Here is a 57,671-nt window from a genome sequence, read left to right on the forward strand (position 1 = left end):
CAGACGGCCGAGGCCAGAGCCGCTCTGGCCGACCGGGTCGACTTCCACAGCCGGCTCGTCTGGCTGACCGACGAGCAGCTGGCCGCCGCCGGACGCGCTGCCCGTGAGGCGGGCATGGAGGCCGGGATCGTCCACGACCTCGCGGTCGGCGTGCACCCGGGCGGGGCCGACGCCTGGGCGCAGCAGGACTCCTTCGCCGCCGGGATGTCGGTCGGCGCCCCGCCGGACGCGTTCAACGCGCACGGTCAGGACTGGGGGCTGCCGCCGTGGCGGCCTGACGCGCTGGCCGCGTCCGGTTACGCCCCCTACCGCGGGCTGCTGCGCGGCATCCTGCGCAACGCGGGCGCGCTCCGCATCGACCATGTGATGGGCCTGTTCCGGCTCTGGTGGGTGCCGGTCGGCAGCCCTCCCACCGAAGGCGCCTACGTCCGCTACGACGCGGAGGCCATGCTCGCCGTCCTCGTCCTCGAAGCGCACCGGGCGGGCGCCGTCGTCATAGGAGAGGACCTCGGCACGGTCGAGCCCGGAGTCCGGGAGGCCCTTTCCCGCCGCGGTGTGCTCGGCACCTCCGTGCTCTGGTTCGAACGGGACTGGGCAGGTGACGGACGCCCGCTGCCGCCCGCGAGGTGGCGCGAAGGCTGCGTCGCCACCGCCACCACCCACGACCTGCCGTCCACGGCGGCCCGGCTCACCGGCGGCCATGTGGAACTGCGCCACCGGCTCGGTCTGCTGGCCCGCCCCTTGGAGGAGGAGCGCACGGAGGAGACGGCCGATGTCACCGAGTGGCTCGCCGTGCTCGGCGAACTCGGCCTGCTGCCGGAGGGCCCCGGGGACGAGGAGGGCGCCATCCGGGCCGTCTACCGCTATCTGCTGCGCACCCCGGCGCGGATGGTGGGGATCTGGCTCCCGGACGCGGTGGGCGACCGGCGCCCGCAGAACCTGCCGGGGACCTGGGACCAGTACCCGAACTGGCGGCTGCCCGTCTCGGACGCCGAGGGGCGCCCCATGAGCCTGGAGGAGCTGGCCGCCTCGCCCAGGCTGCACCGTCTGCTGGAGGTCTTCGCCGCCCGTACGGCACCCCCGGACGCGCGGCCGTCATAGCCGTTCGCTACGTTGGGCACCGTGGACAAGAAGAACGCCTTGCGCGCCGGCGCCGTAGCGGCCGGTACGACGCTGATGATGCTGCTCATGTCGTCCCCCGCGCTTGCGCTCACCCCGGACGACGGCGACGACCCGGGTCCGGGCCTGAGCGTGGCCGAGACCCTCGGCCTGTACGTGGTGGCGCCGCTCGCCCTCTTCGCGGTGATCGCCGGTCTGGTGATGGTGCTCGACAAGTCCAAGAAGCAGAGCTGACACAGGACTGATCCGGTCCGAAGGCGCCCGGTGTGCGACGCACCCGGGCGCCTTTGCCGTACCCGGACACCGGCAAACCGTTCAGATCTCCTTCAAAGAACCATCGAAAACTTTCGATGGACCTGATGTTTCCTCGCGTGTGACCGTTGGTCCACATGCAGGCGAGGCCCGCTGAGGGCGGAGGAGACACAGGATGACCGTGACGCCAGAGGTCCGGCCCGGAGCGGACACACAGGAGGGGAAGAGGCCTGCGGACGGGGGCGTCGGCCGCGGGAGGGCGGCCCGGTGGCCGCGCGGCGCCATGGTGCCCGGCCTGCTGCTCGCCGCCGTCGCGACCGTCGTCTGGTCGGGGAGCTTCGTCACGTCCCGCGCTCTGCACGACTCCGTGCCTCCGGTCCAGGCGGCGTTCTGGCGCTGGGTCGTCGCGATCGCCGCCGTCGCCCCGTTCGCGCTGCGGCAGACCTGGCGGCAGTGGGCGCTCGTCCGCCGCCACCTCGGATTCCTGACCGTCGCCGCACTCCTCGGCGTCACCGTCTACAACACCCTGGTCAACCAGGCCGGACTCACCACCTCCGCGGCCAACATGGGCATGATCATGGCCGCCTCACCCGTCCTGATGGCGCTGTACGAGCGGCTGTCCGGCGCCCGGCTCGGAGCCCGCCGCGTCTTCGGGACGGCCGTAGCCTGCTGCGGTGTCCTGCTGCTCGTCGGCGACGGGTCGCTGTCGTTCCGCTTCGCCCCGGGGGACCTGTGGATGTTCGCCGCGGCGCTCAGCTTCGCCTCGTACAGCGCCCTGCTGCGCCGCCGTCCGGACGGTCTCGGGGGACCCGTGCTGCTGTTCACCACGTTCGTGCTCGGAGCGCTGATGCTGCTGCCGGCGCATCTGATCAGCCTCATCGTCCAGGGCGGCTTCGAGCCGTCGGCCGGCACCGTCGGTCCGCTCGTCTACGTCGGCGTCTTCTCCTCGGCCGTCGCCTTCTTCGCCTGGAACAGGGCGATCGCGCTCATCGGGACGGCCAGGGCCGGAGTTGTCTACTACCTGCAACCGGTGTGTGTGGCGCTGCTCTCCTACGCGCTGCTGGGCGAGACGATGGGGAGCGCGCAGGTTGTGTGCATGGCGCTGATCCTCGGCGGGGTGGCCCTCGCCGCCGCCGCAAGGCCCGCCCGATAGCGTGCGGTGCGTGATCGACTGGGACATCAAGAAGCTCCGGATCCTGCGGGCTCTCGGCGAGCACGGGACCGTGACGGCCACCGCCGAGGCGCTGTCGATGACTCCCTCGGCCGTGTCGCAGCAGCTGTCGAACCTGGCCAGGCAGCTCGGTGTGCCGCTGCTGGAGGCGCAGGGGCGGCGGGTGCGGCTCACCGACGCCGCGCATCTGGTGCTGCGGCACGCGGAGGCGGTGTTCGCGCAGCTGGAGCGGGCGGAGGCGGAGCTGACCGACTACCTGCGGGGCGAGGTGGGGATGGTGCGGGTCGGGGCGTTCTCGACGGCCGTGCCGGCCCTCGTCGTACCCGCGGTGCGGCGGCTGCGGACCGGCCACCCGGGCCTCGACGTCCGCGTCAGGGAGGCCGAGGCTTCCGAGGCGTACGAACTCCTCTCCTCGGGCCGGGTCGACCTGGCCCTGTCCCTCGCGGCGCACGCGCCCACGGCCCGCGACCCGCGGTTCGCCCTGGTGCCGCTGCTCGCCGACCCGTTGGACGTGGCACTGCCGGCCGGTCATCCGCTGGCACTGTCGGAGGATCTGCGGCTGGCGGACCTGTCGGGCGAGCCATGGATCTTCGGCGGCAGCGGCCCGTGGTCCGAGATCACGCTCGCGGCGTGCGAGGCTGCGGGCTTCGTGCCGGAACAGGCGCACTCCGCGGCCGGCTGGCCGGCGATCCTCGCGATGGTCGAGGCAGGGCTGGGCGTGGCGCTGGTTCCCCGGATGGCGGCCGAGCGGCGGGACGGCGTGCTGATGCGCCCCCTCGGGACGGACCGGCCCCGCCGCCATGTGCTGGCGGCGGTCCGGCGCGGCTCCGAATCGGCGCCGGGAGTGGCCCGGGTGCTGGACGCCCTGCGGGAGGTCGCGGCGGAGCGGACTGAGTGACGCCGGACCCGTTCCCTGATCAGGCCCGGTCCGAAGATCAGGCCCGACCCGAAGATCCGGCCTGATCGGAGGGGAAGCGCCTAGGCGGAACGCTGGGCCGGCACCTGCCTGCGGACGGGCCGCGCGTCCTCGGCGAGGAGCCCCCACCACCAGGAGACCGCGGGGATGTCCAGCGGCTCGGCACTGTCGTCGGTCGGGACGTCGGTGAACACCGACGGCATGTTCGCCGGGTCGTCCGGCGTCGTGTAGCGGACCGAGCTGATGCCCCAGTCCTGAGCGCCGCGAATGAAGCAGCGCAGGCTGTGGAGGTACTGCCGCAGCTGAGGGCTGCCCTGCTCGGCCAGCTGCTCGCTCACGGTCGTGAACAGGCACATCACCCGGTCCCGCTGGGAGATCGCCGCGTCCAGGGCCTGAGCGGGGCTCAGTCCGCGTTCCTGCTCGAGCACGCGCAGGGCGTTGAGGTAGTAGCCGGAGCCTCTGCGCTCCTTGTGGTACGAGAAGATGTCGTTGTCCCAGGTGATGATGAACGACGCCATCTCGGCCACGGCCCGTACCTCGGTCCGGTCCCGTTCGTACGGCTGGAGTTCGTAGCCGTGCCCCATCTCCAGCATCGGGAGCACCACCGATGTCGCGCCGTCGTAGAGGCGCATCAGCGTGTAGTCGTTGAGGTCCGGGACCGTGCCCGCGCGCCGGTGGGCGGCCTCCCACACGACGGAGAAGAAGTACTCGCGCAGGGCGTCGACCCACCGGGCCGTCTGGCCGGCCGTGCCGAAGCGGTCCACGCGCATGCGCAGGTCCCGCAGGCCCGCGGCCAGTGGGTCGTCCTGCATCATCGGGGCCTCGGGGTTCTGCGCCACGCGTATCAGGCGGTGCAGGAGTCCGGCCAGGTCGCCCGGCCGGTGGCCGAGTTCCCCCTCCTCGCAGTGGCCGTCGTCGACGCCGAAGAGCCAGAGGATGAAGTCCGCGAGCAGCGAGACGACCTCTTCGCGGCCCTCGGGGAGGATGCGGGCGGAGAACGTACCGATGTCCTGGGTGACGAGTTTGCCGCGCAGTTCCTCGGACCCGATGCGGAAGGTTTCCGCCCAGGCCGCTGTCTGGACGTCGATGTCGGCGTGCTTCGGATGGATCGCTTGTCGGATCGGAGAGAAGAGCGGCGGAACGGTCAGCTCGGGCTCCACTGCGGCCTGCCTCTCGATGCGGGGGGCGCAGTGCATCAACTTCGATGAAAAACGCGCAACTTGCACCCCTCAATGATCAACTAAGACGCATCGTACTCAGCCAGAGTGGCCGATCCAACAGGACGATGTCCATACAAACCGGCCACTCGAGAACTTTTGGTGGCCGGAACGGAACAGTTACTTCCGGACTCCACCCGGCACGGCTGCCGTCAGGACGCCTCCTGTGTCATCGCAAGGGTCTGGAGATAGCGCATCAGGGTCATCAGGACGTCCCGGCTGGAGCTGCGCATCCGTGCGTCGCAGAGCACTATCGGCACGGCGTCCGGCAGGTCCAGCGCGGCACGCAGCTCGTCGACGGAGTGATCGGGGGCGTCCGGGAAGGAGTTGACGGCGACGACGAACGGCACGCCGCGTTCCTCGAGCCGCCCGATGACGTCGAAGCTGACCTCGAGCCGACGGGTGTCGACGAGCACGACGGCGCCCAGCGCGCCCTCGAACAGCCCGCGCCACAGGAACCAGAAGCGTTCCTGGCCGGGGGTGCCGAACAGGTACAGCACCAGCTCCTCGTTGATGCTGATGCGGCCGAAGTCCATCGCGACGGTCGTGGACGTCTTGCGCTCCACGCCCTGGGTGTCGTCGACGCCGACCCCGGCCTGCGTCATCGTCTCCTCGGTCGTCAGCGGCCTGATCTCGCTCACCGAGCCGACCAGGGTCGTCTTGCCGACGCCGAAACCACCCACGATGACCACCTTGACGGCGGCCGTGGCCGTCTCAGGCAGCACGTCCTCGCTCCGCGGCCCGACGGCCTGCTCAGAGCTTTTGAAGTCCATCGATCACTGCCTCAATCAAAGCGCGGTCGGGGAGACGGGCGGCCCGGACGGGTGCGCGTGCCAGCACCTTGTCCTCGGCCAGAAGATCGCTGAGCAGCACGGTCACGACGCTCACCGGGAGGCTCAGGTAGGCGGAGATCTCGGCCACCGAGAGCGGTGCGTGACAGAGCCGGATGATCGCAGCGTGCTCGGGCTGCATCCCGGGTTTGGGGCCCGACCTGGCCACTATCAGGGTGACCAGGTCGAGCGCTGTGGGCGCGGACGAGCCGCTGCGGCCGCCCGTGATGACGTAGAGCCGCTCGGGACTGGTCTCTTCCCAGTCCCCGCCCGCGTCGCTCACGCGGTCTGTCCTTCATGCCGCGGCGGCGTGCTCAGGTGCTCTCCGATCCGCAGCACGAGGTCCCGCATCCGGTGGCCCATCAGCCCGGCGTCGACGCCTTCGTCGGCCAGTACCGCGAGATACGCGCCGGCGCCGGCCGCCATCAGGTAGAAGAAACCGCCGTCCATCTCGATGACGACCAGACGCATCTGCCCGTCACCGTGCGGTAGTTCGGACGCGACGGCGGCCGCCAGGCTCTGCAGTCCCGCGCAGGCGGCCGCCAGCCGGTCGGCGGTGTCGGTGTCCGCGCCGTACTGGGCCATGCGCAGACCGTCGGCGGACAGGACGACGACGTTGCGCGTCTGCGGGACGCCCTCTGCCAGGTCCTTGAGCATCCAGTCCATGTTGGTCTGGTTGGACTGCCGCTGAATCATGGCTGCTCGTTCCCCTTGCTTGGCTGGGTGGTGTCACCGGACAGGCCGCTCTGGAACGCGGCCAGCCACATGCCGGGCTGCACCGCCGGTGCGGACTCCGTCTCCGAGGCGGCCGAGGGCGCACCGCCGGGGGGCGCCGTCGGACCGGCGGACTCGCGGGGCCCGGCCGGTGCGGCCGGCGCGGGCACGGTCGCGCGTGCCTTGCGGCGGCGCTGGGGCAGACCGGTGGGGGTCCGCTCTGTCACCACCGGCAGGTCGTCCTCGGGCGGGGCGGCCGACACCGCGGCCGTCGGCCCGCCGGCCGGCCTGGGCAGCCGCTCCTGGTTCTCGGATCCGGCCGGACGCGGGCCGGAGGAGGCGCCGATACCGTGCGCGAGGCCGGTCGCGGACGAGGCGGTGGTGATGAGGTCCTGCGGTACGACGAGGACGGCGCGGACACCGCCGTACGCGGACGAACGCAGCGAGACCTGGAAGCCGTACGCCTGGGCGAGCCGGCCGACGACCGCCAGGCCGAGGCGGGGCGTCTCACCGAGGTCGTTGACGTCGATCCCCTGCTGGGCCTGGCGCAGCATGCGCTCGGCCCGCAGCCGGGCCTCCTCGCTCATGCTGACGCCGCCGTCCTCGATCTCGACGGCGATGCCGGACTGCACGTCCACCGCGGTCAGATGGACCTTGGTGTGCGGCGGCGAGTAGCGGGTGGCGTTGTCGAGGAGCTCGGACAGCGCGTGGATCAGCGGCTCGACGGCGGTGCCGACGACGGCGACCTCGGAGACCGAGTGCAGCTCGACCCGCTGGTAGTCGATGATCCGCGACATCGCGCCACGCATGACGCTGTACAGCGGTACGGCCCTGCTCCACTGGCGGCCGGGGCGGGCACCGCCGAGCACGGCGATGGAGTCGGCGAGGCGGCCGATCAGGGCCGTGCCGTGGTCGATACGCAGCAGGTCGCCGAAGACGCTGGGTGTCTGACCGTGCCGGTCCTCCATCTCCCGCAGTTCCTGCGCCTGCTGGTGGACGATCGCCTGCACGCGGCGGGCGATGTTCACGAAGGCGCGCTGGGCGGACTCGCGCAGGTCCTCCTCCGCGCTGACCGCGCCGACGACCGAGCGGAGCACCGCCTGGTGCTCGGCCGACGCGTCGAGCGAGGCGAGCACGTCCTCGGGGAACTCGCCCTTGCGGAGCCGTTCCACCACCTCGGGCAGCAGCTCGCCGGCGAGCCGGGTGGTCTCGGCGGCCTGTCGCGCGAGGGCGGCGTCCTGCGCCGCGACCGTGTGCCGCAACTGGGCCACGAGTCTGCCGCGCCGCATCACCTCCGCGCAGGTGGCGGCGACCGCGACGACCGCGACGACGCAGATCACGACCACGGGGGTGCGGGCCGAAGCGGAGACCAGGGACACGGCCGCGATCGCGGCCGCGGCGGTCGCGGCTACGGGCAGCTGCCAGACAAGGCTGGCCGGGGGCCGCGGACTTCCGGTCGACGTTCCCTGTCGAACCATCAGCATCCTCAGAATCGAACGTGGAAGATCATATGACGACGGGCGGGAGCATATCCCGCTTGCGCTAGATCGTTTGACGGTGGGTCACTCCACTGTCGTGATGTATACGGCCGAAATGGCAAACGGGCGCGCCGAGTTCACTCGAAAATGTTTGAACGGTGTGTCTTCCTGCCGATGTTGGTATGGCACGGTTGCCGGGCCGACCGCCGGCAGGGTTGTGCGGCGACCTCCGCGCGCCGCTCCCGCGCTTCGAGCTCCGGCGCGAGACCGGCCGTGAGACCGGCCGTGAGACCGGCACCGCGGCCCGTGCCGCCCGCGGCCCGTGCCGCCGGAGCCCGCACCCGGATACGCGAAGGGCGCCCCGGGACCACCGTGAGTGAGTGGTCCCGGGGCGCCCTCGGGCGGGTCAGTCGGAGGCCGCCGCCGCGTCCGCCGCCTGGGCCTTCAGCGCGCGCTCGACGCCCGCGCGGGACTCGGAGACCAGCCGGCGCAGCGCCGCGTTCGGCTCGGCGGAGGACAGCCACTCGTCCGTCGTGTCCAGCGTCTCCTGGGAGACCAGCAGCGACGGGTAGAGGCCGATCGCGACCTGCTGCGCCATCTCGTGGCTGCGCGACTCCCACACGTCCTTGACCGCCGCGAAGTACTTCTCCGCGTACGGCGCGAGCAGCTCACGCTGGTCCGTCTGGACGAAGCCGGAGATCACCGCCTCCTGCACGGCGTTGGGCAGCTTGTCGGACTCGACGACCGAGGCCCAGGCCTCCGCCTTCGCCTCCGGGGTCGGCCGCGCCGCCCGCGCGGTCGCCGCGTGGCGCTCGCCGGCCGCGGTCTTGTCCCGCTCGTACTCGCCGGCGATGTCGTCCTCGTCGAAGACGCCGGTCGCGGCGAGCCGCTCCACGAAGGCCCAGCGCAGCTCGGTGTCGACGGCCAGGCCCTCGATCGTCTCCGTGCCGTCGAGCAGCGCCTGGAGCAGGTCCAGCTGCTGGGGGGTGCGCGCGGTCGCGGCGAACGCCCGTGCCCACGCCAGCTGGTGGTCGCTGCCCGGCTCCGCCGCCCGCAGATGCGCGAGCGTGGCGTCCGTCCACCGGGTCAGGCCGGTCTCACGCCAGGCGGGCGCCGCGTACAGGTCGACGGCGAGCTTGACCTGACGGTGCAGGGACTGGACCACGCCGATGTCGGACTCCTTGCCGATCCCGGACAGGACCAACGACAGGTAGTCGCGGGCGGCCAGTTCGCCGTCGCGGGTCATGTCCCAGGCGGAGGCCCAGCACAGCGCGCGCGGCAGGGACTCGGTGAAGTCGCCCAGGTGCTCCGTGACGTTCCGCAGGGACTCCTCGTCGAGGCGGACCTTCGCGTACGACAGGTCGTCGTCGTTGAGCAGGACGACGGCCGGGCGCGCCTTGCCCACCAGCGCCGGGACCTCGGTCAGCCCGCCGTCGACGTCGAGCTCGATCCGCTCGCGGCGCACCAGCTTGCCCGCGTCGTCCAGGTCGTACAGGCCGATCGCGATGCGGTGCGGGCGCAGCGTCGGCTCGCCCTTCGCGCCCGCCGGCAGCGCGGGGGCCTCCTGCCGCACGGCGAAGGAGGTGATGACACCGGAGTCGTCCGTGCCGATCTCCGGGCGCAGGACGTTGATGCCGGCCGTCTCCAGCCACGCCTTCGACCACGTCTTCAGGTCGCGTCCGCTGGTCTCCTCCAGCGCACCGAGCAGATCGGACAGACGGGTGTTGCCGAACGCGTGCGCCTTGAAGTACGCCTGCACGCCGCGGAAGAACTCGTCCATGCCGACATAGGCGACCAGCTGCTTGAGAACCGACGCGCCCTTGGCGTACGTGATGCCGTCGAAGTTCACGAGAACGTCATCGAGGTCGCGGATCTCGGCCATGATCGGATGGGTCGACGGCAGCTGGTCCTGCCGGTAGGCCCACGTCTTCATGGAGTTCGCGAACGTGGTCCACGAGTGGGGCCACTTCGAACCGGGCGCGGAGGCCTGGCAGGCGATCGACGTGTAGGTGGCGAACGACTCGTTCAGCCACAGGTCGTTCCACCACTCCATGGTGACGAGGTCGCCGAACCACATGTGGGCGAGCTCGTGCAGGATCGTCTCCGCCCGCACCTCGTACGCCGCGTCCGTCACCTTCGAACGGAAGACGTACTGGTCGCGGATGGTGACGGCGCCCGCGTTCTCCATCGCGCCCGCGTTGAACTCCGGCACGAACAGCTGGTCGTACTTGGCGAACGGGTAGGCGTAGTCGAACTTCTCCTGGAACCAGTCGAAGCCCTGCCGGGTGACGTCGAAGATCGCGTCCGCGTCCAGGTACTCGGCCAGCGACGGGCGGCAGTAGATGCCGAGCGGCACCGACTGCCCGTCCTTCTCGTACGAGCTGTGCACACTGTGGTACGGGCCGGCGATCAGCGCCGTGATGTACGTGGAGATGCGCGGCGTCGGCTCGAAGCGCCACACGTCGTCCTCGGACGCGGCCCCCTCCGGCTGCTGCCGCGGCGAGTTCGAGATCACCGTCCAGCCCTCGGGAGCCTTCACGGTGAACCGGAACGTCGCCTTGAGGTCCGGCTGCTCGAAGTTCGCGAAGACGCGCCGCGCGTCCGGCACCTCGAACTGCGTGTAGAGGTACGCCTGCTCGTCCACCGGGTCGACGAACCGGTGGAGGCCCTCGCCGGTGTTGGTGTACGAGCAGTCGGCGACGACCTTCAGCTCGTTGTCGCCCTCGCGCAGGTGCTTCAGCGCGATCCGCGAGTCGCGGAAGACCGCGGCCACGTCGAGCGACTTGCCGTTCAGCACCACGTCGTGCACGGCGGGTGCGACCAGGTCGATGAACGTCTCCGCGTTCGCCTCCGCGGACGCGAAACGCACGGTGGTCTCGGACCGGTAGGTCCCGCCGTCCTGTGCCCCGGAGAGATCGAGGTCGATCTCGTACGAGTCAACGGTGAGCAGACGCGCACGCTGCTGCGCCTCTTCACGGGTCAGGTTTGTGCCAGGCACCCGGTCATCTCCTCGGTATGCGATGTTTGCGCTCATCCTTCCACGCGGCCGAGGCGGAACGCCCGCGAGTTCCGGCCCGGCGCCACGCGCGAAAAGGCGGGCGCCGCACGGCGCCCGCCCCCTGTTTCCCGCCGTGCCGCGTCAGCCGCGCAGCTCGTCCGCGACCAGCTCCGCGATCTGCACCGCGTTCAGCGCGGCGCCCTTGCGCAGGTTGTCGTTGGAGACGAACAGCGACAGGCCGTTGTCGACGGTCTCGTCCACCCGGATACGGCCGACGTACGAGGCGTCCTTGCCCGCCGCCTGGAGCGGCGTGGGGATCTCGGACAGCTCCACGCCGGGCGCGTCCTTCAGCAGCTCGTAGGCGCGCTCGACACCGAGCTCGTTCGCGAATCGCGCGTTGACCTGGAGCGAGTGGCCGGAGAAGACCGGGACGCGCACGCAGGTGCCGGAGACCTTGAGCTCGGGGATCTCGAGGATCTTGCGGGACTCGTTGCGGAGCTTCTGCTCCTCGTCGGTCTCGTGGGAGCCGTCGTCGACGAGGTTGCCCGCCAGCGGGATGACGTTGAAGGCGATGGTGCGCTTGTAGACGCCGGGCTCGGGGAAGGCGACCGCCTCACCGTCGTGGGTGAGCTCCTTGGCACGGTCCGCGGCCGCTCTGACCTGGTCGTCCAGCTCGGCGACGCCCGCGAGGCCGGAGCCGGAGACCGCCTGGTAGGTGGTGGCGACCAGCGAGACCAGCCCCGCCTCCTGGTGCAGCGGCTTGAGGACCGGCATGGCGGCCATCGTGGTGCAGTTCGGGTTGGCGATGATCCCCTTGGGGCGGTCCTTGACCGCGTGCGGGTTGACCTCGGAGACGACGAGCGGCACCTCGGGGTCACGGCGCCAGGCGGAGGAGTTGTCGATCACGACGACGCCCTGCGCGGCGACCTTCTCGGCGAGCGCCCTGGAGGTCGCGCCGCCGGCGGAGAACAGCGCGATGTCCAGGCCCGTGAAATCGGCGGTGGAGGCGTCCTCGACCGTGATCTCCCGGCCTTCCCACTCGATCGTGGAGCCCGCGGACCGGGCCGAGGCGAACAGCCGCAGCTCGTCGACCGGGAACTTCCGCTCGGCGAGGATCTTGCGCATGACCGTGCCGACCTGCCCGGTGGCTCCGACGATTCCGACCTTCACGGGGACTCCTCCGTACGTACTTGCGGCCCTGATGCCGTTCCATGATGCGTATGTCCGGGTCCGCCTTGTCCAATCGGTTGTCCGAGTGGCGGGACGTGTGACAAGGAACATGCAGGCGGGGCGGGTGCTCGAAGAGCGCCCGCCCCGCCGTTCCACTGCTTTCCGCGGCTACTCGGTGACCTTGCCGATCACCACGCTGCCGGCGCCCGCGACCGTGCCGCGGTTGTTCAGCAGCTGCACCTCACCGAAGAACTGGCGTCCTTCCGGAGCCGCTCCACCGACCACGACCTCGGCGCTGACCTGCGCCGACGCGCCGTTGGCGAGCTGGACCGACGATCCGGCGTCGATCTTCACCGAGCCGAGCGACGGGGAGAAGAACACATCGCGGTAGTCGTACTCGGTGGTCCCGGCCGGGACCGAGTAACCGTCGACCACGATCGTGTAGGTACCGGCGGCCGGCTTCAGCAGGCTCACCGCCTCCTCGGAGTCGCCGTCCGCGGCCTGGCCGACCACGGCGCCGTCCTTGAGGACCAGCAGGTCCAGGTCCGCGCCGTTGTCGGCGGGAGAGCCGATCGCCACGTCGAGGCGCTCCACGCCCTCGCCGATGGTGACCGTGGACTCCTGGGACTCACCGTGCGCGATGGACGGACGGGCGACCTTCGCCGAGCCCAGGGAGCCGCCGGCCAGCTTGCCCTCGAGAGAGGCGAAGCGGTTGGTGACGTTCCACTCGACGGGGGCCGGCGTGCCGACCTTCGCCTCGGGGAGCGTCTTGACGGCCGGGTCGAAGTCGGCGCCGAGCACCGTCACGTCCAGCTCGAACGGGTTGTCCAGCAGCGGGGACGTGCGCCGCGACTCGACCTCGATCTCCCAGACGCCCGGCATCGGCTCCGGGTAGGAGCGCACGTCGGGACGGCAGGTGTTGGCCGGGTTCGCGTAGTTCGGGTAGCAGTTGACCGTCGAGGTCGGGTCGACCGGCAGCCCGTACGGGTGGAGGCCGATGAACCGGGTCTGGCTGCCCTCGGCGAGCCCGCCGATGGCGACCTCGAGGTTCTTGGCGCCGTCGGGGACGGTGATGAAGTACGACTTGTGGCTGTTGCGCTGCACCGTGTCCGACTTGGAGACGGTGTATCCGGGCTTCGCGAGGTCGTCGGAGGCGACCACGGTGGCCAGGATCTGCTTGTCCACGCCCACGGTCGAGCGGTCGTCGGCCTCGAGGACGGCGCTGTGCACGCCGGCCGTCTTCGGCCGCGCCTGGACGGTGACGGTGACCGGCTGGTTCAGCGGGAGCCTGACCTCGGACCCGCTGAGCAGACGGAAGGTGCCGTCGTTGTTCTTCCAGCGCAGGGTGTGCGCGACGGCCTTCTTCGGGCCGGTCGTGCGGGTGACGGTGATGTCGTAGGTCCGGCTCTTGCCGGCCTTCAGGCCACCCTCGCGGTCGTAGAGACCGGTGCCGAAGCCCGGGGTCTTCAGCGCGAAGTCGATCGCGGTGTCGACCGGGGCCTTGACCGAGTACTCGTGGGCGCCCACGCCGTCCTTGATCTGCTCCCAGGCGTCCACGACGTTGATCAGGCCCGCGCCCTGCTCGTGCGCCTGCTCACCGCTGATGCGGTGGGCGGTGCTGGTGAGGGCGGTGCGCAGCTTGGCCGGGGTGAGCTCGATGCCGCGCTGCTTGGCCGCGGAGAGCAGCAGTGCCGCCGCGCCCGCCGCCTGCGGAGAGGACATCGAGGTGCCCTGCATCATCGAGTAGCCGGGCGGCAGCTGGTAGCCGGCCTCGGCGACCGGGCCGCCGGGCGACCAGGTCTGGGTGGTGTTGACCGCCGCGCCGGGCGCGGTCAGCGTCGGCGTGAAGCCGCCGTCCTCACGCGGACCGCGCGAGGAGAAGGGCAGCATCGCGTACTTCTTCTCGACGCCGGATCCGTAGTTGGACGCCCAGGTCTCCTTGGAGATGGACGCGCCGACGGAGATCACCTTGTCGGCGACGGCGGGGTCGCCGAGCGTGTTGGTGCCCGGGCCCGAGTTGCCGGCGGAGATCACCAGCTGGACGCCGTAGGTGTCTATGAGCCGGTTGTAGAGCTCGGCGCGCGCGTTGTTGCCGTCGTTCAGCGGGGGCAGACCGCCGATGGACATGTTGACGATGTCCACGCCGCGGTTGATGACCAGGTCGGCCATGCCCTCGGTGAGCGCGATGTTGGTGCAGCCGCCGCTCCAGGTGCAGGCGCGCGAGGAGACGATCTTCGCGCCGGGCGCGGCACCGTTCATCCGGCCGCCGAAGAGGCTGTTGGCGGCGGTGATACCGGCGACGTGCGTGCCGTGCGACCCCTCGATGACACCGATGTTGACGTAGTCGGCCGTCGCGCCGGCGTCGTTGTAGACGACGTCGGTGCGGACCTCGATGACGAACGGGATCCGCTCGGCGATCTCGGTCTTCGGGTCGTCCTTGCCGAAGTAGCCGACCTGGAAGCCGTTCTTGTACGGCTTCATCAGGGTGTCGTTGGTGAAGTCGGCGTCGTTGTTCAGGTCGACGCGCGCGGTCCGGGTGCCCTCGTCGTAGAGGACCGCCCAGACGTCGGTGGTGTCGCCGTCCCGGTTGAGGTCGCCGGCCATGTCGCCGCCCTTGGTGGCGGCCTCCGCGAACAGGTTGAAGCGGTACGCGCCGGCGGGGGCGGAGTAGGTGCGCCCGTTGACCGCGAACGTGGGGCCGGTGACGGCCGTGTTCATCCTCAGCCAGGTGCGGTCGCCGTCGGCCACCGGGTCCGTCGCCGTGACCCAGTCGACGATCTTGCGCTCGCCGGTGGTGGTCTTCTGGAGCGCCGGGTGGCCGAGGTCGACACCGGAGTCGAGGATTCCGATGGTCACGCCGCGGCCGTCGGCCTTGGGGTGCGCCTTGACGAAGTCGACCGCACCCGTCTCGAAGGACGGGTTGTACGGGTTCTTCGCCGGGGTCGACGCGTCGGGCGCCGGGTACTGCTGGGCCTGCGCGTCGGCGGTGCCCGCGGCCTTCACGGTGTCCGCCGCCGGGGTCGGGTCGTCCAGCTCGATCTCGTGCTTGAGGTCGATGCCGTGCACGCTGGACAGCTTGGCCGCCGCCTTGAGGGCGGCCTCGGCCTTGTCCGTGGGCAGCGTGGCGCGTACGTAGCCGAGCTTGTCGAAGGTCCTGCCGACGACGGCGCCCTTGACGGCGTCCAGCTGGCCGGCGACCTGCTCGGTCGCGCCGGGGGCGGTGGCCACCATGACGGTGACGGTCTTCTCGCCCTTGGCCTCGGCCTCCGCGAGCAGCTCGGCGTCGGCCGAGCCGATCTTGTCGGAGGACGACTTGGCGGCCTTGACTTCCTTGGTGCCGGCCGGGTCGTCGGCGGGCGCTGTGGCGACGGCCGGAGCGACGCCGGCGGCGACGAGCGCGGCCACCATCGAGGCGGCGGCCGCGACGCGTGCCACGCGTCTGTGGCCTGGCGTCGAGCGTCCCGTTGTGGAGCTCTCGGGTTCGGGGGTCATCAGCATCCCTGTTTGTGAAAGAGAGGGTCCGGAATACGGTGCCGGATGACCGCTCAGCCTTGCGTAAATGACAGGGGTTTGTGGAGAGTTGATCGAGACGGGATGTGCGCATGGCGTAAACCCGCCACCACGGATCATCCGCCATCCGGAACGAACAGGTGCTTATCGACCTCGATGAGCCGACGCGCCGGTAATCTCACCGAATGAACAAGGAGTTGAGGGTCGCGGCCTACGCCGTCTGCATACAGGACGGACAGGTCCTGCTGGCCCGCTGGGTCGCGCGCGACGGCACGAAGAAGTGGACGCTGCCCGGCGGCGGCATGGACCACGGTGAGGACCCCCTCGACACCGTCGTCCGCGAGGTCGAGGAAGAGACCGGCTACATCGCCGAGATGACCGCGCTGCTCGGCCTCGACTCGGTACGCCGCCGCTACCCGCGCAAGCTGGGCGCCTTCGCGGACTTCCAGGGCCTGCGGATCGTGTACGAGGGCCGGATCACCGGCGGCGAGCTGCGCAACGAGACCGGCGGGTCCACGGACCTCGCCGCCTGGCACCCGCTGGAAGCGGTGCCGGCGCTCCACCGCGTGGAACTCGTCGACGTGGGCCTGGAGCTGTGGCACTCCAGGCCGGTGCTCGGCAGGGTCGCTCAGCGGGGCAGCACCACCACGTAGGCGGCGGGCTCGCGGTCCGCGGCGGCCATCAGCGCGGTGCGCACCACGGTCGCCTGCTGTTCGGGCGACTCACGGAGCTTGCGCGGCGTCAGGTGCACGACGGTGATGCCGAGCCGCTCCAGATGCTCCCGCTTGCGCGCGTACCGGGACCACTGGGCGTCCTCGTCGTGGCGCGGCGCGCGCGTGTCCAGCTCCACGGCCACCGCCTGCTCCGGCCAGTACGCGTCGACCCGGCCGAGTCGAGGGCCGCCGGGGAGACGGAGGTCCACGTTCCACAGGGGGTCGGGCAGACCGCCGTCGTGGACGAGTCCGTACAGCCTGCCCTCCGCCAGCGCACGGCCCTCCGCGAGCAGTTCGTCCACCGCGCTGACGACGTGCGGGCGGTCCAGCAGCCGCGCGTCGTTCAACTCCCGCACCAGCGCGGCCGGCTCGCAGTGCCCGCCCCGCACGGCCTCCGTCAGCAGCCGGCCGATCAGCGCCGCGTCGTCGAGCTCCGCCACCGCGTCGGCGAGGGCGCGGGACGCGGGGGCGACGGGCACGCCGCCGGCCTCTTCGGCCGGGGGCATCGAATGTCCCCGCACCAGCCGGGCGAATCCGGCCGACCGAAGCCGGCGCGTCCGCGGCACGAGCACGTCGATCAGCTCGATCGACGTCAGCGGCGGAGCCGCCGCGAATCCGTGCAGCGCGAGCGCGGCCAGCCCGGTGACCATCGCTTCGCCGTACGGCGCCGAGTCGTGCCGCTGGGCCGGCAGCACGGGCCGGCCGGCGTACAGCAGCGCGGCGTGCAGCCGCTCCTCGCCGGTGGCCGGTCCCGGCTGCAGCAGATACACCCCCGGCAGCAGCAACTGCCAGCCCCCGCCGGGCCGGCACCGCTCGGCGACCCGCGAGGGCGTGAAGCCGTGCGTACGCAACTGCGCCCCGGACACGACCCGCCGGCGCACGTCGCCGTCGGGCCGGCTGAGGGGAAGGGGGAGGGGGGAGAGGGGAGCGTTGGGCTGGTTCATGCCGATGAGATGCCCGCGTCGCCGGACCGGGCTAACCGCTGTTACAAGCTCGTCGACGATTCAGGACAACCGTGTCCTAAAGTACGCACGTTCGAGTGCCGATGTGAGGCCGGCGCTGTGCCCACCCCGGCCGCTGCCGTCGGCGCGCGACTCGGCCACGTACCGGGCTCCGCCGGCGTCGGGCTCGGGCACCGGCGCCGCGTGCCGGGCGCGGCCACAGACAGGGCCGCGCCTGTTCCGGGCACCGGCCACCGAGCGCCGCGTGTCGGGCACGGCCACGGACAGGGCCGCGCTGTGCCGGGCGCGGGCTACTGGGCGCCGCGTGCTGGCTCGGCCACGGACAGGGCCGCGCGGCCGCGTTCCTGGTCGGCGTCGCCGCGTGCCGGGCTTGGCCACCGCGTGCCGGGCGTGGGCACTGGGCCCCGCCTGTGTCCGGCTTGGCCACCGGGCCCCGCCGGTGCCGGGCACCGGCCACCGGGCGCCGCGTGACGGGCGTGGTCCGGACCCGGTGCGGCCTTCGGCCGTGCCCTCAAGTTCCCTCTACGGCCTGGCGGCCGTGGCACGTGCCGGGCGGGCCTGTCCCGCGCCGCGTGATCGGCCTTGCCCGCGCGGCCGAGGCCCGGCGGGGGGGCAAGGCCGGCCCCGCATCGGCGACCGAGGCGCGGGGGGCCGGGGGCAGCGCCCCCGGAACACCGTGCGGAGCGCCGGGCGGGTCCGGGGCCTGCCCGGGTTTCGGATCAGGCGGGGGGCGGGGCCCGCGGGCCCCGCCCCCAACGTCACGCCCCGTCGCACTCCTGCGCCCGCAACGCCCTCGCCAGGTCGTCGCGGGACTCCGCGACCAGCCGCCGCAGCGCCGGCGCCGCCGACCCGTGCGCGGCCAGCCACTCGTCCGTCGCGTCGAGCGTGGCCCGGGAGTCCTGGAAGGACGGGTACAGGCCCCGCACCACGTCCATCCCGATCTGGATCGACCGCTCGGACCACACCCGCTCGATCGCCTCGAAGTACTTCTCGGTGTACGGGGCGATCAGTTCACGCTGCGACGGCTGGGCGAAGCCCGAGATCGTCGCTTCGACGAGCGCGTTGGACAGCTTGTCCGACTCGACCACCGCCGCCCACGCCTGGTCCTTGACCGCGGCCGACGGCCGCGACGCCAGGCAGCGCACCTCGTGCCGCTTGCCCGAGGCCGTGTCGTCGCGGGCCAGTTCCGCCGCGATCGCCGACTCGTCGGCGACCCCGTGCGCCGCCAGCGGTTCCAGGAACGACCAGCGCAGTTCCTGGTCGACGTCCAGGCCGTCGATCTTCTCGGTGCCCGCCAGCAGCCCGGAGAGCAGCCGGAAGTCCGTCTCCGACTCGGCGACCGACGCGAAGAACCGCGCCCAGGTCAGCTGGTGCTGGCTGCCCGGCCCGGCGGCGCGCAGTTCCCGCAGCGCGCCTTCCGCGGCCAGCCGGCCGCCCTCGGCGCGCCAGCCGGGTGCCACGTAGTGCACGAGGGCGGACCGCGTCCACGCGTGCAGCATCTGGAGGACGCCGATGTCGGACTCGCGCCCGGCGAACGCCAGCACCAGGCGGACGAACTCCCGCGCCGGCATCAGCGCGTCGCGGGTCAGGTTCCACAGCGCCGACCAGCACAGCGCCCGCGCCAGCGGATCCCTGATGTCGCCGAGCGAGGAGCGCAGCGTCTCGAGGGACCGCTCGTCGAAGCGGATCTTGCAGTAGGTCAGGTCCTCGTCGTTGACCAGGACGAGTCCGGGCCGCTCCTCGCCCGCGAGTTCGGGCACGACCGTGCGCGCACCGGTGACGTCCACCCCGGCCTGCGCGTACCGCACGAGCTCCGAGTTCTCGATCCGGTAGAGGCCGACGGCCACCCGGTGCGGCCGGAGCGTGTCACCGTCCTGGGAGACCGCCAGCTCGGTGATGCGCCCGTCCGCGTCGTACGCCACCTCGGGCGTCAGCGCGTTGACGCCCGACGTTTCGAGCCAGGACCGGGACCAGTCCTTCATGTCGCGCCCGGACGTCTCCTCCAGCACGGACAGCAGGTCGCCGAGCCGGGTGTTCCCGTACGCGTGGCGCTTGAAGTAGCGCCGGGCGCCCTCCATGAACGCGTCCCGGCCCACGTACGCGACGAGCTGCTTGAGCACGGACGCGCCCTTGGCGTACGTGATGCCGTCGAAGTTGAGCTTGGCGTCCTCGAGGTCGCGGATGTCGGCCGTGACCGGGTGCGTCGACGGCAGCTGGTCGGCGCGGTACGCCCAGGCCTTGCGGTTGTTGGCGAAGGTGACCCACCCGTCGGTGAAGCGCGTCGCCTCGACCATCGAGAAGGAGCCCATGAAGTCCGCGAAGGACTCCTTGAGCCACAGGTCGTCCCACCACTGCATGGTGACGAGGTCGCCGAACCACATGTGCGCCATCTCGTGCAGGATGACGTTGGCCCGGCGCTCGTACGACGCCTGTGTCACCTTGCCGCGGAAGACGAACTCCTCGCGGAAGGTCACGCAGCCCGGGTTCTCCATGGCCCCGATGTTGTACTCGGGCACGAACGCCTGGTCGTACTTCCCGAAGGGGTACGGGTAGTCGAAGTGCTCGTGGAAGAAGTCCAGGCCCTGCTTGGTGACGAGGAAGATGTCGTCCGCGTCGAAGTGCTTGGCGAGCCCCTTGCGGCACATCGCGCCGAGCGGGATCCGCAGGACCGTGCCGTCGGCCAGTTCACGCTCGTACAGATCGGTCTCGTAGTGGTACGGCCCGGCGACGACCGCCGTGATGTACGTCGAGATCGGCGCCGTCTCGGCGAACCGCCAGGTCCCGTCCTCCGCGCGGGCGCCCTCGCGGTTGCTCCACACCGTCCAGCCCTCCGGGGCGGTCACCTCGAACCGGAACGGCGCCTTGAGGTCGGGCTGTTCGAAGTCGGCGAAGACGCGGCGGGCGTCGGCCGGCTCGTACTGCGTGTAGAGGTAGACCTCGCCGTCCTCGGGGTCGACGAAGCGGTGCAGTCCCTCGCCGGTGCGGCTGTACGCGCACCGGGCGTCGACGACGAGCACGTTCTCCGCGGCCAGGCCGTCCAGCGTGATCCGGGAGCCGTCGAAGACGACGGCGGGGTCCAGCTGACGCCCGTTGAGGGTGACGGCCGTCACGGACGGGGCGAGCAGGTCGACGAAGGTCGAAGCACCCGGCTCGTTCGCACGGAACCGGATCGTGGTCAACGACCTGAAGGTGCGCGGCCCTGAGGCGTCCTCGGGCTCCCCGACCGCGGACCGCACGTCGAGGGCCACCTCGTACCCGTCGACGGACAGCAGTCCGGCCCGGGAGCGGGCCTCGTCGCGGGACAGATTCTCACCGGGCACAAGCACTCCTTCGTGTCTCGTTCGAACACGAGCGATCCTCCCATGGGAATCGCCGGAGCCATCGGCGGCGTTGCCCGGGCAGGCGCGCAGGGCGCCGATACCTTCCGAGGAGTGATATGTCGCACAACGGCAAGACGCCCGTGGACTTCTGGTTCGACCCGCTGTGCCCCTGGGCCTGGATGACCTCCCGCTGGATGCTCGAGGTGGAGAAGCTCCGCGACGTAGAGGTGCGATGGCATGTGATGAGCCTCGCCGTGCTCAACGAGGACAAGCTCGACGAGCTTCCCGAGGAGTACCGGGACATGCTGGAGAACAAGGCGTGGGGCCCCGTGCGCGTCGTCGTCGCCGCCCAGCAGGAGCACGGCGACGAGGTGGTCGGCAAGCTCTACACCGCGCTCGGCACCCGCTTCCACAACGAGGGCATGGGGCCTGTCCGGGAGGCCGTCGTCGCGGCGCTCAAGGACGTCGGTCTGCCCACCTCCCTCGCCGACTTCGCGGACAAGGGCACGTACGACGCCCAGCTGCGCGCCTCCCACAAGGAGGGCATCGAGAAGGTCGGCCAGGAAGTCGGCACGCCGGTCATCGCGGTGCCGGGCTCCGACGGCGGGCAGATCGCCTTCTTCGGTCCGGTCGTCACCCCCGCCCCCAAGGGCGAGGAGGCGGCCCGCCTGTGGGACGGCACGCTGATGGTCGCGTCGATCCCCGGGTTCTACGAGATCAAGCGCACCCGGACCCAGGGCCCCGTCTTCGACTGAACCGCCCGCCGGACGGCGACGCCCGCGTCCCGGCAAGCCGCGTCCCGCACAGCGCGGTGCCCCCGCGAGTACATGACTCGCGGGGGCACTGTGCTGTGCGGGCGTTCCGTGCGCGGCCGCGCTCAGTCCGTCGCGCCGGCCTCGGCGGCCGAGCGGGATTCACGCGTCTTCTGCAGCACGAATCCGACGACGGCGAGGACCAGCGTCAGGACACCGGTGCCGAGCAGCTGCATCCGGGTCTCCTCTTCGCGCAGCATCAGCGCGAAGACGGTCGCCATGCCGGCCAGGGCGAGCAGCGTGAGGCCGGGGAACAGCCACATCTTCACGACCAGCTTCTCGGGGCTCTCCCGCTCCGTGCGGCGGCGCAGCACCAACTGCGAGACGGCGATGAAGAACCAGACGACCAGGATGATCGCGCCGATCGTGTTGAGCAGCCACATGAAGATGTCCTCCGGCCGCCAGTACGACAGCAGCACGCACAGGAAGCCGAAGACGGAGGAGACCAGCACGGCGGTCCGCGGCACGCCGCCGGAGATCCGGCCCAGCGCGGTCGGACCCTGGCGGCGGGCGACCAGCGAGCACGCCATCCGGGAGGCGCCGTAGATGTTGGCGTTCATCGCGGAGAGCAGCGCGATCAGCACGACCACGTTCATGATCTGGCCCGCGCCGTCGATGCCCAGGTGGTCCAGGGTCGCGACGTACGGCCCCTTCTCCGCGACGGCCTTCTCGTGCCACGGCACCAGCGTGACGATGACCGCCATCGAACCGATGTAGAAGACGGCGATACGCCACATCGCGGTGCGCACGGCCTTGGCGACGCCCTGCACCGGGTGCTCGGACTCGGCGGCGGCGATGGTGACCGTCTCCAGACCGCCGTAGGCGAAGACGGAGGCGAGGAGGCCGACGATCAGGCCCTCGGTGCCGTTCGGCATGAAGCCGCCGTCACCGGTGAGGTTGGTGGTGCCCGGAGCTTCGCTGCCCGGAAGGACGCCGGCGATCGCGAGGACGCCGATGCCCAGGAAGAGCACGATCGCGCCGACCTTCAGCGCGGCGAACCAGAACTCGAACTCGCCGAAGTTCTTCACCGCCGCCAGGTTCGTGCCGCAGAACACCAGCATGAACAGCGCCACCCAGGCCCACTCGGGCGTCCCGGGGAACCAGCCCGTCATGATGCCCGCGGCGCCGATGGCCTCCAGACCGACGGCCACGCACAGCAGGAACCAGAACGCCCAGCCGGCGGTGAAGCCCGCCCACGGCCCGATGGCCCGCTCCGCGTGCACCGAGAAGGAGCCGGAGGCCGGGTTGGCCGCCGACATCTCACCCAGCATCCGCATCACCAGCATGACCAGCAGTCCGGAGAGGGCGTACGCGACGACGATCGACGGTCCGGCCGCGGCGATGCCGGCGCCCGATCCCACGAAGAGCCCGGCGCCGATGACACCGCCGAGGGCGATCATCGACAAGTGGCGTTGTTTGAGGCCGTGCGTGAGCGTGGCGTCGGCCGGCTGGTCGACGGGCGCGGGCGCGGTGGTCCGAGACATGGGCGTGCCCTGTTCATGAGCTGAGACGGGGGAGCGGCCCAGTGTGGGCACGGTCGCCGCTCACAGGGAACAGATGTCCGCTATACGGTCACGATCTTCACGGAACGTCAACAACCGCACACGCGAACCGCGCAACTCAGCGGCGCCGTTCGCGTAGCTCCCGGACGGCCGAAACCAGCAGTACACCGGCGGTCGCGCCGCTCGACCACAGCACCTGCGGCCGGGCGGTGTCATCGGTGAGCATCAGCCCCAGCACGGCCGCCATCGCGGCGAGCGCCACCCAGGTGAGCCACGGGAAGCCCCACATGCGCAGGGTCAGACTCTCCGGCGCCTCACGCTCGAGGCGCCGGCGCAGCCGCAGTTGCGACACCGCGATCAGCGCCCAGACGAACAGCAGTACCGCGCCGACCGAGTTGAGCATGTAGAGGAAGACCGAATCCGGCCACTTCAGATTGAGCAGCACGGACACGAAGCCGAACGCGACGGAGGCGAGCACCGCCTTGCGCGGCACGCCGCCCCGGGTGAGCTTCAGCAGCCCCTTCGGCGCCTCGCCACGCTCCGCGAGCGAGAACACCATCCGGGAGGCGCCGTACAGGTTGGCGTTGAGCGCGGACAGCAGCGCCACGAAGACGACGATCTCCATGATCCGGCCGGCGCTCGGCACACCGATCGAGTCGAGAACGGAGACATAGGGGCTCAGACCCGCCTTCTGCGCGGTCCAGGGCATGACGGTCACGATGACGACCATCGAGCCCACATAGAAGAAGAGGATGCGGACCACCGCGCTGCGCACGGCGCGGCCCACCGCGCGGGCCGGATCCGCGGTCTCCGCGGCGGCGATGGTGACGACCTCGAGGCCGCCGAAGGCGAAGACGACGGCGAGTACGCCGGAGATCACGCCGGACCAGCCGCTGGGCAGGAAGCCGCCCTCGCCGGTGAGCCGGGTGAGGCCGACCGGGTCCGTGTCCGGCAGCAGTCCGAAGATCGCCAGGGTGCCGAGTGCCAGGAAGAGCACGATCGCGCCGACCTTGAGCGCGGCGAACCAGAACTCGAACTCGCCGAAGTTCTTCACCGCCGTCAGGTTGGCGACGGTGAAGACCACCATGAACACCAGCACCCAGCCCCATGGGGGGACGGCGGGTGCCCAGCCGTGGGCGATCGCCGCGGCGGCCGTCGCCTCCGCGGCGAGCACCACCACCAGCAGGAACCAGTACAGCCAGCCGACGCTGAACCCGGCCCAGCGCCCGAGCGCGCGTTCCGCGTGCACCGAGAACGAACCGGAAGCGGGCATCGCGGAGGACATCTCACCGAGCATCCGCATCACCAGCATCGCGAGGGCGCCCGCGATCAGATAGGAGAGCACGATGCCGGGGCCGGCCAGGGCGATGCCGGCGCCCGATCCCACGAAGAGCCCGGCGCCGATCACCCCGCCGAGGCCGAGCATCGTCAGATGGCGCTGCTTGAGCCCGTGGCTCAGGGGTTCGGCCTCTGCGGCCAGGGGCGTGGGCGGCGCGTCGTGCATCTGCTGGAGAACTCTCGGATCACTCGGTACGAGTTATGGGGTCCCTACAGTCTTCCTGAGTTGACAGCCCCTGTGCAAAACGGACGCCTAGGCCCCGGACCTCAGTGACGAGCATCACGTCATCACCGGCATGATCGAGACTCTTTGTGTGAACCCCACCAAGCTGTCAACCGCCGCTTTGTGGGCGGCTGCTGGTGATCGAGCGATTCTCCGTGGGCTACGGTCACCCTGTCCCGAACTGCCCTCACCCTCGCGGAGTCCCGATGAGCACTGCTGCCGCCCCCGTCCGATCGGGGCTCGTCCTCGCCGACCTGCTGCCCGCGTCCCGCGTCCGGGACATCACCCTCGTCGTCGGCGGCGCCGCGCTCACCGGCATCGCGGCGCAGATCTCGGTCCCGGTCCCCGGCTCCCCGGTCCCCGTGTCCGGCCAGACCTTCGCGGCCCTCCTCGTGGGCACCGCGCTCGGCGCCCGCCGCGGCTTCCTCTCCCTCGCCCTGTACGCGGTGGCCGGCATGGCGGGCATGCCGTGGTTCGCCCAGGCGACCTCCGGCTACGGGATGCCGTCCTTCGGCTACATCCTCGGCATGCTGCTCGCCGCGACCGTCGTCGGCCACTTCGCCCGTCGCGGCGCCGACCGGTCCGTGCTGCGCATGGCGGGCACGATGGCGGCCGGCTCGGCGATCATCTACGCGGTCGGTGTCCCCTACCTGGCGCTGGCCACCGGCATGTCCTTCGGTGAGGCGGTCGCGGCCGGCCTGGTGCCGTTCCTGATCGGCGACGCGCTGAAGGCTGCCCTGGCGATGGGCGCACTGCCCACCGCCTGGAAGCTCATCGGCCGCCGCGGCTGACGCACGGCCCCCGGCCCGTAGAAGAGGCCCGCCCGGTTCTCAGCACCCTGGGACCGGCGGGCCTCTTGCGTTTCCCGTACCGGAGACGGGAAAAGGACGAGGCTCTCCGTCCGTCCCTCGCGGGACCGACGGAGAGCCTCCCTTCTGACGCCACTCGACCTGCGGCGTCGGGTGTCCCTCAGGCTCCGGAGACCGGCTCGACCTCTTCGTCACGGGTGGCCGTGACGGACGCGGCGGCGGGCCGCGGGGAGAGCTTCTCGCGGGTCACGGCGATCGCGACCACCACCGCGGCGACGGCGATCGAGAGCAGCGCGACCTGACGGTTGGCGTCGTCGACGACCATGTAGACGAGCACGAAGGTGATCATCGCGGCGGTCGCCCAGGTGAGGTACGGGAAGAGCCACATCTTCACCGTCAGCTTCTCCGGCGCCTCCCGCAGCAGGATGCCGCGCATCCGCAGCTGGGTGAAGCAGATCACCAGCCAGACGAACAGCGCCACGGCGCCGGACGAGTTGAGCAGGAACAGGAAGACCGTGTCCTTGAAGGCGTAGTTGAAGTAGACGGCGGCGAAGCCGAAGACCACGGAGGCCAGGATGGCCGCCGTCGGCACACCCTTGGCGTTGACCTTGGCGAACGCCTTGGGCGCGTCACCGCGCTCACCGAGGGAGAAGGCCATGCGCGAGGCGGTGTAGAGGCCCGAGTTGAGGCAGGAGAGGACCGCCGTCAGGATGATCACATTCATGATCTGCCCGGCGTTGGCGATGCCGATGGAGTCCAGGGCGGCGACGTACGACCCCTTCTCCTCGATCGACTTGTCGTTCCACGGGAGCAGCGTCAGCACGACGAAGATCGAGCCGAGGTAGAAGAAGCCCACACGCCAGATCACCGAGTTGGTGGCCTTGGTGACCGCGCGCCGCGGGTTCTCCGACTCGCCGGCCGCCAGAGTCACGATCTCGCTGCCCATGAAGGAGAAGACGACCAGCAGCACACCGGCGAGGATCGCGCCGGCGCCGTTCGGCATGAAGCCGCCCGCGTCGGTCAGATGGGCGAGGCCCGCCCCGGGGTTGTCGGAGCCCGGCAGCACACCGAAGACGGCCAGCAGACCGACGATGACGAACGCGCCGATGGCGACGACCTTGATGCCGGCGAACCAGAACTCGAACTCGCCGTAGGAGGAGACGGAGACCAGGTTGGTGGCCGTCAGCACGACCATGACGATCAGCGCCCAGCCCCACTGCGGCACCGCCGGCATCCAGCCTTCCAGGATCTCGGCGCCGGCCGTGGCCTCCACGGCCAGCACGACGACCCAGAAGAACCAGTAGAGCCAGCCGATGGAGAAGCCCGCCCAGCGCCCGAGCGCGCGGTCGGCGTAGGCGGAGAAGGACCCGGAGTTCGGGCTCGCAGCGGCCATCTCGCCCAGCATCCGCATCACGAAGACCACCAGCATGCCCACGAGCGCGTAGGACAGCAGGATCGCCGGGCCGGCCGCGGCTATGCCGGAGCTTGATCCGACGAACAGGCCGGCGCCGATCACACCGCCGATGGCGATCATGGAAAGGTGGCGGTTCTTGAGACCGGCCTTGAGACCGTCGGGGGAAGGCGACTGTCCCGGGGTGCCGGGCATCTCGCCTTCCTTTATGAGGGTCGACTGCGACGTCATGGACGAATCCTTATGTCTTGGTGCCGCTCGGATTACGAACCTCGGAATTAGAACCCAGTACGTGCCAGTACGGAAGGGTCGACTCCGTTTCGTTGCACTCGTCACTCCGGCGCGCCCCGAGCCCGGCCCCGCGCCGGACCGCGCCTTCCCCCCATGCCACACTCGAACCATGCGCGTGTACCTCGGCTCGGACCATGCCGGCTTCGAACTCAAGAACCACCTCGTCGAGTGGCTCAAGGCCCATGGCCACGAGCCCGTGGACTGCGGTCCCCACATCTACGACGCCCAGGACGACTACCCGCCGTTCTGCCTGCGTGCCGCCGAGCGGACGGTCGCGGACGAGGGCAGCCTCGGCATCGTGATCGGCGGCTCGGGCAACGGCGAGCAGATCGCCGCCAACAAGGTCGAGGGCGTGCGTGCCGCGCTCGCCTGGAGCGAGCAGACCGCCGCGCTCGGCCGTGAGCACAACAACGCCAACGTCGTGGCCATCGGCGGGCGGATGCACACCCTCGAGGAGTCGACGAAGTTCGTCGATATCTTCCTCAGCACCCCGTACTCGGGTGAGGAGCGTCACACCCGCCGCATCGAGATGCTCTCCGCGTACGAGACCACCGGCGAGCTCCCCCCGATCCCGGCCCACCACCCGCAGCAGGGCTGAGCCCCGCGCCACATCCGCTTCCGTGTGCCGCCGGGTCCGTCCCGGCGGCACCGTCATGCCGTCCAGGAGGACCGACCCCATGCCCGAGGGGCACACGATCCACCGCCTCGCGGAGGACCACGTCCACCGATTCGCGGGGTGGAACGTCCGGGTCAGCAGCCCCCAGGGCAAGTTCTCCGACAGCGCCGCGCTCCTCGACGGCCGGGTGCTCGACGGCGCCGACGCGCACGGCAAGCACCTGTTCCTCGGCTTCGAGGACATCGGCTGGATCCACATCCACCTCGGCCTGTTCGGCAAGCTCGGCTTCGGCACGGCCCCGGCGCCGCCGCCGACCGACACGGTCCGCCTGCGCGTCCTGAACGAGAACCACTACGCCGACCTGCGCGGCCCGACCACCTGCGCGCTGATCACCGAACCCGAGAAGCGGGCGATACACGACCGGCTCGGCCCCGACCCGCTCAGGCCGTCCGACGACCCGGACCGGGCCTGGACGCGGATCTCCCGCTCCCGCACGACGATCGCCGCGCTGCTGATGGACCAGAAGATCATCGCGGGCGTCGGCAACGTCTACCGCGCGGAGGTCCTCTTCCGCCACGGCATCGACCCCTACCGGGCCGGCAAGGACCTCACGCGCCGCCAATGGGACGCCATCTGGGAGGACCTGGCCGCGCTGATGCGCGAGGGCGTCCGCAACAACCGCATCGACACCGTCCGCCCGGAACACACTCCGGAGGCGATGGGCCGCGCACCGCGTGTGGACGACCACGGCGGCGAGGTCTACGTGTACCGCCGGGCGAACATGCCGTGCCACCTCTGCGCCACGCAGATCCGCACGGCGCCCCTCGCGACCCGCAACCTCTTCTGGTGCCCCACCTGCCAGGCACCCACGGCCTGAACCGGCCTGTTCCCCTCCCCGCCCCTTCCCGAAACCGGGCTCCGCCCGGACCCGGTACCGCGCTGCGCGCGGTGCCCTCAAGCGCCGGGCGGGCTGGATTTCGCTGCGCGAAATCAGCCTCGCCGACAGCGGAGGCCACTCCAGCCCCGCCGGCGATTGAGGCGCGGGGGTCGGGGGGCGGAGCCCCCGAAACACCGCGCGGAGCGCGGTGGCGGGTCCGGGCGGAGACCGGTTTCGGGAAAGGGCGGGGAGGGGAACGAGCCCGCCGCAGGCGCCCACGCCCCCGCAGCGGTCACCCCCGCTAGAACCCGTGCGGCAGCCACGGCGCGACGTCGGAGCCGAACCCCACCGACGCCTCCGCCAGCGCACCTTCCCGCAGCTCCCGCACCCGCCCCGCCCCCGCCAGCGCCGACAGCGACACGCCCCCGAGATACGCCGCCCCCAACTCCCGTACGGACAGCGCCAGGTCCGCCTCGTCCCGGGTCCGCTCGCACGACGCGCCCTTCGCGTCGCCCGTCAGCCGCCAACGGCCCGCGTTCCAGGGGCAGAACGCGTCGTCGACGTCGAGCACCACGTCGACCGGCGCGGTGTAGCGCCGGGCCTCCAGCGCGCCCGCCACGTCGACCAGCCGGACGTGCAGCGAGTCCCGTACCCGAACGCCGCAGCGGCGGATGTCCGTGACCAGCTGGAGCAGCGGGTCGTCCACGGGACGGTTGCGGGACCGTACCGTCGTCGTCAGGTCGATGCCGCACAGGAAGCGCCACAGCGCCGCGTACGCGACCGGGTCCAGTGCGTCGATGTGCCGTACGGAGATGGACCCCTCCGGGCCCGCCGCCGACCAGTTCGGCTTGTTGTGGAAGCGGGCGTACCCCACGACCTGACCGTCCCGCTCCGCGAGTACGCACTGCATGGGGGACGCGCCCTCCCGCTCGCTCGGCGGGTCCAGCAGCGGCAGCCGCTCCCAGCCCGGCCGGCGCGCGAGCATGCCGGGCCGTGTGCCGATCGTGCGCAGGTACACCTCCTCGCACGCCCGAGCGCCGTCGGCGACGGGTACGAAGCGGAGCCGGACGTCGTCGGCGCCGGGCGGCGCCGCGATCCGCGTCCGCGAGGAGTCGATCTCGACGGACATCTGGTGGGTGGCGACCCCGTAGCCGAACCGGCCGTAGATCTCCGGTTCGGAGGCCGTGAGCACGGCGAGCGGTTCGCCCCAGGAGCGGACGTCGTCGAGCTGGCGCCGCATCATCGAGGTGAGGATGCCGCGCCGCCGGTGGGTGGCCGCCACGCTGACCATGGTCACGCCGGCGGCGGGCACGAACGTGCCGCCCGGCGCGGACACGGAGAAGGTGAACGCCCCCGCGGTGCCGACGCAGTCGTCGCCGTCCCAGACGCCGATGGAGCGTTCGGTCTCCGCCAGGTCCGTCCAGAGTTCGCGCTCCGGCCGGGTCTCGGGGACGCCGCCGAAGGCGAGTTCCAGACTCCGGTACCACCGGTCCCACTCGGACTGTCGCAGCACCCGCAGATCTGTCGTCATATGCCATCCCTACCAGCCGCGCGCGGCCCGTCGCGACCCGATTTCGAACGCAATGTCGTGGGGGTCCCCCTGCACGCCGGGGCGGCGGGTGGATAGGGTCCACGGCAATGGCCCGCGGCTCTGCAGCAGACTCGTCCACGGCCCGGTTGCGGAAAGCGGTGCACCGGGCGCGTATCGCGCTGCGCAAGTCCGGGGTCGACTACTTCCGCGGCGACGGATCCGACCGGCTCGCCCTGGCCGGACTGCTGCTGACCGTCCCCGCGATCACCTGGGGCACGATCGCCGCGCCCGTGTGGTGTTCACCGGTGGCGCTGGTCCTGCCGATCGTGGCGGGCGGTCTGCTGCTGCGGCCGGCCAGTCTGCTCGGCCTCTACGCGGGCGCGGCCGCGGCGCTCATCGTGGAGTCCATAGCGCTCGGTCCGTACACGGACGGCCCGGCCAGGGTCACCCCAGGCACCGTCCTGGTCGTCGCGGCGTGCGGCATGTTCGGCCTGCTGATCGCCCAGTTCCGGGCCAGGGTCGGCGTGCCGTGGCGGCGCGGCGGCACCATGCTCTTCGACCTGCGCGAACGCATCCGGGTGCAGAGCGCCCTGCCGCGGCTTCCGAAAGGCTGGCACCAGGAGATGGCGCTGCGCCCGGCCGGCGGCCAGTCGTTCTCCGGCGACTTCGTGGTCGCCGCCCGCACCAACGGCGGCCGCACCCTGGAGGTCGTCCTCACGGACGTGTCCGGCAAGGGGATGGACGCGGCGTCGCGGGCGCTGCTGCTGTCCGGTGCGTTCGGCGGCCTGCTGGGCTCGCTGCCGCCGCACGGCTTCCTTCCCGCGGCCAACGGCTATCTCCTGCGGCAGGACTGGGACGAGGGCTTCGCCACCTCCATCCACCTCGTGCTCGACCTCGACTCCGGCGACTACGAGCTGCTGTCCGCGGGACATCTGCCCGCGCTCCAGCTCCACGCGGGCAGCGGCCGCTGGGAGGAGATGGCCGCGGAAGGCCCGCTCCTCGGTGTGTACGACGCGGCCCAGTTCGACCCGGTCAAGGGCTCACTGCGCCCCGGCGACGTGCTGATGCTGTTCACCGACGGTCTCGTGGAGGCCTCGGGCAGGGACATCAGCGAGGGCATCGACCGGCTGACCGGCGAGGCGGACCGCTATGTGGCCGCCGGCTTCGAGGGTGCGGCCTGGCATCTGATCGAGGCCGTCGCCAAGGACGTCAACGACGACAGGGCGCTGCTGCTGCTGTGCCGCCAGGCGTGAGGACGACCGGGCCGCTCCTACGGCGTGAGCGTGCGCCGGGCCCCTCATGACGGCGTCCCTGACGCGTACAGTCGTGCCATGTCCGAGCAGATGCTGACCCTGGCCGAGGTCGAGGCAACCGCCCGTGAGGCCCATGCCGCCCAACGGGACAAGGCGGGACGGCCCTACGTGGAACACATCGCGGCCGTCGCCGGGGGCGTACGCGCCCGGGGCGGGAGCGAGGACCAGATCGCCGCCGGCTGGCTCCATGACACGGTCGAGGACGGCGTGTTGAGCCGCGAATGGCTCGAACAGGCAGCGCTGCCGCGGCCCGTCAAGGACATGGTTCTCGCCCTCACCAAGGGCGGGGGCGAGGACCTGGAGACGTACACCCGGCGCATCCTGGCGACTCCCGGCGCCCTGCTGGTCAAGCAGGCCGACCTGGCCCACAACGCCGACCCCGCACGCCTGGCCCTGCTGGACGAGGCGACGCGGAACAGGCTGACGGAGAAGTACGCCAGGACCCGCGAACTGCTCGGCCTCACGGCCGAAAAGGAGCAGGCGGCCGGCTGAGAGCCGGCCGCCTGCCCCCGGCGGGTCGTTCGCGGCCGCTACCGGCGCGGCCCCGCCTCCGCCGCGTCCTGGCGGAACGCCCACTTCATCTCGGGCTCCGTGACGCACTTCAGCGCCCGGCGCACCGGCGGAGAGCACAGCAGGGTCACCATGCCCGTCGCGCAGATCGTCACCACGACCAGACCGACCGGGCTGCCGAGCCACTTCTGGCTCTCGAACAGCCCCCAGTAGTCACCGGCCTTGACGACGAAGCCGTGCAGCAGGTAGCCGCTGATGGTCCCGGTGCCCAGCACCGTGAACCACGCCCGGCGACCGGGCACCAGCGCGAGGAACGCCGCGCTCAGCAGCACCGCGCACCCGAAGAAGGCGACGATCACCACGAGCCCCGACCACCACGGCCACCCCAGGTCCTGCACGCTGCTGGAGCGGTAGAACCAGCCGAGGTTCATCCGGGGCGCCACCCAGTACGCGAAGACGAGCGTCGCGGCGAAGAACGGAACGGCCAGCAGCCGCACCTGGCGCCGGCGCAGCATCTGGAAGTGCTCGGGCTTCAGGCACAGGCCCAGCACGAAGAACGGCAGGAACTGCAGCACGCGCGCGAGATTGAGGTCCGCCCCGATGTTCGGGGTGAGAGTGGCCAGCGCGCCGATGACCAGCGCGATCGGCAGCGGCCACCGCACGATCCGCCACAGCGGGGTGGTGAGCCGCCAGATGAACAGCGCGGCCAGGAACCACGTCAGGTAGTACGGGTCCAGCAGGCTGATGGGATGGGACGGATCGTCGTTCCCGTACCGGGCGAAGAGGGAGTAGGCCACCTCGAAGACGACGTACGGCAGTGCGATGCCGGTGAGCAGTCGTCTGAGCTGATGCGGCTTGCCCTGGTAACTCCGGGAGAAGTAACCGGAGACGAGGATGAAGGCCGGCATGTGGAAGGTGTAGATCACCATGTACAGGGCACGCGCAGCCCTGCTGCCCTCCATCACCGGCTCCCAGGCGTGGGCCACGGCCACCAGCACGATGGCCAGATACTTCGCGTTGTCGAAGTAGGCGTCCCGTCCGGTGGCCTTGGGAGCCGTCCGCAGAGCGGACTTCAGGCCACTCGTGGCAGGGGCGAGAGCGGTCGCCGCCCGGGTCGTCGTGGTGGTCTCGGGCTCCTTGACCTCGGGTGCCGGAGCCCTCTCGTATCCATGCGCAGCGTGGAACATTCAAGGCACCCTAGCCGCGCCTATTCGATTTCGTAAAACACGCAGGGCACCTGCCCTATTCGAATCTGACACGGGCACCAACGGACCCGTATGCCCTAGTTAATCCCTCTTAAACGGTGCATATCGCCCGGGTTGGCCGGTGGAGTGAATTACCTCACGAAGAGGCTTCGAATTTCTCGTGACCAAAGTGTGGGGACAGTGAAACGATCACGTTGAATTCCTTCTCGCATTTCACTCGCCCGGCCGCGTCCACGCGGCCGCCTCCCGGGCGCCGTCCGGGGCGGGTTGGCGTGATCTTGTCCAGGACGGTTCGTCATCGGGCAACAGGGGCAGGGGGGTTGGTGGCACGATGGTGCGGGCGGGAGTGTGCTGGGCCGTGCGCTCCCGGGCCGGCAAGGCGGACCGACCGAGGGTGTGATCAGTTGTGGCCATTTCACTGTCAGTGGTGCTTCTGTTGGCGATCGTCCTCGTGGTGCTGATCCGCGGCGGCTCCATCAAGGCCGGGCCCGCGATCGTGGCGGTCCTCTTCGGCTTCTTCCTCGCCTCGACGGGCATGGCCCCGTCGATCAACAGATTCATGAACTCGATAGCCGAGACGATCAATCAGATCAGCTTCTGACGGCCCCCGCCGGCCGCCTGCTCGCACGCTCGGCTCTGCCCGGTCGACTTCGGAGATCACCTTCCGGGAGGCCGGGCCTCGCGCTGCTCCCTTCGCGGAACGACCTCGGGCCCGGCCCGGTGAGTGATCACCGTGCGGTGAGCCGGTGCCGCTCCACCTAGTCTGCCGTGGTGCCCCAGTAACCGATCTCCGCAGGCTGACCATCACGGTAGATCACGGTGCAGTTACCGCAGGCGCGCCGAGGGAAGGGAAGCCGGTCGGACTCCATGGCCTCGAGCCACTCGGCCCGGGTGGGCCGGCCGCCGGCGCACCACACCCGGATCTCCTCGTCGGTCAACGGCCGCATGAACGGGCCCCACTCGGTATGCGCGGGATCGACCAGGTGGACCTGGTCCAGCACGGTGGCAGTCCCACCCGTGAGGATGTACTCCATCCAGTCCTTGTCCTCCCACAGCTGCTCCATGGTCCGGCCACCGAAACCGTGGTCGTCCTTGGACAACTCCGCCGCCTGGGCCTGCCGGAACGCTGCCGCCAGATCATGCTGATACGGGCCCGTCTGCCACCACTGGTCGCCGCCCATTCCGATCCCCCGTCCTTGCCGCTTGATCAACGGGGAGCGTAAAGGCTCGCGCTGACAGGCAAGACCGGGCGCGGTCAGGTGATGATCCGAAACGCATCAGGGCCAGGCCGGAGGACGAACCTCCGACCTGGCCCTGAGCCATCAAGAGCGGGCGACGGGAATCGAACCCGCGTAGCTAGTTTGGAAGACTAGGGCTCTACCATTGAGCTACGCCCGCAAGCTCGCACCGCAGGTCACGAGGCCCGCGGCACGAGAAGCATCGTAGCGGGTCCGGGGCCCTCGCCGCACACCCCGTTTCAGGACGCCACGTAAAGGGGGCGGCCCACGCTGCCGGGGCATGTACCCTACGGTTCGCACCGACGGGGTGTGGCGCAGCTTGGTAGCGCGTCCGCTTTGGGAGCGGAAGGTCGTCGGTTCGAATCCGGCCACCCCGACCACCAGCAAGATCGCGTTGTGAGGCGCATCCCGCTTGCCGTTACTATGCAGGCTGTGTGCCCGTGTGTCTGATGTGCCGGGCCCCATCCGCTGAATCGCCGAGTCCGGCGCCAGCAGTACCCCAAGATGTCAGCCACCAAGGAGACCGAACCGTGAAGAGCGCCGTGGAGACCCTGAACCCGACCCGGGTTCGGCTCACTGTCGAGGTGCCCTTCGAGGAGCTCAAGGACAGCCTCGACGCGGCGTACAAGAAGATCAACCAGCAGGTCACGGTCAAGGGCTTCCGTAAGGGCAAGATCCCGGCCCGAGTGATCGACCAGCGGTTCGGCCGTGGTGCGGTGCTGGAGGAGGCCGTCAACGACGCGCTTCCCAAGCTCTACACCGAGGCGGTCAACGAGGCCGAGCTGAACCCGCTCGGCCAGCCCGAGGTGGACATCACCGAGCTGAAGGACGGCGAGACGCTGGCCTTCACCGCCGAGGTCGACATCCGCCCCGAGATCCAGATCCCGGACTACTCCGGCATCGAGGTCACGGTCGACGCCGTCGAGGTCACCGACGAGGACGTCGAGAAGTCCGTGGAGCAGCTGCGCGAGCGCTTCGCCTCCACGAACCCGGTCGAGCGCGCCGCCGCCGAGGGCGACGTCGTCACGATCGACCTCGAGGCCAAGGTCGACGGCGAGGTCCTGCCCGACGGTGTCGCCGAGGGTGTCTCGTACACCATCGGTTCCGGCGAGCTGCTCGACGGCATCGACGAGGCCGTCACCGGCCTGGAGGCCGGCGGCGAGGCCACCTTCACCTCCCAGCTGAAGGGCGGCTCCGCCGAGGGCAAGGACGCGGAGGTCACCGTCAAGGTCACCGCCGTCGCCGCCCGTGAGCTCCCCGAGCTCGACGACGACTTCGCTCAGATGGCGAGCGAGTTCGACACCCTCGACGAGCTGAAGGCCGACAGCCGCAAGCGCCTCGAGAACATGAAGCAGTACGACCAGGCCACCCAGGCCCAGGAGCGCGTCCTCGACGAGCTGCTGAAGCTGGCGGAGGTCCCGATCCCCGAGAAGCTCCTCGAGGACGAGGTCAAGACCCGCAAGCACAACCTTGAGCACCACCAGCTCGGCCAGATGGGCCTCGACCTCGCCAAGTACCTGGAGATCCAGGGCAAGACCGAGGAAGAGTTCGACGCCGAGACCAAGGAGCAGGCGGTCAAGGGCATCAAGACCCAGTTCATCCTGGACGAGCTCGTCAACAAGGAGAAGCTGAACGTCAACCAGGAGGAGCTCACCGAGCACCTCATGCGGCGTGCGCAGTCCTCCGGCATGAGCCCCGACCAGTTCGCCCAGGCCGTCGTCGAGGGTGGCCAGGTGCCGATGCTCGTCGGCGAGGTCGCCCGCGGCAAGGCGCTGGCCGTCGTCGTCGAGGCCGCCAAGGTCGTCGACACCAACGGTGAGGTCGTCGACCTCGAGGACGAAGAGGACGAGGCCGAGGTGACCGAGGCCGCCGCCGAGACGGCCGAGGCCGCCGTCGAGGGTGAGACCGAGGAGAAGAACGAGGCCTGAGCCTCGCGCTGACCCTGCTACGGGCTCCGGACGCGACCACGCGCCCGGAGCCCGTACGCGTACCACCGGGCTTCCACGGGTCCGTCCACGGCCTTTCCCGGGCCTGTTCGCGGCCTTCCCCGGGGCCCGCCCACGGGCTTCGCCGGTGCCCCGCGAGGAGTGTCGACCTTGCGCTCCGAGCGAACAGTTCGGGAAGCGGGATGGCTCTGTCCGACCTGCGCGTTAGGGTCCATGAATACGAGGGCAGGGGAGTCCCCGCCCCCGGTTACGAAGACGCTGAGACGGTCGAAGCCGTCAGAGACGAGCAGGTGGACACGTGACGAATCTGATGCCTTATGCCGCCGGCGAGCCCTCCATCGGTGGTGGCCTCGGCGACCAGGTCTACAGCCGGCTGCTCGGCGAGCGGATCATCTTCCTCGGCCAGCAGGTCGACGACGACATCGCCAACAAGATCACCGCGCAGATGCTGCTCCTTGCCGCCGATCCGGACAAGGACATCTACCTCTACATCAACAGCCCCGGCGGTTCGGTGACGGCCGGCATGGCGGTCTACGACACCATGCAGTACATCCCGAACGACGTGGTGACGATCGGCATGGGTATGGCCGCGTCGATGGGCCAGTTCCTGCTCACCGGCGGAGCCGCCGGCAAGCGGTTCGCGCTGCCCAACACCGACATCCTCATGCACCAGGGTTCTGCCGGCCTCGGCGGCACCGCCTCGGACATCAAGATCCAGGCCGAGTACCTGCTCCGTACGAAGAAGCGGATGGCGGAGATCACCGCCCAGCACTCCGGTCAGACCGTCGAGACGATCATCCGCGACGGTGACCGCGACCGCTGGTTCACCGCCGAAGAGGCCAAGGACTACGGCCTCATCGACGAGATCATCTCCGCCGCCTCGGGCGTCCCGGGCGGCGGCGGCACCGGCGCCTGAGCGCCTGCCGCACCGAGCCCCCGCCCGCCGAACGCCACCAGGATGGTGAACACCCACATGAGTAACTTCCCCGGCATCCCCGGTCTGTCCGGACACTCCGGCGCCTCCGCGAGCGGCCTCTACACGGGCCCCGCGGTGGACAACCGCTATGTCGTCCCCCGCTTCGTCGAGCGCACCTCGCAGGGCGTGCGCGAGTACGACCCGTACGCGAAGCTCTTCGAGGAGCGCGTGATCTTCCTCGGCGTGCAGATCGACGACGCGTCCGCCAACGACGTCATGGCGCAGCTGCTGTGCCTGGAGTCGATGGACCCGGACCGGGACATCTCGATCTACATCAACAGCCCCGGTGGGTCCTTCACCGCGCTGACCGCGATCTACGACACGATGCAGTTCGTGAAGCCGGACATCCAGACGGTGTGCATGGGCCAGGCGGCGTCCGCCGCGGCCGTGCTGCTCGCCGCCGGTACTCCCGGCAAGCGGATGGCCCTGCCGCACGCCCGTGTGCTGATCCACCAGCCGTCCTCGCAGACCGGCCGCGAGCAGCTCTCCGACCTGGAGATCGCGGCCAACGAGATCCTCCGTATGCGTGAGCAGCTGGAGGAGATGCTGGCCAAGCACTCCACCACGCCGATCGAGAAGATCCGCGACGACATCGAGCGCGACAAGATCCTCACGGCCGACGGCGCCCTCGCCTACGGCCTGGTGGACCAGATCGTCTCGACCCGTAAGAGCACGGCCGCAGCGGCCGCCTGACCGATCCGGCGCCCTTGGCGCGGTACACGACAATGTGTGAACCGCGCCAAGGGGGGCCCGTACGGGGGGCTCGGCAAGGTACCGTCGAATATGAGGCACCAGGAGCCGGCTGAACCAAGCCGCTCCCAGGCGAAGGGGAAGCACCTCGTGGCACGCATCGGTGATGGCGGCGACCTGCTCAAGTGCTCGTTCTGCGGAAAGAGCCAGAAGCAGGTGAAGAAGCTCATCGCAGGCCCCGGTGTGTACATCTGCGACGAGTGCATCGACCTCTGCAACGAGATCATCGAGGAGGAACTCGCAGAGACCTCCGAGGTGCGGTGGGAGGAACTTCCCAAACCGCGCGAGATCTATGAGTTCCTCGAGGGCTACGTCGTCGGGCAGGAGCCCGCGAAGAAGGCCCTCTCGGTCGCGGTGTACAACCACTACAAGCGCGTCCAGGCCGGCGAGAACGGCGGAGCGCAGGGCCGGGACGACGCGATCGAGCTCGCCAAGTCCAACATCCTGCTGCTGGGCCCCACGGGCTCCGGCAAGACACTGCTCGCCCAGACGCTCGCGCGCATGCTCAACGTCCCGTTCGCCATCGCCGACGCCACCGCGCTGACGGAGGCGGGCTATGTCGGCGAGGACGTGGAGAACATCCTCCTCAAGCTGATCCAGGCGGCCGACTACGACGTCAAGAAGGCCGAGACCGGGATCATCTACATCGACGAGATCGACAAGGTCGCCCGTAAGAGCGAAAACCCGTCGATCACGCGGGACGTCTCCGGCGAGGGCGTCCAGCAGGCCCTGCTCAAGATCCTGGAAGGCACCACGGCCTCCGTGCCGCCGCAGGGCGGCCGCAAGCACCCGCACCAGGAGTTCATCCAGATCGACACGACGAACGTGCTCTTCATCGTGGGCGGAGCGTTCGCCGGCCTCGAGAAGATCATCGAGTCACGCGCGGGAGCGAAGGGCATCGGCTTCGGCGCGACGATCCGCTCCAAGCGCGAGATCGAGGCGAGCGACCAGTTCCAGGAGGTCATGCCGGAGGACCTGGTCAAGTTCGGCATGATCCCCGAGTTCATCGGCCGTCTGCCCGTCATCACCTCGGTCCACAACCTGGACCGCGAGGCGCTGCTGAAGATCCTCGTCGAGCCGCGCAACGCGCTGGTCAAGCAGTACCAGCGACTCTTCGAACTCGACGGCGTCGAGCTGGACTTCGACCTTCCCGCCCTCGAGGCCATCGCCGACCAGGCGATCCTCCGCGGCACCGGCGCGCGCGGCCTGCGCGCCATCATGGAGGAGGTCCTCCAGTCGGTGATGTACGAGGTCCCGTCCCGCAAGGACGTGGCCCGCGTCGTCATCACGCGTGACGTCGTCCGCAACAACGTCAACCCGACGCTGGTCCCGCGCATCGTCAAGGACGACGGCAACGGCCGTCACGAGAAGAGCGCGTAGCGCTTTCGTTCCTGAACGCCGAAGGGGCGCCCGGTCTTTGACCGGGCGCCCCTTTCGCATCCGCGGGGGCCGCTACTTGGCGACGCGCACCTCGTTGCGCACGTCGGAAGCGAGCTTCGCCGCCTCGTCGAGCGTGGTGCCCTTCTCGCCCTGGACCGGCTCGACGACGCCGAGGGTGCTGTAGTCGGACCACAGGCACATGTAGGTCTTCTGGGTCATGCCCGTCTTCTGGTTCTTGCTCTCGGCCTCCTGGCACTTCATCAAAGCGCCGTCCAGGCCGTCGGGGTTCACCTCCTGCGGGTCCCCGATCATCTTGGTCTCCGTGTCCTTCGTGTTCTTGCTGAACTCGGCGAAGGCCGCGTCGAGGACCTTCGCCGGGTCCTCGATCTTTCCGTAGAAGCCGATGAAGACCAGGTTCTGCGCCTTGGAGACCTTCTCGAGCGCCGCGGGGTCGCTCGGGTCGAGCTTCGTCAGATCGATCGTCGAATAGGTCGAACCGATGGACATGGCATCGGTCACCCCGCTGGCGGCGAGCATCTTCGAGGAGTCCTCGTCGGCCGGCTTCGGCTCCGGGTCCTTCTTGTCGGCGCGCATGTACTTGCCACCGATGAGGCTCTTCGGCGCCGTGAGCTTGTGCGGGCCGTCGTCCTCGAGGCCGCCACCGCCGCCGCCGAAGACGAAGTACCCGCCCACACCCAGCGCGGCCACCAGCACCACGGCGCCGATGACGAGTCCGGTCTTCTTGCCGCCACCGCCCTGGGCCGGCGGCGGGGGCGGATAGCCGCCGGGCTGCTGCGCGCCGTACTGGGGCTGCTGGCCGTACGGAACGGGCTGGCCGGGCTGCTGCGGATATCCGTAAGGCTGCTGCGGCGGCACGCCCTGCGGGGCCTGCTGCGGGTACCCGTAACCGGGCTGCGGGGCCTGCGGCTGCTGGCCGTAGGGCCCCGGCTGGCCGTACGGGCCGGGCTGCTGCGGCTGCTGTCCGCCGTACGGACCTGGCTGGTTGTAACTCATTCCAGTTCTCCTTGGACGACAGCCGGTGCGGGGTTGAGCGACCTTGATCGTCTGTTGTCGTTTACCGGGTCTCAGCGGCCCCGCTCAGGCAGGCCGCAGGGCGCCGCGGTGTACACCGGGCGCCCTCGCGCGGGGGCCTTCGCGTCAGAGCTTGACGCGAACTTCCTTGCGCAGCTTGGCGGTGGTGACGGCCGCTTCCTCGGGCGGGGTTCCCTTGCCGGCCAGCAGACTGGCGAGGTCCATGGGCATCACGAGACCGAGCGTGCTGTGGTCGCCCCACACGCACACCGACATGGTGACCTCCTTGGGCCCCATGGCGGAGGCATCGGATCCGTCAGGCTTGGTCTTGATCTGCTGACACTTCACCACAGCGCCCTCGGCCTCGGCGGGCGTGTACGCCTTCGGCTCGCCGACCATCTCGGCCTCCGAGTCCTTCTCCTTCTGGGACTCCGCCTTGATGGTCGCGAACACCGAGTCGACGACCGCCTCGGGGTCCTCGATGTCGCCGTACACGCCGCCGAACTGGATCAACTTCCCGGCCAGCGGGTTGGTCTCGTCCTTCACCTCGTACTGGGCCTCGACCTCCTTGGCGTTCTTGACGCCGCTCTGCTCGGCGCCCTTCAGGAAGTCGTCCCCGTCACCGCTGCTGGACGTCGACTTCTTGTACTCGCCGAGCACGGTCGCCGGCGTCGTCAGCTTGTGCGGGCCGTCGTCGGCGACGTCGCTGCCGCCGCCGCCCGAGGTGAAGAACCACACGCCCCCGGCGACGACCGCGACCGCGACGACGGCGGCGGTGACGATCAGGCCGGTCTTCTTCTTCGGCGCGGGCGCCGGAGGCGGGTAACCGGGGCCCGCGCCGTACTGGGGCTGCGGAGGCTGGCCGTACGGCGCGGTGGGCTGGCCGGGCTGCTGCGGGTAGCCGTACGGCTGCTGCTGCGGCGGCACGCCCTGCGGAGCCTGCTGGGGGTACCCGTAACCGGGCTGCGGGGCCTGCGGCTGCTGGCCGTAGGGCCCCGGCTGGCCGTACGGGCCGGGCTGCTGCGGCTGCTGCCCGCCGTACGGGCCCGGCTGGTTGTAGCTCATTACGGGTTTCCCCCTCGTGATGTTTATGTGTCCCGAACATCCTGGCCCAAGCCCCGGCAGGATGGGGCGCCGGGGGGCACACCGTTACCGAAGTATCGAGTTTCGGAACGGCTCCATGACACCTCTAAACTGGGCCCGTGACCGAGAAGACTCAGCAGCAGACAGCGCCCACTCCCGAACTGCCGACCCAGTACGCGCCGGCCGAGGTCGAGGGGGCGTTGTACGAGCGCTGGGTAGAACGCGGGTACTTCGAGGCGGACGCGAAGAGCGACAAGCCGCCGTTCACGGTCGTCATCCCGCCGCCCAACGTCACCGGAAGCCTCCACCTGGGCCACGCCTTCGAGCACACGCTGATCGACGCGCTCACCCGCCGCAAGCGGATGCAGGGTTACGAGACGCTGTGGCAGCCCGGCATGGACCACGCCGGCATCGCCACGCAGAACGTCGTCGAGCGTGAGCTCGCCAAGGAGGGCAAGTCCCGCCACGACCTGGGCCGTGAGGCGTTCATCGAGCGGGTCTGGCAGTGGAAGGGCGAGTCCGGCGGGCAGATCTCCGGCCAGATGCGCCGCCTCGGCGACGGTGTCGCCTGGTCCCGCGAGCGGTTCACGATGGACGAGGGCCTGTCCCAGGCCGTCCAGACCATCTTCAAGAAGCTCTACGACGACGAACTGATCTACCGCGCCGAGCGCATCATCAACTGGTGCCCGCGCTGTCTGACCGCCATCTCCGACATCGAGGTCGAGTACCAGGACGACGACGGCGAACTCGTCTCCATGAAGTACGGCGAGGGTGACGACACCATCGTCGTCGCGACGACGCGCGCCGAGACGATGCTCGGTGACACCGCCGTCGCCGTCCACCCCGACGACGAGCGCTACGCGCACCTCATCGGCAAGCAGATCAAGCTGCCGCTGACGGACCGTACGATCCCGGTCGTCGCGGACACGCACGTCGACCCCGAGTTCGGCACCGGCGCCGTCAAGGTGACGCCCGCCCATGACCCGAACGACTTCGAGATCGGGCAGCGGCACAACCTGCCCTCCCTCGCGGTCATGGACGAGCGCGCCGTCATCACCGCTCACGGCCCGTTCGAGGGTCTCGACCGCCTCGAGGCACGGTCGGCGATCGTCGGCGCCCTGCGCGCCGAGGGCCGGATCGTCGCCGAGAAGCGCCCGTACGTCCATTCCGTCGGCCACTGCTCGCGCTGCAAGACCACCATCGAGCCGCGCCTGTCCATGCAGTGGTGGGTCAAGGTCGGCCCGCTGGCCAAGGCGGCCGGTGACGCCGTCCGCGACGGCCGGGTCAAGATCCACCCCCAGGAGATGGAGAAGCGCTACTTCGACTGGGTCGACAACCTGCACGACTGGTGCATCTCGCGCCAGTTGTGGTGGGGCCACCGCATCCCCGTCTGGTACGGCCCGAACGGCGAGATCGTCTGCGTCGGCCCCGACGAGGAACCGCCGAGCGGCGACGGCTGGACCCAGGAGACCGACGTCCTCGACACCTGGTTCTCCTCGGGTCTGTGGCCCTTCTCGACGATGGGATGGCCGGAGCAGACCGAGAGCCTCGCGAAGTTCTATCCGAACTCCGTCCTGGTCACGGGCTACGACATCCTCTTCTTCTGGGTCGCCCGGATGATGATGTTCGGTCTCTACGCGATGGACGGCACCCCGCCGTTCCACACCATCGCCCTGCACGGCATGGTCCGGGACCAGTTCGGCAAGAAGATGTCCAAGTCCTTCGGCAACGCGGTCAACCCGCTGGACTGGATGGACAAGTACGGCTCCGACGCGCTGCGCTTCACGCTCGCCCGCGGCGCCAACCCGGGTGTCGACGTCCCGATCGGCGAGGACTGGGTCCAGGGTTCCCGGAACTTCGCCAACAAGATCTGGAACGCCACCCGCTTCGCGCTGATGAACGGCGCCACCGTCGACGGCCCGCTGCCGGCGCCCGAGGAGATGTCCTCCACGGACCGGTGGATCCTGTCGCGGCTGAACAAGACCGTCGCCGAGGTGGACGCGTACTACGAGGACTACCAGTTCGCGAAGCTGTCGGAGACGCTCTTCCACTTCGCCTGGGACGAGGTCTTCGACTGGTACGTCGAGCTGTCCAAGACGACGTTCTTCGCGGGCGGCGAGCCGGCCAGGGTCTCGGCCCGCGTCCTGGGCGAGGTCCTCGACGTCATGCTGCGGCTGCTCCACCCGGTGGTCCCGTTCGTCACCGAGACGCTGTGGACCGCGCTGACCGGCAAGGAGTCGCTCGTCATCGCCGACTGGCCGGCGGACAGCGCCTTCCGTGACGAGGCCGCCGAGCGGGAGATCGAGCTCGTCCAGCGGGTCGTCACCGAGGTCCGCCGGTTCCGCAGCGACCAGGGTCTGCAGCCCGGCCAGAAGGTCCCCGCCAGGCTCACCCTCGACGGCACGGCGCTCGCCCCGCACGAGGCCGCCATCCGTCAGCTGCTGCGCCTCCAGCCGGAGGGCGAGGGCTTCCACGCCACCGCGTCGCTGCCCGTCGCCGGTGCCACCGTCGCGCTCGACCTGTCGGGCACGATCGACGTCGAGGCGGAGCGCAAGCGTCTGACGAAGGACCTGGGCGCGGCGGAGAAGGAGGTCGCCCAGGCGACCGCCAAGCTCGGCAACGAGGCGTTCCTCGCCAAGGCACCGGACAACGTGGTCGACAAGATCCGTACCCGGCTCGCCAAGGCCGAGGAGGACATCGCGCGGATCAACACCCAGCTCGCCAACCTGCCGGCGAGCTGAGCGGCGGTAACGCGACAGCGGCCGAGGCCCCGGGGACGCCCCCGGGGCCTCGGCCGTATCCGTCCGCGCCCGTCCGTAGACTGGACCCGTGAGTGAGCAGCCCGACGCCTTCGACGAGTCCGACGCCTTCGACGAGATCGTCGACGCAGAGACCGACCGCGACCCCGACCTGGCGGTGATCGAGGCCGGCAGCCGCACCCTGCGTGCACAGGCCGGATCGCCGCAGGCCGACCAGGTGCCGTCCCGCCCGGCGGATCCGGAGGTGGACAGGGCGCTGCGCGAGGTCGAGGCGGATCTCGCGACGCGCTGGGGCGAGACCAAGCTGGAGCCGTCCGTCGCCCGTATCGAGGCCCTGATGGACGTGCTGGGCGAGCCGCAGCGGGCCTACCCCTCCGTCCACATCACGGGGACGAACGGCAAGACGTCCACGGCCCGGATGATCGAGGCCCTGTTCTCCGCCTTCGACCTGCGCACCGGCCGGTACACCTCGCCGCACGTGCAGTCGATCACCGAGCGGATCAGCCTGGACGGCGCTCCCATCGACGCCGAGCGCTTCATCGAGACGTACAACGACATCAAGCCCTACGTCGAGATGGTCGACGCGCGCCAGGAGTACCGGCTGTCGTTCTTCGAGGTGCTCACGGGCATGGCGTACGCGGCCTTCGCCGACGCCCCCGTCGACGTGGCCGTCGTCGAGGTCGGCATGGGCGGCAGCTGGGACGCCACCAACGTGATCGACGGCTCGGTCGCCGTGGTCACCCCCATCGACCTGGACCACACGGACCGGCTCGGCACCACTCCCGCCGAGATCGCCGCCGAGAAGGCCGGGATCATCAAGCAGGGCGCGACGGTGATCCTGGCGCAGCAGCCGGTGGACGCCGCGCAGGTGATGCTGAAGCGGGCCGTCGAGGCCGACGCGACCGTCGCCCGCGAGGGCATGGAGTTCGGTGTCGCCTCCCGCGAGGTAGCGGTCGGCGGGCAGCTGCTGACCCTGCGCGGCCTGGGCGGCGAGTACGAGCAGATCTTCCTCCCGCTCTACGGCGCGCACCAGGCCCACAACGCGGCGGTGGCGCTCGCGGCGGTCGAGGCGTTCTTCGGCGTCGGCGCGGGTGACGCGCGCACGCTGGACGCCGACACGATCCGCAAGGCGTTCGCCACCGTGGCCTCGCCCGGCCGGCTGGAGGTCGTGCGCCGCAGCCCCACCGTGGTGCTGGACGCCGCGCACAACCCGGCGGGCGCGCGGGCGGCGGCGGCCGCCGTCACCGAGTCGTTCGGCTTCTCCCGGCTGATCGGTGTCGTGGGCGCGAGTGACGACAAGGACGTCAGGGGCTTCCTGGAGGCCTTCGAGCCGATCTTCCACGAGATCGTCGTGACGCAGAACTCCAGTCACCGTGCGATGAACGCGGACGCGCTGGCCGCTGTCGCCGTGGAGGTCTTCGGCGACGACCGGGTGGTCGTGGAGCCGCGCCTCGACGACGCGCTGGAGGCGGCGATCACGCTCGCCGAGGAGGAGTCGGAGTTCGCCGGCGCCGGTGTGCTGGTGACCGGTTCCGTGATCACGGTCGGCGAGGCCCGGCTGCTGCTGGGGAAGGGCTGACATCCCGTGCGTACGCTCTGTGCATCGACCCTGATCGGCGAGTTCTTCGTGATCGGTTTCGCCGGTCTCGTGGCCATGAAGTCGGACGACGTCTCGGTGGCGGCGGTCTGGACGGTCTGCGGCGTGGCGATGCTGCTGTCGCTGCTGCTGTGCGGCATGATCACCCGCCCCGGCGGCACCCAGCTGGGCTGGGCGCTGCAGATCGCGCTGATCGCCGGCGGCTTCGTCGTCCCGGCGATGTTCTTCCTCGGTGTCCTCTTCGGCGGCCTGTGGTGGGCCTCGATCCACTACGGCCGCAAGATCGACGAGGCGAAGGCCCGGTGGGCCGCGCAGTCGGCGGAGCCTGACGCCGGGTAGCCGCGGTGCGCCCTTGACGCCGGGGATGCGGGGCGGGTGCCGCCCCCGGCGTCACACCCGGTAATCTCGGCCCGACCGCACACATCCTGGCCTGCAAGGAGCCGCACACCATGACTCAGCGCACCCTCGTCCTTCTCAAGCCGGACGCCGTCCGTCGCGGACTCGTGGGCGAGGTCATCGGCCGCATCGAACGCAAGGCCGACTGGAAGATCACCGCGCTGGAGCTGCGCACGCTCGACCGGGCCACCCTGGAGCAGCACTACGCCGAGCACGTCGGCCGGCCGTTCTACGAGCCGCTGGTGGAGTTCATGCTGTCCGGTCCGGTGGTCGTCATGGCCGTCGAGGGTGAGCGTGTGATCGACGGCGTACGCCAACTGGCGGGTCCGACCGACCCGATCGCGGCCGCTCCCGGGTCCATTCGGGGTGACTTCGGCACCATCGTCCGGGAGAATCTGATCCACGCGTCGGACTCCGAGGAGTCCGCCGTTCGGGAACTGAAGCTGTTCTTCCAGGAAGGCTGAGGCCTGCCCTTTTCCAGGCCTTTTCTGACAGGACGTCAGCCATACAGCGCTCTTGTCCTGGGGCGACCGATGGAATTTCGGTCGCCCTTCGGCATACGCAAGGGCATTGCGGGAACGCATCGCTCCGACGCATCGTCACCATAAACAAGAGGTGGACCACCGCGCGGTGTCCGTGCAGGCGGCACTACGATGTAAGCCTCCACGCCACAGCACCCACCTCGCCATCCTGAAAAGCCATCAACGCTCGATTTGGGAAGGCCAGACGCATCCTCATGGGGAACAACATGTCGTTCATCGGCCGTGACATGGCTGTCGACCTCGGGACCGCCAACACGCTGGTGTACGTCAGAGGCCGGGGGATCGTTCTCAACGAGCCGTCCGTCGTCGCCATCAACACCAACACGGGCGGCATTCTCGCGGTCGGCGCCGAGGCGAAGAAGATGATCGGCCGGACACCGGGCAACATCGTTGCCGTCCGGCCGCTGAAGGACGGCGTCATCGCCGACTTCGAGATCACCGAGCGGATGCTCCGCTACTTCATCCTCAAGATCCATAAGCGCCGTTATCTCGCCCGGCCCCGCGTCGTCGTCTGTGTGCCTTCCGGTATCACGGGTGTCGAGCGCCGCGCGGTCATCGAGGCGTCGACCCAGGCGGGCGCCCGACAGGTGCACATCATCGAGGAGCCCATGGCCGCGGCCATCGGCTCCGGCCTCCCGGTCCACGAGGCCACCGGCAACATGGTGGTCGACATCGGCGGCGGCACCACGGAGGTCGCCGTGATCTCGCTCGGAGGAATCGTCACGGCACAGTCCATCCGTGTCGCCGGCGACGAGCTGGACAACGCGATCATCCAGCACATCAAGAAGGAGTACTCCCTCCTCCTCGGTGAGCGGACCGCGGAGAACATCAAGATCACCATCGGTTCCGCGTACGAGATGGAGACGGAGGAGCACACCGAGATCCGTGGCCGCGACCTGGTCTCCGGTCTGCCCAAGACCGTCGTCATCTCCGCCGCCGAGGTCCGCAAGGCCATCGAGGAACCGGTCAACGCGATCGTCGACGCCGTGAAGACGACGCTCGACAAGTGCCCGCCCGAGCTGTCCGGCGACGTCATGGACCGCGGCATCGTCCTCACCGGCGGCGGCGCCCTCCTGCGCGGCCTCGACGAGCGGCTCCGCCGGGAGACGGGCATGCCGATCCACATCGCGGAGAACCCGCTGGACTCGGTGGCGCTCGGATCCGGCAAGTGCGTCGAGGAGTTCGAGGCGCTCCAGCAGGTGCTGGACGCCCAGCCGCGTCGTTAGACGGTCGGACAATACGCCGTACGGGGGCTGTGAGGCCCCCACATGGGGTCCTCCCCGCCCCCGGCACGGGGGCAGGATCGTTGCTCTACCGACACGACCATTCCTACGAGGAAGGCACGGCCGCCGCACGTGAGGGACACAAAGGAGAGCCGGCTGCTCCTGGCATTGCTGATCGCCATCGCGTTCGCCCTGATCACGGTGGACATCCGCGGCGGTGAGGAGTCACCGGTCGACGGTGCACGGCAGGCCGCGGCGTCGGTCTTCGGGCCCGTGGAGAACGGCGTCGCGGCCGCCGTCGACCCCATCGGCAACGCGATCGGAGCGGTCCGGGACTCCGGTGACCGTCACGACCGCATCAAGCAGCTCCAGTTGGAGAACGCCGAGCTGAAGCAGCGGCTCGGCAGCGACGCGCGCAACAACAGCCGGCTCCGCCAGCTCGACGGCATGATCAGAACGGCTGCCGCCGGCCAGTACGGCATCAAGGGTGCCGAGGTCATCGCCATAGGAGCGGCCCAGGGCTTCTCCTGGACGGTGACCATCGACATCGGCTCCGAGGACGGCATCACGCGGGACATGACCGTCATCAACAGCGAGGGCCTCGTGGGCCGCGTCACGACCGTCGGTCCGCGGACCTCGACCGTGCTGCTCGCCAGCGACCCGGACTTCACCGTCGGCACCCGGATGGAGAAGACCGACGAGCTCGGCTTCGCCACCGGCCAGGGCGACCGGCCGCTGCTGGTCCAGCTCCTCAACGGCAAGTCCAAGGTGAAGAAGGGCGACCGGCTGGTCACCTTCGGCTCCCAGGGCAGCAAGCCCTTCGTGCCCGGCGTCCCGGTCGGCGAGATCATCCGGGTGGACCCCGCACGGGGAGACCTCACCCGGAACGTCTACGTGCGTCCCTACGTCGGCTTCAGCAGGCTCGACATCGTCGGCGTCGTCGTCCAGGCGCCGCGGACCGACCCCCGTGACACCGTGCTGCCGCCGAAGCCCGCTGGCCCCAGGCCGACGCCGACCGTCACGGTCACCGTCACTCCCGGCGCGACGCCGCCGGAGGGCGAGGAGCCGGTCCAGGACGACGGTCAGGTCCAGGGCGGCGGGCCGGACCCCGGTGCCTCCGGCGACGCCACAGGCCAGAACGACGACCAGTAGGAGCTGATCCGTCATGCGTGTCAACCGGATGCTGCTCTCCACGACGCTGGTCGTGGTCGCCCTCGTCATCCAGGTCTCCGTCCTCTCGCGGCTCCAGCTGCCCGGCGCGGTGCCCGACCTCGTGCTGCTCGTCGTCCTCGGACTCGCCATGGTCTACGGCCACATGGCCGGGGCCTTCATCGGCTTCGGCGCCGGCCTGCTCGCGGACCTCGCCCCTCCCGCCGACCACGCGGCCGGCCGCTACGCGCTCGTCCTGTGCGTCATCGGCTATCTCGCCGGTCTGGTCCGCCCGGAGAACGGCAAACCACTGCGGTCCGCCAGCGGGCCCATGGCCGTCGTCGTCGCGGCGGCGATCGGCTCGACGCTGCTGTACGCCCTGGTCGGCGCCCTCGTCGGCGACACCGCCGCCCGCCATGTCGGCCTCGGCAGTCTGCTGTTCACCGCCGCGGTGTACGACCTCCTCCTCGCGCCGTTCACCGTGCCGCTGATCATGTGGCTCGCCAGACGCAGCGAGAACGATCCGCTCGCCGAGAGCCAGAGCGCCGGCGGCGCGGACGTGGCCGCGGGCTGGCTCGCCTCCGGCACCGGACTGCGCATCGGCGGCCAGCGCGGCGGACTGCGGCTCAAGGCGGCGAAGACCCGGGCCGCACGGGCCGGACGCATCAAGGGAGTCAAGCGACTGTGATCGAGGGGGCAGCAGCGTGAGCAACATTCCGGAGACCGGCCGGACCCCCCGGGTCCAGATCCGTCTCGTCATCATCCAGGTACTCGTCTTCTCCCTCCTCCTCACCCTCGGCGGCCGGCTCTGGTACCTCCAGATCCGCAACGGCGACGAATACGCCGACGAGGCCAGCGGCAACCACGTCCAGCGGGTCGTCACACCCGCCGTGCGCGGCTCGATCCTCGACGCCCGCGGGGTGCCGCTCGCCGACAACGAGACCCGTCTCGTGGTCTCCGCGTCCCGCACCGAGCTGCTGAAGATGAAGGACGACGGCGAGGCCGTCCTCACCCGGCTCGCCGGCGTCCTCGGCATGAAGCCGAAGGAGGTGATGGACAAGGTCCGCCTCTGCGACTCCAAGACACCGCAGCCCTGCTGGAACGGCTCCCCGTACCAGCCGATCCCGGTCACCGACGAAGCCACCACCCAGCAGGCGCTGCAGATCCGCGAACGCTCGGAGGACTTCCCCGGCATCACCGCCGAACCCACCGCCGTACGCCGCTACACGGCCCCCGCCAAGGCCCGCACCGCGCAGGTGCTCGGCTATCTGTCGCCCGTCACCGACGAGGAGATCCAGAAGGCCAAGGACAGCGACTCGCCCTACCTTCGCTCCGACCAGGTCGGCCGCTCCGGCCTCGAGCGCACCTACGACAAGGCACTGCGCGGCAAGGCCGGCGTCACGTCCTACGAGGTCGACAAGCTGGGCCGGGTCATGGGCGAGGCCGAGGCGGACCCGGGCGTGCCCGGCTCCCACCTCGTCACCAGCATCGACGCCCGCGTCCAGGCCGTCGCCGAGTACGAGCTCCACCAGGCGATGAAGACCGTCCGCAAGGAGACCGACAAGATCACCGGTCGCCCGTACGAGGCCGACGCGGGCGCGGTCGTGGTCATGGAGGCCAAGACCGGCCGGGTCGTCGCCATGGCCTCCCAGCCCGACTACGACCCCAACGCCTGGGTCGGCGGCATCTCCGCCAAGGACTACGCCAAGCTCACCGGCAAGAAGTCCAACTACCCGCTGCTCAACCGGGCCACGCAGGGCCAGGCACCCGCCGGTTCCGTCTTCAAGGTGGTCTCGGCGAGCGCGGCCGTGCGGGCCGGGTACGACTTCAACGACCTCTACAACTGCAGCAGCTCCTACAGCATGGGCAACCGGAGCTTCGCCAACTTCGAGTCCCAGGGACACGGCCCGATCACCCTCGGCGACGCCCTCAAGTACTCCTGCAACACCGTCTTCTACCGTCTCGGCCACCAGGAGTGGCAGCGCGACGGCGGCCTCAAGGCCAAGAAGGGCGCCCACGACTGGTTCTACCGGACCGCCCACGACTTCGGCTTCGGGTCGGAGACCGGCATCGACCTCCCGAACGAGGTCAAGGGCCGCATCCCCGACCGCCAGTGGAAGCAGGCCTTCTGGGAGGCCAACAAGGACTCCTGGTGCAAGCAGGGCAAGAAGGGCGGCTCCTACGTCGAGCAGATCGCCTATGAGAGCTGCCTCGAAGGCAACCAGCTGAAGGCCTTCGACAGCATCAACTTCGCCATCGGCCAGGGCGACGTCCTCATCACCCCCGTCCAGCTGGCCACCGCCTACGCCGCCATCAGCAACGGCGGCACGCTCTACAACCCCACCGTCGGCAAGGCCGTCATCAGCCCCGACGGCAAGACGATCGAAGAGATCAAGCCCGAGTCCCACGGCAAGCTGCCGGTGAACGCCGAAACCATCAAGGACCTCGACAAGGGCCTGCGCTCCGTCGTCGAGCCCGGCGGCACGGCCGCCTGGCGGTTCGGCGGCTGGCCCCAGGACAAGATCCCGATGCGGGCCAAGACCGGTACCGCGCAGGTCTACGGCAAGCAGACCACCTCCTGGTTCGCCACCTACACCGACGACTACACGATCGTCATGACGATCTCCCAGGGTGGTACGGGCTCCGGCGCGTCCGGTCCCGCCGTACGCAACATCTACGACGCGATGTACGGCCTCGACAAGGAAGGCAACCAGGACCTCAAGCGGGCCCTGCTTCCCAAGCCGCAGCAGACGCTGCCCAAGATCGCCCCGGACGGCTCGATCGACGCCCCCGAGGTGAAGCCCTACGTTCCTCCGAAGCCGAAGGACGCCCAACCAGTGCTCGCGGGACCACCCGCGCGGAGGGACTGAGACATGACAGGCGCAGGCGGCTTCTCCGTCCCGGGATACGGCCCGGAGCGCGGCGGGGTCTGGACCAGGCTCACCGCCCGTGACTCCGTGGTGCGCAGGCTCGACTGGCCGATGCTGCTCTCCGCGATCACGCTCTCGCTGCTCGGCGCGCTCCTGGTGTGGTCCGCCACGCGCGGGCGCACCGAACTCAACCAGGGCGACCCGTACTACTTCCTCGTCCGGCACTTGCTCAACACGGGCATCGGCTTCGTGCTGATGGTCGGGACCATCTGGCTCGGCCACCGCACCCTGCGCGGTGCCGTCCCGTTCCTCTACGGGCTCTCCGTCGTGCTCGTGCTGCTCGTCCTCACGCCGCTGGGCGCCACCATCAACGGCGCGCACGCCTGGATCCAGCTCGGCGGCGGCTTCTCCCTCCAGCCCTCCGAGTTCGTGAAGATCACGATCATCCTCGGGATGGCGATGATGCTCGCGGCCCGCGTCGACGCCGGGGACCAGGTGCACCCCGACCACCGCACCGTCGCCAAGTCGCTGGGACTCGCCGTCCTGCCGATGATCATCGTCATGCTGATGCCGGACCTCGGCTCGGTCATGGTCATGGTGGTCATCGTCCTCGGCGTGCTGCTCGCCTCCGGCGCGTCCAACCGCTGGGTCTTCGGCCTCATCGGCGCCGGGGCGGCCGGCGCGATCGCCGTCACGGCGCTCGGGCTGCTCGACGAGTACCAGCTCAACCGCTTCGCCGCCTTCGCCAACCCCGAACTCGACCCGGCCGGCGTCGGCTACAACACCAACCAGGCGCGCATCGCGATCGGTTCCGGCGGGCTGTACGGCGAAGGGCTCTTCAACGGCCACCAGACCAGCGGCCAGTTCGTGCCCGAACAGCAGACCGACTTCATCTTCACCGTCGCCGGCGAGGAACTCGGTTTCCTCGGCGCCGGGCTGATCCTCGTACTGCTCGGCGTCGTGCTGTGGCGCGCCTGCCGGATCGCCCGCGAGACGACCGAGCTCTACGGCACGATCGTGGCCGCCGGGATAATCGCCTGGTTCGCCTTCCAGTCGTTCGAGAACATCGGCATGGCGATGGGCATCATGCCGGTCGCGGGCCTGCCGCTGCCGTTCGTGTCGTACGGAGGCACGTCGATGTTCGCGGTGTGGATCGCGATCGGGTTGCTGCAGTCGATCCGGGTGCAACGCCCCATAAGTGCGTAGCCCTTGAGCGGGCGGCGCACCCGACCCGGGGGCGCGCCGCCCCCCGGGGCCACCGGCCCGACCGGGCCGGCCCGGTGGCCCGGCCTGACCGCGTTGCGTGGCATCAGCCCGGGGTGGCCGCTGACCCAAGCTCGTGGTGTGGCGGTCCTCGGGGCCGCTGACCCGACCGGGTCCGGCCCGGTCCGCGTGCGCGGCGCTCTCGGGTGCGCTCCGGCCTCAGGGGCGTGGCGCCCCTTGTGGGGCAGGGGCGTCCGGCCCGGCTCCTGCCGCGGGTGCGGCGTTGTCCGGGCGGGCCGCCGACGCTTGTGGGCGTGGCCGGTCCAAGGGCTGGCCCCGGTGACCCGGGGCTTCGCTGATGTCAGAGTGCGCCTCGACCCACGGCCGCGTCGCATGGCTCGGCCCCTGTTTCGTTGCGCCCCTGGGGCATGGCTGCGCCGGTGGTGGGTGCCGGTGGTCGGGGCCTCCGGAGGGGGTGTCCGGAATGGCTGTCCTCACCGCGCTGCGCGCGAGTTGCGACGCTTTACTTCCGGACACCACCCTCCTACGACCCCGCCCCCCTGACGTCCGGTGCCGCCCGTCCCGGCCGGTGGTCGCTCCATGGGCTCGCGGGGAGGCGTCCGGCCGAGGCCCCTTGGGTGCCTCGCGCCGCGAAGCTGCCGTCCCAGGGGTGTAGGGGGCGATAGCCCCCGTGGGGTCCGGGGCTTGCCCCGGTTTCGGGAAGGGGCGGGGTGGGGGAAGGCTCCGCGCAGCGGCGTCGGCCCGCGCACGGGCGGCCTCGGGGGGCGCGGGGCCCGGTTCGGGAAGCGCGGGCGTCGGCACGTGACCGTGGCGCGGGGCCGGGGGCGGAGCGTCCGGTTGCGGGGAGGCGCGCGGCCTGCCCGAACGGCGGCCGCGCGGCTAGATTCGATGGCATGGCGGACACCAAGCGCGAGATCGAGCGGAAGTACGAAGCCACCCCCGACATCCCGCTGCCCGACCTGACCAAGGTGCCCAGTGTGGCCGGGGTCGTAGGGAAGGGCGTGGCCGAGTTGGATGCCGTCTACTACGACACCGCCGATCTCAGGCTGGCAGCCTCGTCCGTCACGCTGCGGCGCAGAACCGGAGGCGCCGATGCGGGATGGCATCTCAAGCTGCCCGTGGCCCCCGGCGTGCGGGACGAGATCGCCGCGCCCCTGTCCGACGGGGTGCCGGAGGAACTGGCCGGCCTCGCGCGGGCGTACACGCGGGGCCGGGAACTCGTGCCCGTGGTGCGGCTGCTGTCCTCGCGGGACGTACAGCACCTCGTCGACGCCGACGGCGCCCTCCTCGCGGAGCTCAGCCGGGACGCCGTCGTCGCGGAGCGCCTCCATGGTGGCGAGGGGACCGCTCAGTGGGACGAGATCGAGGTGGAGCTGGCCGACGGCGGAGACCCGGCGTTCCTCGACGCCGTCGACAAGAAGCTCAGGAAGGCCGGCGTCCACACGGCCGCCGCGCCGTCCAAGCTGGCCAGGGCACTGACGGAGACCGGGGGCGGCCCTGCGGAGCGCCAGGGGCGGGGCGAGACCCGGACGGCGGGCGATCACGTTCTCGCCTATCTGGAGAAGGAGGTCGCCGCGGTCGTCGCCCACGATCCCGGCGTGCGCCGCGACCTGCCCGACGCCGTGCATCAGATGCGGGTCGCCACCCGGCGGCTGCGCAGCGCCCTGCGGAGTTACCGGAAGGTCGTCGACCGCGATGTCACAGGGCCCCTGATCGACGAGCTCAAGTGGCTCGCCGGGGAGCTGGGCGTCGCGCGTGACCAGGAGGTGCTCGCGGAACGGCTGGCCGAGCGCGCCGACGCCGTGCCCGTGACGCTCCTCCTCGGCCCGGTGGACGCACGGCTGGCCGCGTGGGCCGTGGCCGGCGCCGCCGACGCGCGGAGGACGGTGATCGCCGCGCTCGACAGCGACCGCTATCTCGCCCTGCTCGACGCGCTGGACGCGCTGTGCGCACACCCGCCGCTGCTGAAGGCGGCCGCCGGAGCGCCCGGGGACGTACTCCCCAAGGCCGTGCTGAGGGAGTACGACCGGCTGGCCGCCCGCATGGAGCGGGCCCTGTCGCTGCCGGAGGGGGAGGAGCGGGACCACGCCCTGCACGACGCCCGCAAGGCGGCCAAACGCGCGCGGTACGCGGCCGAGGTCGCGAGGCCCGCGCTCGGCAAGGCCGCGAAGCGGTTCGGGAAGCGCATGAAGGCCGTGCAGACCGTGCTCGGCGACCACCAGGACAGCGTCGTCGCACGGGAGGCGCTGCGCGACCTCGCGGTCCGGGCGCACGCGGCGGGGGAGACCACCTTCGTCTGGGGACTGCTGTACGGGCGGGAGGAGGCCCGCGCCGAGGCGAGGGAGGCCGAGCTGCCCGGGGTGTGGGCCGAGGCGTCGGCCCCCCGGATCCGGGCGGCGCTCGGCCGCTGAGCGGGCGGGTACGCTTGAGAGTCGCCCCCTTGCCAGCCCACGAAGGTTTCCATGTCTGCCGAGTCGGTCTTCCCACAGCTCGAAGCGCTGCTCCCGCATGTGCAGAAGCCCATCCAGTACGTCGGCGGTGAGCTGAACTCCACCGTCAAGCCCTGGGAGTCCTGCGACGTCCGCTGGGCGCTCATGTACCCGGACGCCTACGAGGTCGGTCTGCCCAACCAGGGCGTCATGATCCTCTACGAGGTGCTGAACGAGCGCGAGGGCGTGCTGGCCGAGCGCACGTACAGCGTCTGGCCGGACCTCGAGGAGCTGATGCGCGAGCACAAGGTCCCGCAGTTCACGGTGGACAGCCACCGGCCCGTCGGCGCGTTCGACGTCTTCGGGCTGAGCTTCTCGACGGAGCTCGGCTACACCAACATGCTCACCGCCCTCGACCTCGCGGGTATCCCGCTGGAGTCCAAGGACCGCACGGTGGACCACCCGATCGTGCTGGCCGGCGGGCACGCGGCGTTCAACCCCGAGCCGATCGCGGACTTCATCGACTGCGCGGTCATCGGCGACGGCGAGCAGGCCGTGCTCGACATGACCGCGATCATCCGCGCCTGGAAGGCCGAGGGCCGCCCGGGCGGGCGCGAGGAGGTCCTCTTCCGTCTCGCGAAGACCGGCAATGTGTACGTGCCGCGCTTCTACGACGTCGAGTACCTGCCCGACGGCCGCATCGGCCGTGTGGTCCCCAACAGGTCGGGTGTGCCGTGGCGGGTGTCCAAGCACACCGTCATGGACCTCGACGAGTGGCCCTACCCGAAGCAGCCGCTGGTCCCGCTCGCCGAGACCGTCCACGAGCGGATGTCCGTCGAGATCTTCCGCGGCTGCACCCGCGGCTGCCGCTTCTGCCAGGCCGGCATGATCACGCGCCCCGTACGGGAGCGAAGCATCACCGGCATCGGCGACATGGTCGAGAAGGGTCTCAAGGCGACCGGCTTCGAGGAGGTCGGTCTGCTGTCGCTGTCCTCGGCGGACCACAGCGAGATCGGCGACATCGCGAAGGGCCTCGCGGACCGGTACGAAGAGGACAAGATCGGCCTCTCGCTGCCGTCGACCCGCGTCGACGCGTTCAACGTCGACCTCGCCAACGAGCTGACCAGGAACGGCCGCAGGTCCGGTCTGACCTTCGCCCCCGAGGGCGGCTCCGAGCGCATGCGCAAGGTCATCAACAAGATGGTCTCGGAGGAGGACCTGATCCGTACGGTCTCCACGGCGTACGGCAACGGCTGGCGTCAGGTGAAGCTGTACTTCATGTGCGGCCTGCCGACGGAGACCGACGAGGACGTCCTCCAGATCGGTGACATGGCGGTCAAGGTCATCGCCGAGGGCCGCAAGGTCTCCGGGCAGAACGACATCCGCTGCACCGTGTCCATCGGCGGTTTCGTGCCCAAGCCGCACACGCCGTTCCAGTGGGCGCCGCAGCTGAGCGCGGAGGAGACGGACGCGCGTCTGGAGAAGCTCCGCGACAAGATCCGCGGCGACAAGAAGTACGGCCGCTCGATCGGCTTCCGGTACCACGACGGCAAGCCCGGCATCGTCGAGGGCCTGCTCTCGCGCGGTGACCGCCGCGTCGGCGCGGTCATCCGCGCCGTGTACGAGGACGGCGGCCGCTTCGACGGCTGGCGCGAGCACTTCTCGTACGACCGCTGGATGGCGTGCGCCGAGAAGACGCTGCCCGACTTCGGCGTCGACGTCGACTGGTACACCACCCGTGAGCGCACGTACGAGGAGGTCCTGCCCTGGGACCACCTCGACTCCGGTCTCGACAAGGACTGGCTCTGGGAGGACTGGCAGGACGCCCTCGACGAGACCGAGGTCGAGGACTGCCGCTGGACGCCGTGCTTCGACTGCGGCGTGTGCCCGCAGATGGACACGCACATCCAGATCGGTCCGACGGGCAAGAAGCTGCTTCCGCTGACCGTCGTCAAGTAGCACAGCTCGGGGGAGGGCCCGGCGCGGGGAAACCCGCGGCCGGGCCTTCTTACGTTTCGCGACCGTGGGCCGATGCCGCAGCCCGACGAGGAAAAGCCCAGGTACGGGATCCGAACGGGCCTGTGATGCGTCATCCCTGACATGGACTTGGAAAAGCCGCCGCCCACCACCGCGCCCCGTCGCCACGGCGCCCACCAGGCGCCGAAGGACTACGAGCCGGGCGACGGCTGCCTCGCCCAGTTCGTGCGGATACCGGTGCGCGTCGTCGTGGTGCTCGTCGTCGTCCCGGTCCGGATGGTGTGGGACGTCC

General features: G+C 70.3%; 46 protein-coding genes and 2 tRNA genes (2 of these 48 running past the window's edge). 29 read left to right on the forward strand and 19 right to left on the reverse strand.

Annotation, left to right across the window (positions count from 1 at the left end; translation table 11 throughout):
* The 4 genes from malQ to AB0K36_RS05715 form a co-directional block, all read left to right on the forward strand.
* Positions 1 to 1,101, forward strand: the final stretch of a protein-coding gene (gene malQ / locus AB0K36_RS05700; protein WP_364588756.1) for a 4-alpha-glucanotransferase. The gene continues 1,104 nt to the left of window position 1, outside the view; only the last 1,101 of its 2,205 coding nucleotides appear in the window; the start codon falls outside the window, past its left edge; it ends in the stop codon at positions 1,099 to 1,101.
* A gap of 21 nt (positions 1,102 to 1,122) precedes the next feature.
* Entirely contained in the window at positions 1,123 to 1,353 is a 231-nt protein-coding gene (locus AB0K36_RS05705) for a hypothetical protein (RefSeq protein WP_037776811.1), read from the forward strand.
* 193 nt (positions 1,354 to 1,546) lie between these two features.
* Positions 1,547 to 2,524 carry a DMT family transporter gene (locus AB0K36_RS05710; RefSeq protein ID WP_435877785.1) on the forward strand — a complete coding sequence of 326 codons (978 nt, stop codon included), beginning with the start codon at positions 1,547 to 1,549 and terminating at the stop codon, positions 2,522 to 2,524.
* A 10-nt stretch (positions 2,525 to 2,534) separates the two neighbouring features.
* Positions 2,535 to 3,440 carry a LysR family transcriptional regulator gene (locus tag AB0K36_RS05715; protein ID WP_364588759.1) on the forward strand — a complete coding sequence of 302 codons (906 nt, stop codon included), beginning with the start codon at positions 2,535 to 2,537 and terminating at the stop codon, positions 3,438 to 3,440.
* Positions 3,441 to 3,520: 80 nt separating this feature from the next.
* Here AB0K36_RS05715 and AB0K36_RS05720 read toward each other — a convergent pair whose 3' ends face one another.
* The 8 genes from AB0K36_RS05720 to AB0K36_RS05755 form a co-directional block, all read right to left on the reverse strand.
* Positions 3,521 to 4,618, reverse strand: a complete 1,098-nt coding sequence (locus tag AB0K36_RS05720; RefSeq protein ID WP_364588895.1) for a selina-4(15),7(11)-diene synthase — start codon at positions 4,616 to 4,618, stop codon at positions 3,521 to 3,523.
* A 209-nt stretch (positions 4,619 to 4,827) separates the two neighbouring features.
* A complete protein-coding gene (locus AB0K36_RS05725) occupies positions 4,828 to 5,448 on the reverse strand; it encodes a GTP-binding protein (RefSeq protein ID WP_364588762.1) in 621 nt (206 codons plus the stop codon).
* Complete coding sequence (locus AB0K36_RS05730) at positions 5,429 to 5,788, reverse strand: DUF742 domain-containing protein (protein ID WP_189467830.1); 360 nt, start codon at positions 5,786 to 5,788, stop codon at positions 5,429 to 5,431. The genes AB0K36_RS05725 and AB0K36_RS05730 overlap by 20 nt, the downstream gene beginning before the upstream one ends.
* A complete protein-coding gene (locus AB0K36_RS05735; protein ID WP_159692004.1) occupies positions 5,785 to 6,201 on the reverse strand; it encodes a roadblock/LC7 domain-containing protein in 417 nt (138 codons plus the stop codon). Before AB0K36_RS05735 ends, AB0K36_RS05730 begins: the two co-directional genes overlap by 4 nt.
* Positions 6,198 to 7,697 (reverse strand): sensor histidine kinase, encoded by a 1,500-nt coding sequence (locus AB0K36_RS05740; RefSeq protein WP_364588765.1) that lies wholly within the window; start codon positions 7,695 to 7,697, stop codon positions 6,198 to 6,200. The genes AB0K36_RS05735 and AB0K36_RS05740 overlap by 4 nt, the downstream gene beginning before the upstream one ends.
* A 406-nt stretch (positions 7,698 to 8,103) precedes the next feature.
* Positions 8,104 to 10,695: an aminopeptidase N gene (gene pepN / locus AB0K36_RS05745; RefSeq protein WP_364588768.1), complete on the reverse strand. Its 2,592-nt coding sequence runs from the start codon at positions 10,693 to 10,695 to the stop codon at positions 8,104 to 8,106.
* Positions 10,696 to 10,836: 141 nt separating this feature from the next.
* Positions 10,837 to 11,865 carry an aspartate-semialdehyde dehydrogenase gene (locus tag AB0K36_RS05750; protein ID WP_364588771.1) on the reverse strand — a complete coding sequence of 343 codons (1,029 nt, stop codon included), beginning with the start codon at positions 11,863 to 11,865 and terminating at the stop codon, positions 10,837 to 10,839.
* A 168-nt stretch (positions 11,866 to 12,033) separates the two neighbouring features.
* Complete coding sequence (locus tag AB0K36_RS05755) at positions 12,034 to 15,363, reverse strand: S8 family serine peptidase (RefSeq protein WP_364588774.1); 3,330 nt, start codon at positions 15,361 to 15,363, stop codon at positions 12,034 to 12,036.
* 197 nt (positions 15,364 to 15,560) lie between these two features.
* Between AB0K36_RS05755 and AB0K36_RS05760 the strand changes: the two genes are divergently transcribed.
* Positions 15,561 to 16,028, forward strand: a complete 468-nt coding sequence (locus AB0K36_RS05760; RefSeq protein ID WP_364588777.1) for an NUDIX hydrolase — start codon at positions 15,561 to 15,563, stop codon at positions 16,026 to 16,028.
* Here AB0K36_RS05760 and AB0K36_RS05765 read toward each other — a convergent pair.
* Together AB0K36_RS05765 and pepN (AB0K36_RS05770) are read right to left on the reverse strand one after the other, a co-directional pair.
* A complete protein-coding gene (locus AB0K36_RS05765; RefSeq protein ID WP_364588779.1) occupies positions 16,004 to 17,032 on the reverse strand; it encodes a putative endonuclease domain-containing protein in 1,029 nt (342 codons plus the stop codon). The two genes, AB0K36_RS05760 and AB0K36_RS05765, sit on opposite strands and share 25 nt — an antisense overlap.
* Positions 17,033 to 17,808: 776 nt before the next feature.
* Complete coding sequence (gene pepN, locus AB0K36_RS05770; RefSeq protein WP_364588782.1) at positions 17,809 to 20,370, reverse strand: aminopeptidase N; 2,562 nt, start codon at positions 20,368 to 20,370, stop codon at positions 17,809 to 17,811.
* A 116-nt stretch (positions 20,371 to 20,486) separates the two neighbouring features.
* Between pepN (AB0K36_RS05770) and AB0K36_RS05775 the strand changes: the two genes are divergently transcribed.
* Positions 20,487 to 21,125, forward strand: a complete 639-nt coding sequence (locus tag AB0K36_RS05775; protein ID WP_364588785.1) for a mycothiol-dependent nitroreductase Rv2466c family protein — start codon at positions 20,487 to 20,489, stop codon at positions 21,123 to 21,125.
* A gap of 122 nt (positions 21,126 to 21,247) precedes the next feature.
* Here the strand turns inward: AB0K36_RS05775 and AB0K36_RS05780 are convergent, their stop codons facing one another.
* Both AB0K36_RS05780 and AB0K36_RS05785 read right to left on the reverse strand, forming a co-directional pair.
* Entirely contained in the window at positions 21,248 to 22,666 is a 1,419-nt protein-coding gene (locus tag AB0K36_RS05780) for an amino acid permease (RefSeq protein ID WP_364588788.1), read from the reverse strand.
* Between the two features lie 136 nt (positions 22,667 to 22,802).
* Entirely contained in the window at positions 22,803 to 24,188 is a 1,386-nt protein-coding gene (locus tag AB0K36_RS05785) for an amino acid permease (RefSeq protein WP_364588790.1), read from the reverse strand.
* A 263-nt stretch (positions 24,189 to 24,451) separates the two neighbouring features.
* On the opposite strand from AB0K36_RS05785, the gene AB0K36_RS05790 reads away from it, so the two are divergent.
* Positions 24,452 to 25,036 (forward strand): biotin transporter BioY, encoded by a 585-nt coding sequence (locus AB0K36_RS05790; protein ID WP_364588793.1) that lies wholly within the window; start codon positions 24,452 to 24,454, stop codon positions 25,034 to 25,036.
* 178 nt (positions 25,037 to 25,214) lie between these two features.
* Here AB0K36_RS05790 and AB0K36_RS05795 read toward each other — a convergent pair whose 3' ends face one another.
* Complete coding sequence (locus AB0K36_RS05795; protein WP_364588796.1) at positions 25,215 to 26,696, reverse strand: amino acid permease; 1,482 nt, start codon at positions 26,694 to 26,696, stop codon at positions 25,215 to 25,217.
* Between the two features lie 169 nt (positions 26,697 to 26,865).
* On the opposite strand from AB0K36_RS05795, the gene AB0K36_RS05800 reads away from it, so the two are divergent.
* Positions 26,866 to 27,354 (forward strand): ribose-5-phosphate isomerase, encoded by a 489-nt coding sequence (locus tag AB0K36_RS05800; RefSeq protein ID WP_364588799.1) that lies wholly within the window; start codon positions 26,866 to 26,868, stop codon positions 27,352 to 27,354.
* 79 nt (positions 27,355 to 27,433) lie between these two features.
* A complete protein-coding gene (locus AB0K36_RS05805) occupies positions 27,434 to 28,249 on the forward strand; it encodes an Fpg/Nei family DNA glycosylase (RefSeq protein WP_364588801.1) in 816 nt (271 codons plus the stop codon).
* A 301-nt stretch (positions 28,250 to 28,550) separates the two neighbouring features.
* On the opposite strand, the gene AB0K36_RS05810 is transcribed toward AB0K36_RS05805, so the two are convergent.
* The gene (locus AB0K36_RS05810; protein ID WP_364588804.1) at positions 28,551 to 29,780 is read right to left on the reverse strand and encodes a GNAT family N-acetyltransferase; all 1,230 of its coding nucleotides are present in this window, start codon (positions 29,778 to 29,780) and stop codon (positions 28,551 to 28,553) included.
* A 107-nt stretch (positions 29,781 to 29,887) separates the two neighbouring features.
* Between AB0K36_RS05810 and AB0K36_RS05815 the strand changes: the two genes are divergently transcribed.
* Both AB0K36_RS05815 and AB0K36_RS05820 read left to right on the forward strand, forming a co-directional pair.
* Positions 29,888 to 31,033: a PP2C family protein-serine/threonine phosphatase gene (locus tag AB0K36_RS05815; RefSeq protein ID WP_364588807.1), complete on the forward strand. Its 1,146-nt coding sequence runs from the start codon at positions 29,888 to 29,890 to the stop codon at positions 31,031 to 31,033.
* A 78-nt stretch (positions 31,034 to 31,111) separates the two neighbouring features.
* Positions 31,112 to 31,585 (forward strand): HD domain-containing protein, encoded by a 474-nt coding sequence (locus tag AB0K36_RS05820; protein WP_364588809.1) that lies wholly within the window; start codon positions 31,112 to 31,114, stop codon positions 31,583 to 31,585.
* Positions 31,586 to 31,623: 38 nt separating this feature from the next.
* Here the strand turns inward: AB0K36_RS05820 and AB0K36_RS05825 are convergent, their stop codons facing one another.
* Positions 31,624 to 32,790 carry an acyltransferase family protein gene (locus AB0K36_RS05825; protein WP_364588812.1) on the reverse strand — a complete coding sequence of 389 codons (1,167 nt, stop codon included), beginning with the start codon at positions 32,788 to 32,790 and terminating at the stop codon, positions 31,624 to 31,626.
* A gap of 424 nt (positions 32,791 to 33,214) precedes the next feature.
* On the opposite strand from AB0K36_RS05825, the gene AB0K36_RS05830 reads away from it, so the two are divergent.
* On the forward strand, positions 33,215 to 33,409 hold the full coding sequence (locus AB0K36_RS05830; protein ID WP_005317603.1) for a hypothetical protein: 195 nt from the start codon (positions 33,215 to 33,217) through the stop codon (positions 33,407 to 33,409).
* 157 nt (positions 33,410 to 33,566) lie between these two features.
* On the opposite strand, the gene AB0K36_RS05835 is transcribed toward AB0K36_RS05830, so the two are convergent.
* Together AB0K36_RS05835 and AB0K36_RS05840 are read right to left on the reverse strand one after the other, a co-directional pair.
* Positions 33,567 to 33,989: a hypothetical protein gene (locus AB0K36_RS05835; protein ID WP_364588815.1), complete on the reverse strand. Its 423-nt coding sequence runs from the start codon at positions 33,987 to 33,989 to the stop codon at positions 33,567 to 33,569.
* A 146-nt stretch (positions 33,990 to 34,135) separates the two neighbouring features.
* Positions 34,136 to 34,206, reverse strand: a tRNA-Gly gene (locus AB0K36_RS05840).
* 143 nt (positions 34,207 to 34,349) lie between these two features.
* Here AB0K36_RS05840 and AB0K36_RS05845 point away from each other — a divergent pair.
* From AB0K36_RS05845 to clpX, 5 genes are all read left to right on the forward strand, one after another.
* Positions 34,350 to 34,426: transfer RNA gene (locus AB0K36_RS05845), tRNA-Pro, on the forward strand.
* Positions 34,427 to 34,576: 150 nt separating this feature from the next.
* Positions 34,577 to 35,974, forward strand: a complete 1,398-nt coding sequence (tig, locus tag AB0K36_RS05850; RefSeq protein ID WP_364588818.1) for a trigger factor — start codon at positions 34,577 to 34,579, stop codon at positions 35,972 to 35,974.
* Positions 35,975 to 36,302: 328 nt separating this feature from the next.
* Positions 36,303 to 36,908, forward strand: a complete 606-nt coding sequence (locus AB0K36_RS05855; RefSeq protein ID WP_159695205.1) for an ATP-dependent Clp protease proteolytic subunit — start codon at positions 36,303 to 36,305, stop codon at positions 36,906 to 36,908.
* Positions 36,909 to 36,950: 42 nt separating this feature from the next.
* The gene (locus AB0K36_RS05860; RefSeq protein WP_037774645.1) at positions 36,951 to 37,661 is read left to right on the forward strand and encodes an ATP-dependent Clp protease proteolytic subunit; all 711 of its coding nucleotides are present in this window, start codon (positions 36,951 to 36,953) and stop codon (positions 37,659 to 37,661) included.
* A 147-nt stretch (positions 37,662 to 37,808) separates the two neighbouring features.
* On the forward strand, positions 37,809 to 39,098 hold the full coding sequence (gene clpX / locus AB0K36_RS05865) for an ATP-dependent Clp protease ATP-binding subunit ClpX (RefSeq protein ID WP_005317626.1): 1,290 nt from the start codon (positions 37,809 to 37,811) through the stop codon (positions 39,096 to 39,098).
* Positions 39,099 to 39,170: 72 nt separating this feature from the next.
* Here the strand turns inward: clpX and AB0K36_RS05870 are convergent, their stop codons facing one another.
* Complete coding sequence (locus tag AB0K36_RS05870) at positions 39,171 to 40,112, reverse strand: hypothetical protein (RefSeq protein ID WP_364588822.1); 942 nt, start codon at positions 40,110 to 40,112, stop codon at positions 39,171 to 39,173.
* A gap of 144 nt (positions 40,113 to 40,256) precedes the next feature.
* Complete coding sequence (locus AB0K36_RS05875; protein ID WP_364588825.1) at positions 40,257 to 41,195, reverse strand: hypothetical protein; 939 nt, start codon at positions 41,193 to 41,195, stop codon at positions 40,257 to 40,259.
* A 137-nt stretch (positions 41,196 to 41,332) separates the two neighbouring features.
* Here AB0K36_RS05875 and AB0K36_RS05880 point away from each other — a divergent pair, with 137 nt between their 5' ends.
* From AB0K36_RS05880 to AB0K36_RS05935, 12 genes are all read left to right on the forward strand, one after another.
* The gene (locus AB0K36_RS05880; protein WP_364588828.1) at positions 41,333 to 43,954 is read left to right on the forward strand and encodes a valine--tRNA ligase; all 2,622 of its coding nucleotides are present in this window, start codon (positions 41,333 to 41,335) and stop codon (positions 43,952 to 43,954) included.
* Positions 43,955 to 44,042: 88 nt separating this feature from the next.
* The gene (folC, locus tag AB0K36_RS05885; protein WP_364588831.1) at positions 44,043 to 45,551 is read left to right on the forward strand and encodes a bifunctional tetrahydrofolate synthase/dihydrofolate synthase; all 1,509 of its coding nucleotides are present in this window, start codon (positions 44,043 to 44,045) and stop codon (positions 45,549 to 45,551) included.
* 6 nt (positions 45,552 to 45,557) lie between these two features.
* Positions 45,558 to 45,908 carry a DUF4233 domain-containing protein gene (locus tag AB0K36_RS05890; protein WP_189467881.1) on the forward strand — a complete coding sequence of 117 codons (351 nt, stop codon included), beginning with the start codon at positions 45,558 to 45,560 and terminating at the stop codon, positions 45,906 to 45,908.
* Positions 45,909 to 46,018: 110 nt separating this feature from the next.
* Positions 46,019 to 46,429, forward strand: a complete 411-nt coding sequence (gene ndk, locus AB0K36_RS05895; RefSeq protein ID WP_005317637.1) for a nucleoside-diphosphate kinase — start codon at positions 46,019 to 46,021, stop codon at positions 46,427 to 46,429.
* Positions 46,430 to 46,713: 284 nt separating this feature from the next.
* Positions 46,714 to 47,733, forward strand: coding sequence for a rod shape-determining protein (locus AB0K36_RS05900; protein WP_364588898.1), 1,020 nt, complete (start codon positions 46,714 to 46,716; stop codon positions 47,731 to 47,733).
* A 129-nt stretch (positions 47,734 to 47,862) separates the two neighbouring features.
* On the forward strand, positions 47,863 to 48,882 hold the full coding sequence (mreC, locus tag AB0K36_RS05905) for a rod shape-determining protein MreC (protein ID WP_189467883.1): 1,020 nt from the start codon (positions 47,863 to 47,865) through the stop codon (positions 48,880 to 48,882).
* A gap of 13 nt (positions 48,883 to 48,895) precedes the next feature.
* On the forward strand, positions 48,896 to 49,567 hold the full coding sequence (mreD, locus tag AB0K36_RS05910; protein WP_364588834.1) for a rod shape-determining protein MreD: 672 nt from the start codon (positions 48,896 to 48,898) through the stop codon (positions 49,565 to 49,567).
* Positions 49,568 to 49,583: 16 nt separating this feature from the next.
* Positions 49,584 to 51,749 carry a penicillin-binding protein 2 gene (mrdA, locus tag AB0K36_RS05915; RefSeq protein WP_364588836.1) on the forward strand — a complete coding sequence of 722 codons (2,166 nt, stop codon included), beginning with the start codon at positions 49,584 to 49,586 and terminating at the stop codon, positions 51,747 to 51,749.
* 3 nt (positions 51,750 to 51,752) lie between these two features.
* Positions 51,753 to 52,955 (forward strand): rod shape-determining protein RodA, encoded by a 1,203-nt coding sequence (gene rodA, locus AB0K36_RS05920; protein ID WP_364588839.1) that lies wholly within the window; start codon positions 51,753 to 51,755, stop codon positions 52,953 to 52,955.
* Between the two features lie 911 nt (positions 52,956 to 53,866).
* Positions 53,867 to 55,384 carry a CYTH and CHAD domain-containing protein gene (locus tag AB0K36_RS05925; RefSeq protein WP_364588842.1) on the forward strand — a complete coding sequence of 506 codons (1,518 nt, stop codon included), beginning with the start codon at positions 53,867 to 53,869 and terminating at the stop codon, positions 55,382 to 55,384.
* Between the two features lie 51 nt (positions 55,385 to 55,435).
* Positions 55,436 to 57,361: a TIGR03960 family B12-binding radical SAM protein gene (locus AB0K36_RS05930; RefSeq protein ID WP_364588845.1), complete on the forward strand. Its 1,926-nt coding sequence runs from the start codon at positions 55,436 to 55,438 to the stop codon at positions 57,359 to 57,361.
* A 141-nt stretch (positions 57,362 to 57,502) separates the two neighbouring features.
* Positions 57,503 to 57,671, forward strand: the start of a protein-coding gene (locus AB0K36_RS05935) for a hypothetical protein (RefSeq protein WP_364588848.1). Its footprint extends 1,010 nt past the window's final position; 169 of the gene's 1,179 nt are visible here — the first part of the coding sequence; it begins with the start codon at positions 57,503 to 57,505; the stop codon falls past the right edge of the window.

Source organism: Streptomyces kurssanovii, assembly GCF_040677245.1.
Classification (GTDB): Bacteria; Actinomycetota; Actinomycetes; order Streptomycetales; family Streptomycetaceae; genus Streptomyces; species Streptomyces kurssanovii.

Bases quoted from the DNA above. Each gene is read 5' to 3' on its own strand.
- AB0K36_RS05860 (WP_037774645.1), top strand. From the start codon at position 36,951: ATGGTGAACACCCACATGAGTAACTTCCCCGGCATCCCCGGTCTGTCC.
- AB0K36_RS05765 (WP_364588779.1), bottom strand. From the start codon at position 17,032: ATGAACCAGCCCAACGCTCCCCTCTCCCCCCTCCCCCTTCCCCTCAGC.
- AB0K36_RS05780 (WP_364588788.1), bottom strand. From the start codon at position 22,666: ATGTCTCGGACCACCGCGCCCGCGCCCGTCGACCAGCCGGCCGACGCC.
- rodA (WP_364588839.1), top strand. From the start codon at position 51,753: ATGACAGGCGCAGGCGGCTTCTCCGTCCCGGGATACGGCCCGGAGCGC.
- AB0K36_RS05930 (WP_364588845.1), top strand. From the start codon at position 55,436: ATGTCTGCCGAGTCGGTCTTCCCACAGCTCGAAGCGCTGCTCCCGCAT.
- AB0K36_RS05835 (WP_364588815.1), bottom strand. From the start codon at position 33,989: ATGGGCGGCGACCAGTGGTGGCAGACGGGCCCGTATCAGCATGATCTG.
- AB0K36_RS05900 (WP_364588898.1), top strand. From the start codon at position 46,714: ATGTCGTTCATCGGCCGTGACATGGCTGTCGACCTCGGGACCGCCAAC.
- AB0K36_RS05785 (WP_364588790.1), bottom strand. From the start codon at position 24,188: ATGCACGACGCGCCGCCCACGCCCCTGGCCGCAGAGGCCGAACCCCTG.
- AB0K36_RS05735 (WP_159692004.1), bottom strand. From the start codon at position 6,201: ATGATTCAGCGGCAGTCCAACCAGACCAACATGGACTGGATGCTCAAG.
- AB0K36_RS05800 (WP_364588799.1), top strand. From the start codon at position 26,866: ATGCGCGTGTACCTCGGCTCGGACCATGCCGGCTTCGAACTCAAGAAC.
- AB0K36_RS05725 (WP_364588762.1), bottom strand. From the start codon at position 5,448: ATGGACTTCAAAAGCTCTGAGCAGGCCGTCGGGCCGCGGAGCGAGGAC.
- ndk (WP_005317637.1), top strand. From the start codon at position 46,019: ATGACTCAGCGCACCCTCGTCCTTCTCAAGCCGGACGCCGTCCGTCGC.
- AB0K36_RS05855 (WP_159695205.1), top strand. From the start codon at position 36,303: ATGCCTTATGCCGCCGGCGAGCCCTCCATCGGTGGTGGCCTCGGCGAC.
- AB0K36_RS05795 (WP_364588796.1), bottom strand. From the start codon at position 26,696: ATGACGTCGCAGTCGACCCTCATAAAGGAAGGCGAGATGCCCGGCACC.
- AB0K36_RS05760 (WP_364588777.1), top strand. From the start codon at position 15,561: ATGAACAAGGAGTTGAGGGTCGCGGCCTACGCCGTCTGCATACAGGAC.
- AB0K36_RS05815 (WP_364588807.1), top strand. From the start codon at position 29,888: ATGGCCCGCGGCTCTGCAGCAGACTCGTCCACGGCCCGGTTGCGGAAA.
- AB0K36_RS05740 (WP_364588765.1), bottom strand. From the start codon at position 7,697: ATGGTTCGACAGGGAACGTCGACCGGAAGTCCGCGGCCCCCGGCCAGC.
- AB0K36_RS05790 (WP_364588793.1), top strand. From the start codon at position 24,452: ATGAGCACTGCTGCCGCCCCCGTCCGATCGGGGCTCGTCCTCGCCGAC.
- AB0K36_RS05825 (WP_364588812.1), bottom strand. From the start codon at position 32,790: ATGTTCCACGCTGCGCATGGATACGAGAGGGCTCCGGCACCCGAGGTC.
- AB0K36_RS05810 (WP_364588804.1), bottom strand. From the start codon at position 29,780: ATGACGACAGATCTGCGGGTGCTGCGACAGTCCGAGTGGGACCGGTGG.
- AB0K36_RS05925 (WP_364588842.1), top strand. From the start codon at position 53,867: ATGGCGGACACCAAGCGCGAGATCGAGCGGAAGTACGAAGCCACCCCC.
- mreD (WP_364588834.1), top strand. From the start codon at position 48,896: ATGCGTGTCAACCGGATGCTGCTCTCCACGACGCTGGTCGTGGTCGCC.
- AB0K36_RS05775 (WP_364588785.1), top strand. From the start codon at position 20,487: ATGTCGCACAACGGCAAGACGCCCGTGGACTTCTGGTTCGACCCGCTG.
- AB0K36_RS05755 (WP_364588774.1), bottom strand. From the start codon at position 15,363: ATGCTGATGACCCCCGAACCCGAGAGCTCCACAACGGGACGCTCGACG.
- AB0K36_RS05820 (WP_364588809.1), top strand. From the start codon at position 31,112: ATGTCCGAGCAGATGCTGACCCTGGCCGAGGTCGAGGCAACCGCCCGT.
- AB0K36_RS05870 (WP_364588822.1), bottom strand. From the start codon at position 40,112: ATGAGTTACAACCAGCCAGGTCCGTACGGCGGACAGCAGCCGCAGCAG.
- AB0K36_RS05875 (WP_364588825.1), bottom strand. From the start codon at position 41,195: ATGAGCTACAACCAGCCGGGCCCGTACGGCGGGCAGCAGCCGCAGCAG.
- AB0K36_RS05710 (WP_435877785.1), top strand. From the start codon at position 1,547: ATGACCGTGACGCCAGAGGTCCGGCCCGGAGCGGACACACAGGAGGGG.
- AB0K36_RS05805 (WP_364588801.1), top strand. From the start codon at position 27,434: ATGCCCGAGGGGCACACGATCCACCGCCTCGCGGAGGACCACGTCCAC.